We start from the raw sequence: 57,671 nt of genomic DNA, 5'->3' as shown, positions 1-57,671 counted from the left end.
AGGAAACTTAGCTATGATCTATGGCATGTTTGACCGTGGGGATCAAGTGTTTGTGCAACGTAATAGTCATAAGTCCATCTTTCATGCTCTGCAAATTGCAGGATTAACAGCCATTTTGCTGACTCCCGAGTTTGATGAGGAATCAGGATTAGCTGTTGGCGTTGCTCGGCAAACGTTACAGAAGGCATTAAATCTGTATCCAAATGCAAAAGGGTTAATTATAACATATCCTAACTATTTTGGAGTCAGCTTAGATGTGGAACCAATTATAAAATTAGCCAAAAAACATCACGTACGTGTGTTAGTAGATGAAGCACATGCAGCCCACTTTTGTTTAGGACAACCTTTTCCTCCGTCAACGTTACAGTTAGGAGCGGATGTTGTTGTACAATCGGCACATAAAATGCTTCCGGCTCTAACAATGAGTTCATTTTTACATATAAGTCATAAACTAAATGACGACTACCGACATAGGATAAAAGAGGCGTTAGCCATGTTTCAATCAAGTAGTCCGTCTTATTTGTTAATGGCATCCCTTGATGGAGCTCGGGCATATGCTGAAAGTTTATCTACTACAGAATTAACTACAATATTAGCAGGAGTTCAAGCGGTTAAGACAGAATTATCTAGCATTAAGCAAATCAAAATTTTAAATTGGGACGATAGGTATCTTTCCGATCCATTAAAAGTTACAATAAAGACAACAACGAACTTAACAGGTTTTGAACTACAAGAACTATTTAATAAGAACAATATTTATACAGAGCTTGCAGATGATAAACATGTTCTACTTGTTTTTGGTCTAGGTCAAAATAGCCTTGATAAAGAAGTGGTGAAGTCAATAAAACAATCTCTTGGCGGGTATGAAGTGAGGAGTGAAGAGTTAAGTAAAAAAGCTCATAAGGTGGAAATGGACATCAAACAACTTGAATTCAATTTGAGTGAAGTGAGGGAGTTACCGAAAAGACGAATTCCTTTAACAATGGCAGAAGGATTCGTGGCTGCTGAAGCGATTATTCCTTATCCGCCTGGAGTGCCTATCATCTTACAAGGTGAGAGAATTGACAAAAAAACACTAGTTGAAGTCAATAAGTTACTAGAGGCTGGTGCGACATTTCAGGTTGAACAACAGCTAGAAGATGTTTTGGTTATTGATTCGGAGGATGAGAATGAGTAAAGGACTTTTTGTAACAGTAGAAGGCGGCGAAGGAGCAGGAAAAACGACTGTCTTAGATAAAATAGAAGTAGCATTAAAAGAAAAAGGATATGACGTGATTCGTACTCGTGAACCAGGTGGAATTCGAATTGCTGAACAAATTAGAGAAGTTATCTTAGATGTAGCACATACAGAAATGGATAGTCGAACAGAAGCATTGCTTTATGCAGCTGCTAGAAGACAGCATCTTGTTGAAAAGGTCATTCCAGCACTTGAGGAAGGCAAAATTGTTCTTTGTGACCGATTCCTTGATAGTAGTCTTGCTTATCAAGGGTATGCAAGAGGAATTGGGTTTGATGATATAAGAGCGATTAATGAGTTTGCTATATGTGGATCTTTGCCAGACTTGACACTGTTTTTTGATGTTGATCCTGCCATTGGTCTATCTCGAATAAAAAATGATAATGAGCGTGAAATCAATCGACTCGATCAAGAGAAGATGCAATTTCACAGACAGGTTCGCAAAGGATATTATAAAGTGATGGATGTATACCCTGACCGAATTAAGCTTATCAATGCTAATCAAGAGATTGAGGATGTTTTTTTTGATGCGATGAAAGAGATTAATCATTTTATAGATCAAAAACTTTAATAAAGGGGCTGTCACGATGAAGTTAATAATGGCTGTCATTCAAGATAAAGATAGTAATAGATTGTCTGATGCGCTAGTGAAAGCTGATTACCGGGCAACAAAGCTTGCTAGTACAGGAGGATTTCTTAAGGCGGGCAATACAACGTTTTTAATTGGTACTGAAGACGAAAAGATAGAAGATTTGATGTCTCTGATAAAAGAAAATTGTCAAAGTCGTGATCAACTCGTTGCCCCTATTTCGCCTATGGGTGGAAATGCAGATTCATATGTTCCGTATCCTGTTGAAGTCCAGGTTGGTGGAGCAACTGTCTTTGTCCTCCCAGTTGAGCAGTTTGAGCAATTTTAAAGGTGTTGAACTATAGATGGAAACATGGAGTACAATAAAAGAAATACAACCTAGAATTACAGATTTGTTAGTGAAAACTTTGGAAAAGGATCGACTTGCCCATGCTTATTTATTTGAAGGGAGCAAGGGAACAGGAAAGAGAATGGTAGCTCTTCATTTAGCGAAGAGCTTCTTTTGTGAAAATGTAAGTGGACCGAATCCTTGTTTGGAATGTCCGAACTGTAAACGCATCGAAAATGGTAACCATCCAGATGTACATATGATTGAGCCAGATGGATTGTCGATTAAAAAGCATCAGGTTGAACATTTGCAAAAAGAATTTTCGTACCGTGGAGTTGAATCTGCTAAGAAGGTCTATATTGTTAATCATGCAGATTTAATGACCGTTGGAGCAGCTAACAGTATTTTGAAATTTTTAGAAGAACCGGCTACGCTTACGTTGGCTCTTCTATTAACAGAACAAGGGAGCAAAGTCTTACCGACGATCCACTCGAGGAGCCAACATTTAACATTCGCACCATTATCACGAGCCGTTTTTTTAGACAAGCTTGTGGCTGCTGGAAATTCTAGCACAATTTCCAGTTTATTGGCTAGTTTAACAACAAGTTATGATGAAGCAATGCAGTTGTTAGAGGCGGATTGGATTGCACAAGCACGAAGCGTAGTGATACAATTGATGGAAGAGCTCTATGCTAGACCAACTCAAGTTCTTTTTACTTTACAAGAAAAGTGGTTACCTCTTTTTAAGGAGAAGTCACAAATCGATGCTGGTTTAGATATGATTCTTTTATGGCTTCGAGACCTGCTGTTTTCAAAGGTTGGGAAAGTCAATTCTTTAACATATATTGATCAAATTGATCTATTACAACAACAAGCACTAACTAGTTCGCAGGATAACATTAGCAAGAAGATGTCTGATGTTCTTCTGGCCAAAAGACATCTTGCTTCGAATGTAAATCCTCAACTATTGATGGAGAAGTTGTTGCTTAATATACAGGAGGGATAGAAGATTGCATCAAGTTGTGGGCGTTCGCTTTAAAAAGGCGGGCAAAATCTATTATTTCTCCCCTGGTTCGTTTCAGTTGGAGAAAGGAGAAACCGTTATTGTCGAGACGTCTAGAGGCGTTGAATTTGGCAAAGTTGTCATTGGAACAAAGACAGTTGAAGAAAATGACGTTGTTCTTCCATTAAAGCAAGTTATTCGCATTGCTACGCCAAAAGACAAGTTAATTGTTCAAGAGAATCTAGAAGCAGCAAAGAAAGCTTTTGATGTTTGTTCAGAGAAAATTATTGAACATAAGCTTGATATGAAGCTAGTTGATGTTGAGTATACATTTGATCGAAATAAAGTTTTATTTTATTTCACAGCAGATGGTCGAATTGATTTCCGAGAGTTAGTTAAGGATTTGGCGGCGATTTTCCGAACGAGAATTGAACTTCGCCAAATTGGGGTTCGCGATGAAGCAAAAATGCTTGGTGGGATCGGTCCTTGTGGGAGAGTACTTTGTTGCTCTTCATTTCTAGGCGACTTTGAACCTGTTTCTATAAAAATGGCAAAGGATCAAAATTTATCATTAAATCCAGCAAAAATATCTGGTTTGTGTGGTAGATTGATGTGTTGTCTAAAATATGAAAACGATATGTATGAGTCGGCTAAGCAAGAACTCCCTGACATCGGAAAACGAATTACGACATCTCAAGGAAAAGGAAAAGTGGTCGGACTTAACTTGTTGGAACGGCTCATACAAGTTGAATTAGCTGATGGTGAGCAAATCGTTGAGTTTACAATGGATGAGTTACTGACTAAAGAGGGTGTGCCGTCTGAAGCCACAGAATAATGAGGTGGGAGCATCGTGGACAAAAAAGCAATTTTTACACAGGTGAGCCAACTAGAAGAGCGGCTAGGTGAATTGCATCATGAGTTACGAGGGTTAAAAGAACAGTTGGCTTATTTAATTGAAGAAAATCAATCCCTTCATATTGAAAATGAAAATCTTCGTAAGCGCCTTGAGGCACAAGATGATTCTCATGAACAAGGACAAAAAAATGATAAAAGTAAGAAAAAGTCATTTGTCGGTGAAGGATATGACAATTTAGCAAGACTATATCAAGAGGGTTTCCACGTTTGTAATACTCATTATGGTAGTATACGCTCAGATGGAGACGACTGTTTGTTCTGTTTGTCATTTTTGCATCAAAAGTAACAACTATAATTAAGAATAACCGTGGTTCTTCTCATAGTAGGTACATGAAATCACGAGTTATTGCAGAGGGGGACAGATCTTTCGTAACGAAAGGTCTGTCTTTCCTCATATTTAAAAGGAGTGCGCAAACGGTGAAATTAAAAGAAGGAGAACGTCTCGACTATATAGCAGGGACCGAGTTACAGATTGTTCAGAGCCCGAATGTTTTTTCATTTTCCATTGATGCTATTCTTCTAGGGAGATTTGTACAAGTTCCGATTCAAAAAGGACAGATTCTTGATTTATGTACAGGCAATGGTGTCATTCCGCTTTTGCTAACAACAAGAACGAAGGCTCAACTAGTTGGGGTAGAAATTCAATCGAGGTTAGCTGATATGGCAAAACGCTCAGCTACGTTAAATGACGTACATAATCGAATACAGTTTCTTGAATCAGATTTAAACGAAATCCCAAGCGCTGTGAAGAAAAGTTCGTTTGATGTTGTTACATGCAATCCACCGTATTTTGAAACAATAACAGAGCATGAACGAAATCGAAATGAACATTTAGCGATTGCGCGTCATGAGATCTATTGTACACTTGAAGACGTGATTCGTGTTAGCAGCCAATATGTAAAGCAAAAAGGGAAAGTTGCCATCGTTCATCGGCCAGAAAGACTTACCGATATTATGACCTTTATGCGTTCGTATCGTATTGAGCCGAAACGAATTCAGTTTATTCATCCTAAGAAAGAAAAGGATGCGAATATGGTGCTTGTTGAAGGTATTAAAGATGGACGTTCCGGCGTCAAATGTTTGCCGCCAATCGTGGTCTATAATGAAGAAGGAATTTACACAAGAAACTTTCGTTTTAACTATGAAGGCAAAGAATTCTAATTGAGGTAAGAGTGTTACAAGGAAGGGATAAGAGAATGAACGAACAAGCGAGTTTTAAAGATGAAGGCATAGAAGGCGCACTATATCTAGTTCCTACTCCAATAGGAAATTTAGAAGATATGACATTTCGTGCGGTTCGTATATTAAAGGAAGCAGATGTAATTGCAGCTGAAGATACGCGACAAACGATGAAGTTATGTCGCCATTTTGAAATCGAAACATCCTTAGTCAGTTATCACGAACATAATAAACGTAAATCAGGAGAAGCAATCATTGATCAAATAAAAGCTGGAAAAGACATTGCTTTAGTCAGTGACGCAGGAATGCCAGCTATTTCTGACCCAGGGCAAGACCTTGTGCAATTAGCAATAAAAGAAGGGATTAAAGTAATTTCGTTGCCAGGCGCAAATGCTGCCTTAACGAGTTTAATTGCTTCTGGATTGTCTACAGAGCATTTTAAGTTTATTGGTTTTCTTCCTCGTCAAAATAAGCAACGATTGCAGTTTCTAGAGGAAATAAAGCAAACAAGAGCAACTTTGCTTTTTTATGAGTCACCTCACAGGTTAAAAGAAGCATTGGAAGCGATGCATAAAGTATTGGGCAACCGTCAAATATCGATAAGTCGAGAGTTAACGAAGAAATTTGAAGAATATCAACGTGGAACGATAGAACAAGCAGTCGCTTGGTGTGAAACAGGAACCGTCAAGGGAGAATTTTGTCTTGTCGTTGAAGGAAGTAATGAGCAAGAAGAGGAAAATCAATGGTGGGAGGCATTAACAACGATTCAACATGTCAACCATTATGTTGAGTTAGGGATGCCATCAAAAGAAGCCATCAAACAAGTAGCGAAAGAACGTAACGTACAAAAACGAGTGATTTATGCTGACTATCATCATGATTAATTAGCAAAAAAAGGGGAACTCATCAAGAACTTACCAGCAAGTGACTTTGTCATTGTCTAAACAATTAAAGTCAGAGTGGTAGAACTATATTTGAGTTTCCCCTAATGTCATTTTATGCTTGAGTTGAGCGTGAAAGGTATTCTTGTAAATCTTTAATGATTTCTTGTGCGCCTTGTGGGCTTAAAATGATTTTTCCGTTTGCAATTGACAAGTTTTCATCTGAAACTTCACCAGTAATTTGACAAGTCATATTAGGCTTGTACTTCTTTAAAACAATACGATCATTATCAACATAGATCTCAAGCGCATCTTTCTCAGCAATGTCAAGTGTGCGACGAAGTTCAATCGGAATAACAACGCGTCCTAATTCATCAACCTTACGAACGATACCAGTAGATTTCATAAAATGTATCTCCTCTCATGTAAAACAATTTATTTTAGTGTCAATATTCGACATTTTTCTTCTGCATTAAGAGTACCAGTGTTTCCAAATCAAGTCAATTACTTTTTTTTGGTTTTTATTATAAGGGAGAAATTACCACAAGATTAAATCGCTGATGTGATGGGACTTACAGAATGGGGTGGAAATGAACAGTGTTACAAATATATCCTGAACTAGTAAATAAAATAAAAAAAGTAAATGGGAATCTTCAAGAAATTTACCAATATACATCAGATGACAAAGCAATTATTCGACAAAAACTTCAAAAGTCTGGAGCGGAAATTCGACATATTCCCAGACTTTCAACAGAGGCATTGTCGAATTGGCTAAATAATAGAGAGTTGGCCGCCGTTGATGGGTCTGTTAACCAAACGAAAGGCGATTCCCCTCATATTCTTTACTTATTTCAAGCATTAGCAAAAACAACAAAAGGCCATCAATGTTATGCAACCGATATTTTCTCTCCATTATTGCACAGCAAGGATGAAGAAGAAGGAAGTACTATAAATATCCGCTCTCATATTTTGTCGAAATTAGAACTAACAGTAGCGGTGAGACTAATTGAAGAGACGTCTTTACGAATTCTGTTGATGGATGGTGCATTGTATCATTACAGAATTGATGCACCGGAAGAATGGGAAGTATTAAGAAAAAAAGCAATAGACGCAAATGTGTTTCTTGTTGGCGTATCAGAAGAAATTACAACTGAGAATTTAGTGAAACTAGAACCATTTCTATCGTATCAAAAACGACCACGTGCATATGACCGTGATTTGTTATTTGGTGTGTTAGAGCGAGAAGAAATGATTTTTATTGAGGATATACAAAGTAAGGCTGGTCTTCAATCTGTTTGGATGAGGCTGACGTCAGACCCAGCTATTACAGGTTTTGATGTTTTGTTAGAACAAGCAGCTTATAAAGATGAGATTGCTAGTTTATTATTAACTCTTACACCACGTGATGGGCGTGGAATTCCACTTTGGTTAGATCATGTTGACAAAGAAGTACGCGTGACAGACAAACTTGTTGAAGCGTTAATTGAACAATACATAGATCCAGAGTTACGAAAGATGTTTTTTGAAAAAAAGCGTATATCAAGACCATATTAATTGGCATACATAGGGCTTGATTCTAAAGCCAAACATCTGGTCTAAACATCCGTTCTAACTCTCAAAGCAAAAAAAAGAAGGAGTGAGAGTCCATGCAAATTGTCGGAGTAACGACGCAACATGAAGTGTATGTTGCTTCAAAAATACATAAATTTCGAATGAATGAAATGGTCGTCATTGAAGACGAGTCATTGTATCAGCCAAAAGGAGAAGTTGTTGAGACGTTTTCTTATAATCGCTATATTCCGATGGGGTTTGATAAGGGCATTGCTGATGAGCAAGTGTTAAAGACGCTTGAACATATTGGCTATGATATAGGGGCTGATGACATACATTTAGCAAAAGTACGTCTTTTTGAAGAGGCGGTTCAACCAATTCAGACCGGATCAAGTGTGCGTCATCCTCATTTTGATGAAATATCTTCGTTGTTAGTAAAGACGGCTCCAGGAGATGGTCTTGTGTTAGGTGAAGTAAAATCAACCGATTTTATCGATTCGACATTGCCAGAATCATTAAAAGGATTGTTACATATTCACGACCATGACGGGTTGCGCATGCAAAAGGGGGTTCCTTTTATTTTTGATATTCGGGCCATGCAACAATACCCTCATATAGGAGTGTTTGGCGGATCGGGGTCAGGAAAGTCATTTGGTCTTCGTGTCATGCTTGAAGAGTTAATGAAATTACAAATCCCTACATTGGTTTTTGATCCACACTTTGAAATGAATTTCGCCACTCAAGCTGAAGGGGTGTCAGGTGCAAGTTCTTACAGAGATCATTATATTGTTGTCCAAATTGGTCAAGATGTCGGGGTTGATTTCTCAGCGCTATCAACAAGAGATGTTGAGAGACTTCTTTCTGCAGCAGGTACATTAACAGAATCCATGATTAACGTCATCCAATCAGTCCATAAAAGAAAAGATAGCTATCAGTCATTTAGTGATCGCATTGCCAATTTAGCAGAAGCGTTAGAGCTCGGTAAGCAAAAAGTTGAAGCTTTGTTACATGATGCGGGAATGAGTCGTGGTGAGATTGCTCGTTTTGATACATTTCGTAAATTGCTAGATCAGCTTGGGAGTCTTCCATTAGCTTCGGTTAAAGGAATTTTGTGGCGCGTGAATCGATTGCATCAGGCCGGTTTGTTTCAACAAAATATTCGAGCAATTGAGCAGGGCATTCATTCAGGAAAGCTTGTAGTAATTCAAGGAGCGGTTTGGCTTTTGCAAGTATTTTCTAGTTATGTCATTGGAGCTTTGTACGGAAAACGTCGCACCTTTCGCGATGCCAAGCTGCAGCAAAAGCAAGGAGAGTTTTTCCCTCCGTTTGTAGTCGTCACCGATGAGGCTCATAATTTTGCGCCAAAAGGGTATGATGCTCCAGCTAAATCTGTCTTAAAAGAAATAGCTCAAGAAGGAAGAAAATACGGAGTCTTTCTTATATTTGCAACGCAACGTCCGACTCTTTTAGATGAGACGATTACCGCGCAGTTGAATTCGAAATTTGTGTTTCGAACCGTACGCGGAACTGACATTCAGACGATTAAGGAAGAGACTGATTTAACTCATGATGAAGGGAAACGTCTTCCTTACTTACGGTCAGGAGACGTATTTGTCTCATCAGCGATAATGGGGCGGACTATGGCGATCAGAATTAGAATGGCGCATTCAGCAAGTCCGCACACACTTAACCCATTCGATGAATTAAAGGGAATGAAAGAACAAGATGCAGACCAACTTTTAAAAGCGTTAGATTCGTATTTTCCGTTGGCAGAAATGAATATTATGAATCAATTAACAAAATTAAACGAGGATGCAAAAAAGAATTGGGATGTGCAGACGTGGAAAAATGAGTTAGAGCGATTGAGTAGGGAAGGAATGGTAAAAAAAGAGAAAACACCTTTTGCCACAATGTATAACCGCTCTTGACTAGGAAGAATGAATTAGGTATATTTTGGGTAGAATTTTAAAAGAAGATGTTTTTAACGGTTTATGAATATTAAGGTCCGATGAAGGGATGAGTACAAGTAGTTCATCTATAGGTAGCAATTGCTATGTAGAGAGCCGGGGGAGCTGGAAACCGGTATAGATGCTAGTTGGAAGATGGTCCTGGGAGGAACTCGTTTTCGAGTGTACCTATTGTGCATAAGGGAATGACGTAGCTGGCGTTAACAGAGGAAGTCTTAGACTTCATGAGCCTTTTTATTGTGAAATAAAAAGGGAATTTGGGTGGTACCACGTGATTAATGCTCTCGTCCCGATACGGATGAGGGCTTTTTTATATTGAACAAGCTGGAAGAATAAGAGGAGGAAACGATGATGACAGAAGAAAAAAAGACGTTTTATATAACAACACCGATCTATTACCCGAGTGATAAACTTCATATCGGTCATGCGTATACAACAGTTGCAGGAGATGCGATGGCACGTTATAAGCGCCTTCGCGGCTATGATGTACGCTTTTTAACGGGGACAGATGAACATGGGCAAAAAATTGAAACAAAAGCAGCGGAAAAAGGACAAACACCTCAAGAATTTACCGATCAAATTGTCGCAGGCATTCAAGATTTGTGGAAGAAGCTTGATGTTTCGTATGATGATTTTATTCGAACGACAGAAGAGCGCCATAAAAAAGTAGTGGCTGATATTTTTGAGCGTTTACTAGAAAAAGGCGACATCTATTTAGATGACTACGAAGGTTGGTATTCGATTCCTGATGAAACGTTTTATACAGAGAGACAATTAACGGATCCAATTAAAAATGAACAGGGTGAAATCATTGGCGGGAAGAGTCCAGATAGTGGTCACCCGGTTGAAAAAGTACGAGAGCAATCGTATTTTTTCAAGATGAGCAATTATGCTGTTCGACTATTGAAGTTCTATGAAGAAAACCCAACGTTTATTCAGCCCGAGTCCCGTAAAAATGAAATGATTAATAATTTTATTAAACCAGGTTTAGAAGATTTAGCTGTGTCACGGACATCGTTTAAATGGGGCGTTCAAGTACGGAGTAATCCAGAGCATGTCGTGTACGTTTGGATTGATGCCTTATCTAACTACATTACTGCTCTTGGATACGGAAGTGGAAACGAAGAGCTCTACAACAAATACTGGCCGGCGGATGTTCATTTAGTTGGAAAAGAAATTGTTCGTTTTCATACAATTTACTGGCCGATTATGTTAATGGCACTAGATTTGCCTCTACCAAAGAAAGTATTTGGACACGGCTGGTTGCTAATGAAAGACGGAAAAATGTCGAAGTCAAAAGGAAATGTAGTAGATCCTGTTCCGTTGATTGATCGTTATGGTTTAGATGCCCTTCGTTATTATTTACTTCGTGAAGTTCCATTTGGTTCTGATGGTGTCTTTACTCCAGAGGGATTTGTTGAGCGTGTGAACTATGATCTTGCGAATGATTTAGGAAACCTGCTTAATCGAACTGTGGCAATGATCAATAAATATTTCGATGGCAACATTCCATCGTATGTGAAAGACGCAACTCCTTTTGATACAGGTCTCGTTGAATTAGTTGAAGCAACAGTTGAAAAAGTAGAAAATGCGATGGAAGAAATGGAGTTTTCTGTAGCATTAACGGCGATTTGGCAATTGATTAGCCGAACGAATAAATACATCGATGAAACACAGCCTTGGGTGCTCGCGAAAGACGAAGCGAAAAAAGAGGAACTTGGTTCAGTTATGTACCATCTTGCTGAATCATTACGTCAAGTGTCAGTCATGATTCAGCCATTTATGACTGAGACGCCAAAGAAAATTTGGAAACAATTAGGTCTGAAAGAAGAAGTGACATCATGGTCAAGTCTCAACACATTTGCTCAAGTACCTGCAGGTTCAACTGTTGAAAAAGGAGAACCGATCTTCCCGCGGCTTGATATGGCAGATGAAGTTGCACACATCGTAGAACTAATGGGTGGAACGGTAAAGGATGAAGGTAGTAAGTCAGTAGAAGACATACCAGAAGTTGCTGAAAATGAAATTACGATCGATGATTTTACAAAAGTAGAGTTGCATGTTGCGCAAGTATTACAGGCGGAAGTGGTATCAGGTGCCGATCGTTTGTTAAAAATACAGTTAGACCTTGGTTTTGAAAAGCGTCAAGTTGTATCTGGTATAGCGAAATATTATTCTCCTGAAGAACTTGTTGGAAAAAAAGTTATTTGTGTAACAAACTTAAAACCAGTTAAACTTAGAGGAGAGCTTTCTCAAGGAATGATATTAGCTGGATCTAAAGGGAAAAAGTTACAACTTGCAACGATAGATGGGAATTTGCCAAATGGAGCAAAAGTAAAATAATGATGATAAGGAGAGAGGTGAAATTCTCTCCTTTTTCTATACTGAAATATTTCAACTGAAGGAAGGAAGGATTTACGAATGTTATTTGATACACATGTCCATTTAAATGCAGACCAATTTGAAGAAGACGTCGCAGAAGTGATCACCCGTGCGAAAGAAGCTGGGGTTGAATACATGGTCGTTGTGGGCTTTGATGAGAAAACAATTAACCGTGCGTTAGAGCTTGTAGAAATGTATGATTTCTTGTATGCAGCAGTAGGGTGGCATCCGGTAGACGCAATTGATTTGAATGATGATCACCTAGTCTGGTTAGAAGAAGTTAGTGCTCACCCGAAAGTCGTTGCCTTAGGAGAGATGGGCTTGGATTATCACTGGGATAAGTCACCGAAAGAAATCCAAAAAGACGTTTTCAGGAAACAAATTCGATTGGCAAAAAAAGTGAAGATGCCAATTATTATTCATAACCGTGAAGCTGATCAAGACATCGTCAATATTTTGAAAGAAGAAGAGGCAAATGAAGTTGGTGGGATTATGCATTGTTTTGGCGGAAGTGTAGAAATTGCTAAGGAATGTTTAGCAATGAACTTTCATATATCTCTTGGGGGCCCGGTCACTTTTAAAAATGCAAAACGCCCAAAGCAAGTGGCCAAGGAAATTCCATTGGAGCGATTGTTAATTGAAACAGATTGTCCATATCTTGCACCTCACCCTTACAGAGGAAAACGAAATGAACCTGCTTATGTCAAGTTAGTTGCTGAGCAAATAGCAGAACTTAAAGAAATGGGCTATGAAGAAATCGCAAAACAAACGACAAAAAATGCCAAAAAACTATTTGGTCTTTTTTAAAAATAGAGGTACTTTTTGGCATATCTTGATAGCGAATATTAGCTAACGGTGACGATATTTGTCTTATTTTTGCTTCATTCGAATTAGTTCTACAAAGAACAGCAGGTGCATAGAGTGGACGTGTCGATAAGTTTTTGTTTTCTTTGCGATCGTTTTCATGGATAATAAGGACAATGCGGAGTTTGAAAACAAAAATAACTAGGTTGACAAAAGGAGGTACAGTGTTTATAATTCGATCGTTGAGAAGGAGGAATTCAGTGAAATGGAAACAAACAGGAGCCAACTCCTTCCTGCTATAAGTTTCAGGAAAAAGTTGGTTATCTCCATTGTCAGTCTCATTCTCTTCGGAGGCGTAATTACGTACGCTGTATACGAGACGACGAAAGCAACGGTAACAATCTCCGTAGATGGAGAAGACGTTACAGTGCAGACACATGCATCCACAGTTGCTGAACTGATGAAGGAGCAAGAATGGGAAGTCCAAGATTATGATTCTATTAAACCTGAACTGGATGCTGAAATAGCTGGCAATATGACAATTACTTGGGAACAAGCTAAAAAAGTATATGTAACCATTCAGGGACTTGAAGAAAAAATTTGGACGACTGCAGATGATGTCAAACAACTTATACATGAATTAGGTATTGAGTACAAAGAACATGATTTTATTGAACCATCATTAAGTGAAGAAATAACTGATAGAATGAATCTAATCTATGAATCTGCCTTTTTAGTTGAGCTTGCTAGTGACGGGGAACAACAAGAATTATGGACAACTTCGACGACTGTCGCTGACTTTTTAGAGAGAGAAAGTGTTACATTAGGTGAGCTTGATCGTGTTGAGCCTGCAATCGATACAAGGCTTGATAGGGAATCAGAAGTGAAAGTAATACGTGTAGAAAAAGTCACCGATGTGGTGGAAGAGACCGTTGCCTTTGGAACGGTCACCCGAAAAGATAATGAATTACGAGTAGGCAATGAAAAAGTCGTTCAATCTGGGGAAGAAGGCAAAGTTAATAAGCATTATGAGGTTATTCTTGAAGACGGAGAAGAAGTGTCTAGAGATCTCGTAAAGACTGAAACGGTCAAAGATAGCAAGGATCGCATTGTAGCAGTAGGTACACAACCTGCCCCTACCGTATCGCGTGGAGCGAACACAAGTTCAAGCTCTGGCGGAGGGAGTTCAAGTAATGGACGCACCATGACCGTTACAGCTACAGCGTATACGGCAAGTTGTGCTGGTTGTAGTGGGATAACTGCTACAGGGATTAATTTAAATAATAATCGCAATATGAAAGTCATTGCAGTTGACCCGAGTGTGATTCCTCTTGGAACACGTGTCCATGTTGAAGGGTACGGTGAAGCTGTTGCTGCTGATACAGGCGGTGCTATTAAAGGAAACAAAATTGATGTACACGTCCCTACGAAATCTGATGCTAACAGATGGGGTAGGAAAACAGTGAAAATTACAATTCTAAATTAACATGCATGGTGCACAGGATGGCTATCCACCCTGTGCTTTTTCGAGCTTTTTTCGGTTATAATTACAATAGATATCAAGAAGGGTTTGCCCCTAACAAGATAATTTCTTACATGCTTGTTAAGTAGGAAGGTATTTGTATTAGTTGTACATATTTATGTAAAGTAATGATAAAGGATAAAATAGAACTAACATGAACGTTAGGGGTAAATTATGAAATTAAAAGAAGTAATTGTGGTAGAAGGAAAAGATGATACAGTTGCAATTAAAAGAGCAGTAGAGGCCGATACGATTGAAACGAATGGGTCTGCTGTTAGTGAAAGTACACTGGCTCAAATTGTCCTTGCTCAGCAGCGTAGAGGCGTCATTGTGTTGACCGATCCCGACTATCCTGGAGAGCGGATAAGGCATATCATTCGTGAGCATTGTCCGTCTTGTAAACATGCTTTTCTACCAAAGAAAGATGCGATCTCTAAAAATCAAGATGATCTTGGTGTTGAAAATGCGACTCCAGAAGCGATAAGACAAGCCTTGAGACATGCTAAGCAAGAAGACAACGTATCTAGTGAAGTAATTACGTGGCAAGATCTTCATGCTGCAGGCTTAATTGCAGGAGGCAATTCAAGAAAAAGACGCGAACGTTTAGGGGATTTATTGCATATTGGGTATGCCAATGGAAAGCAGCTACATAAACGTTTGCAAAAATTTCGTATCACTGCGTCGGAGTTTTCAGAAGCGATGCAACAGGTGTTTGAGGAGGAAGAAACGACATGTCAAAAGATATAGCCACACCAGCAAGGACGAAAGAGATTTTAGCTAAGTTTGGATTTAGCTTTAAAAAAAGCTTAGGTCAGAACTTCTTAATCGATACTAATATATTAAATAACATTGTCGAAGCAGCAAATATAACTAGTGACACAGGTGTGATTGAAGTAGGACCAGGTATTGGTGCATTGACAGAGCAATTAGCAAAAAAAGCAAAAAAGGTTGTATCATTTGAAATCGACCAGAGATTGCTTCCAGTTCTAGACGAAACGCTTGCGCCTTACAATAATGTCAAAATCATTCATTCGGATGTATTAAAGGCAAATATTCATGAGGTTATGAGTGAAGAGTTTCAAGGCATTGAAGAAGTAATGGTTGTTGCTAATTTACCTTATTACGTGACAACGCCAATTTTGATGAAATTATTAGAGGAGCACTTACCAATCAAAGGAATTGTTGTTATGATTCAGGCTGAAGTAGCTGATCGAATAGCGGCAAAGCCAGGCACAAAAGAGTATGGAGCGTTATCTATTGCGGCACAGTACTTTGCAAAAGCTGAACGTGTAATGACTGTACCTGCTACTGTATTTGTCCCCCAGCCACGTGTTGACTCAGCTGTGTTGCGCTTAACGATTCGCGATGAGCCTGCTGTAAAGGTAACTGATGAGCCGTATTTCTTTAAAGTGTTTCATGCTTGTTTTGCAAACAGGCGGAAAACAATATTAAATAATCTAGTTCATAATCTTGGACCAAAAGAAAAAAAACAAGAAATAGAAGAAGCGTTATCGGAAGCTGCGATCGATCCAAAACGACGAGGTGAGACGCTCTCCCTTGAAGAGTTTGGCCGTTTAAGTGAATCACTATTAAAAAGATTACCAAGATCTTAGCACATTAGCCTCCTTTTCTACATACTTTAAGTGGAGAGGAGGCGTGACAATGAAGCTGAAAAAAGGGGATATAGTCGCTCGCCTTTCGTATCAGTGTGATCTGTTGTTTAGGGTAGTAGAATTGCATCCGCAGTATGTGGAACTTGCTGGGGAAGAAATGCGTCTGCTTGCCGATGCCCCGCTAGATGATGTAGTCATAGTGTCAGAAAAAGAACGAGCAGCTCATGAGAAAAAAGCAAAAGAGTTAATAGATAACTCATATCGACTTTTTCGACAAGATGCAAAACTGATGAAGCAACGTGGAGATTATGATGTCACATCAGGATACAAGAGCGAATCAAACTACTTTGAATTACGTGGACGTGTTTTGCACATTGATGGCGATCCGTTATATTTACGTAAATGTACAGAGTTATATAATAAGCTAGGTGTTCCGGTTTATGGAGTTTATTTACACGAGAAGGAAATGCCTGAACAAATCGGATCATTACTTGAAATGGTTCAACCAGATATTGTCGTTGTCACCGGTCATGATGCCTATTTAAAAAGCAAAGGTGATGAGCGCGATGTGAGAGCGTACCGTCATACAAAATATTTTGCTGAATGTGTTCGGATTGCTAGGAAGCATTCGTGGAATAAAGATGAACTAATTATTTTTGCAGGAGCGTGTCAATCTCACTTTGAAACACTTATTAAAGCGGGCTCCAATTTTGCAAGTTCACCTGAGCGTGTAAATATTCATGCTTTGGATCCGGTATATATAGCATCAAGAATAAGTTTAACGTCTTTTATGGACCGGGTGAGTTTGTCGGATGTTTTGCGAAACACGATTACTGGTGAAAAAGGATTAGGTGGCGTTGAAACGAAAGGTGTAATGAGGCGCGGGATGCCGATGAAATATGATTAAAAAAGGAGACCTATATGTAATCTTGCTCTAATACACGTTAAAAGTGTGCAGGTCTTGATTTACATTTAGGTCTTTTATTATCGCTAGATCATTTTTTTAAAAGGAAAAGCACCATCATCTTTTCCTTTGGAGTTTGCAATGGCTCTACACGTTGCGCGCCTGTTGTGAGACCGCTCCTAACAGGCTTAAAATATGGCAACGGCACTGCCTCTGAATTGAGAAACTCCTAAAAAGGAGAAGTCGCGCAATTTGAGGAAATGCGGAAAATTTACAATGGCTGCGCACGGCGTACGCCTTTTGATAAGAGCGCTCAAAAGGCTAAAAACCAAACGCCGGCTCCACTCATTGCTAGAGCATTTTTCTAAAAGGTGCTTTTCCTTTTAGAAAAATGCTCTAATTCTATACATAATTTGGTTTGGAATTGACATACTAAACTCAACTTGGTAGTGATCCATTTTATTATTTTTCGTAAAATTCATTGACAAGATTCTTGTTCAATTGTTATAATTTAAAATTTATTTGACGAAAAATGTAGATTGTGCTATACTACACATACAGTGAGGTGGGGTGTCGTAATGGCAAAAACGTTAATAGACATTAAGCGCGCATTAGATGCTAATGTAGGTAAGAGAATTACGATTAAGGCAAATGGTGGTCGTCGGAAAACGTCGGAACGTTCTGGTCTCCTTGAAGAAACATACCCTTCTGTGTTCATAGTGAAATTGGATGAACAGCAAAATGCGTTCGAACGAGTTTCTTACAGTTATGCTGACATTTTAACGGAAACGGTTGAACTTATGCTCTGTGAAGAGGGTCTAGACTCACCAGTTCTAAAAGCATAATTTATGAACTAGATATACAGAACAAACATAACCCTCTGAAGGAAAATTCAGAGGGTTATATTTGTTGATAAATTGTTAATCCTAATAAGGAGGTTGACCAAGAGTCAATTTCTTTCAGTTATACTGAAAAAGGAGTTGTTGTGACATGAGTAGAAGAAGAGGAGTCATGTCTGACCAATTTAAGGAAGAGCTGGCAAAAGAACTTGGATTTTACGACACTGTTCAAAAAGAAGGATGGGGCGGTATTCGTTCAAGGGATGCTGGAAATATGGTCAAAAGGGCAGTAGAACTTGCCGAACAACAGCTTGCCGAAAGACAAAATAGAAATATCTAAAGATGAAAGCCAGTGCGAAAGCCTGGCTTTTTTTTGACATAGATCAAGTTCCCGCGGGGACTTGATCTTCGGTCATTTAAGAGTGTAGGAAAGCAGTGGGTTGATACTTGAAAGTAGTCTGGCGGAAGCCAAGAATTGTTGAAAAAACTTTCTCGGGTGGTATGTTGTGTTGACAAGTGATAAAATAACGTAAGCAAATGGATATAGAAGGTGACGAGTGTGAGATGTTCAGTGAAAGCGCCGGCGAAAATTAATTTATCGCTTGATGCAATTAGAAAACGAGATGACGGGTTTCATGAAGTTGAAATGATCATGACAATGGTAGACTTAGCTGACAGAATTGATTTGACTGATATAGAAGGTGACAGGATTACAGTCGATGTTTCTGAAGGATTTGTTCCAAATGACCATCGAAATTTGGCGTATCAAGCTGCAGCACTTTTAAAGAAGCGTTATAATATTAAAAGAGGGGTTTCCATTTATATTACAAAGCGTATTCCTGTTGCTGCTGGTTTAGCGGGAGGAAGTAGTGATGCTGCCGCCACATTAAAAGGGTTAAATCAGTTATGGAATATAGGTCTAAGTTTGGATGAACTTGCAGATTTAGGAGCGGAAATTGGTTCGGATGTTTCATTTTGTGTTTATGGAGGGACAGCTCTAGCAACTGGACGTGGTGAAATCATTGAAGCGATTCCCTCTCCTCCCTCTTGTTGGGTGATTTTGGCGAAGCCGCCAATTGGTGTTTCAACGGCTGATGTGTACAAGCGTTTAAATGTTAATGCGATTCAACATGCGAATACACAAGAAATGATTCGTGCGATTACAAATCAGAATTTTAAAGGCATTTGTGATAACTTACATAATGTTCTTGAAACCGTAACATTGGATATGCATCCAGAAGTACGAAATATTAAAGAACAAATGATTCGATTTGGTGCAGATGGTGTATTAATGAGCGGGAGTGGACCAACTGTCTTTGGGTTAGTAGAGCATGAATCAAGGTTGCACCGTGTTTATAATGGGTTGAGAGGCTTTTGTCAGGATGTATTTGCAGTTCGGCTTATTCGTTCATCGGACACTTGATAAAAACCGAACAAATATGTTATATTAAATGAAAATATTCGGTTTTGAGTGGAGGTCGCATGAAAAAGCTTAAGCGCAGTGGTCGTCTTGTTGATATGACCCATTTCTTACTACAACATCCACATGAAGTGATTTCACTAACTCATTTCTCTGAACGATATCATTCAGCGAAGTCTTCGATTAGCGAGGATTTAGTGATTATTAAAGAGATCTTTGAAGGTGAAGGGTATGGATCTCTTTTAACGATCTCAGGTGCAAGTGGAGGAGTAAAGTTCATCCCACGTATTCACCGTGAGCAAGCAGAAGAATTTGTGAACGATGTCATTAAACAATTAGCTGTTCCTGAACGGATTCTTCCAGGTGGTTATTTATATATGATGGACCTACTAGGTAATCCGAAATTTATTCAACGACTCGGACAAGTTTTTGCTTCATTGTTAGCAAATGAAAAAATTGATGCCGTTTTAACAGTAGCTACAAAAGGGATTCCTCTTGCGTATGCAGTCGGACAATTCCTCAATGTTCCTGTTAGCATTGTAAGACGAGACCATCTTGTAACAGAAGGCTCGATGGTTAGCATTAATTATGTATCCGGTTCTTCTAAGAGAATTCAAACAATGACATTAGCTCGCCGTAGTTTAGCGCCAGGCTCACGTGTGTTTATTGTTGATGACTTCATGAAAGCGGGCGGTACAATCAGAGGAATGATGGACTTACTTGAAGAGTTTCAAGCAGAATTAGTTGGAATTGGTGTTCTTGTGGAAACTGTTGAGGTAGAAGAACGATTAATTGATGGGTACATGTCGATTACAAAGTTATCAAATGTTGACGTTAGAAATAAAACAATTAAAGTCGAACCAGGTAGTGTTTTAGAGTTACTACAAACAGTGGAAGTGGAGGAGAAGAAATGAAAACGATTCATACCAACCGAGCACCAGGTGCAATAGGTCCATACTCACAAGGAGTTATCGTCAATAATATGTTTTATAGTTCTGGACAAATCCCTTTAACAGCTGAAGGTGACTTAGTTCAAGGAACAGTTGAAGAGCAAACACATCAAGTATTTAAAAATCTTCAAGCTGTGTTAGTTGAAGCGGGGGCTTCTTTTGAATCAGTTGTAAAAGCGACTGTATTTATCAAGAACATGGATGATTTTCCTCTTATTAATGACGTATACGGTCAATATTTTAGCGAACATAAACCTGCTAGATCTTGTGTAGAAGTAGCGCGTCTTCCAAAAGATGTATTAGTTGAAATAGAAGTTATTGCATTAGTAAAATAGTTGGAGTGATAAGAAGGATGACTACCTAGGTGAAAGACCTAGGTAGTCATCCTTCTTTTGTTCTAGCTTTGGGTTACTCAAGATGAGGTGGAGGATAAAGCCTTAAGTTAATTAGTTATCAAAAAGGAGAAATGATGCCCGAAAAAGAAGCGTATGAAAGAAAACGGTCACCAAAGAGGAGGAATAATGACTGAGAAAAGAGCAGATATATGAAAACGATCACAAAACAAGCGAATGAACCATTGTAATCAACTTGGCCGACATCAAATTTCTTAATAAACTTTATTTTTTTTTGGTTACTAGAAGGATTTATGGAATTATTAGAGAATTGATAAGTTAAGAACAAACAATTATTAGGTGGTGGCCAACATATGCAGGTAACAGATGTGAGATTGCGACGAGTTAATACAGAAGGACGAATGAGGGCAATAGCTTCAATTACTATTGACCATGAGTTTGTAGTACATGATATTCGCGTAATCGACGGGAATAACGGGTTATTTGTTGCAATGCCGAGCAAAAGAACACCAGATGGAGAATTCCGAGATATTGCTCACCCTATTTCTTCGCAAACAAGAGAAAAAATTCAGACAGCAGTGCTGACTGAGTATGACAAAGCAGGCGAGTTTGAAGAGGTTGAATTTGAAGAAGCAGGTGCTTCGTAATGTGTAAGAGTCCTAGATTTAGTTAGGACTCTTTTTTTTGTTTGAATAGCAAGAAAGTAGGGGAGTAGAGCAAGTGACTTTCGTCGATAGAAATGATAAAAAATATTTTTTCATCTAAGTTAAATAGTGTATCTTGTTGCAGCAACTTTTACTCAAACTCTTAAGAAAATGACTCGTAGCAAGTACTACAATTTATTGCTTCTTAGTTAGTTCAAAAAGTTGTCAGTGCTTATTCAACCGATAATTCCTTGAAAAGACGTCTAATTTGATATATATTCGTAAGGGAAAAAGGAACACCTGGAGGGGAATTATGAGCAATCGTTATGCGATCATTTTAGCAGCAGGTCAAGGTACACGAATGAAATCCAAATTATACAAAGTGCTTCATCCAGTATGTGGGAAATCAATGGTTCAACATGTTGTAGACCAAGTTTCCAGTTTAGGATTTGAGGAGAAAGTCACAGTTGTAGGGTTTGGTGCTGAAGTTGTTCAGGAACAACTAGGAGATCAGGTCTCTTATGTTGTACAAAAAGAACAATTAGGTACTGGCCATGCCGTTATGCAAGCAGCAGGTATCCTAGAGGATAAAGAAGGGACAACAGTTGTTCTCTGTGGAGATACACCGCTTTTAACCGCAGAAACGATCGATCATTTGCTCGCGCATCATGCAAATGAAGGAGCTAAAGCAACCGTATTAACGGCTGTTGCTGAAAACCCAACAGGATATGGTAGAGTCATACGAAGCAATGCCGGATTAGTGGAACGAATTGTTGAACATAAAGACGCAACCGAAGAAGAAAAAAATGTTCACGAAATTAATACAGGTACGTATTGTTTTGATAATAAAGCTTTATTTGAAGCTCTGCAGAAGGTTGGAAATAATAATGCCCAAGGCGAGTATTATCTTCCTGATGTGATAGAGATACTAAAGAAAAGTGGAGAAACGATTTCTGCATATCAAACCCCATCGTTTGATGAGACATTAGGCGTTAACGACCGAGTTGCTCTTAGTGAAGCGGAACGAATTATGAAACAGCGCATCAATGAGCATTGGATGAGGCAGGGAGTCACCATTATTGATCCAAATAATACTTATATTTCAACAGAAAGTACAATTGGTCAGGATACAGTTCTTTATCCAGGAACCATGATTCAAGGGGCTTCACACATTGATTCTGGTTGTACGGTCGGACCCAATACAGAAATAAATAATAGCATAATTGGTCAGGATACTGTCATACGTCAATCTGTCGTGTATAATAGCAAGGTTGGGAAAAATGTCTCGATTGGCCCGTTTGCACATATACGTCCAGATTCGTCTATTTCTGACGATGTTCGAATTGGCAACTTTGTTGAAATTAAAAAGTCCAACATGGGCAAAGGAAGCAAAGCATCTCATTTAAGCTATATTGGCGATGCAGACGTTGGCAGTGATGTGAATTTTAGCTGTGGTGCCGTAACCGTCAACTATGATGGGAAGAATAAATTTAAAACAATCATTGAAGACGGTGCATTCATTGGCTGTAATGCGAATTTAATTGCTCCGGTAACTGTAGGCAAAGATGCGTTAGTAGCTGCAGGTTCAACAATTACAGACGATGTACCTGGTAAAGCACTTTCGATTGCACGAGCGAGACAAACAAATAAAGCAGATTATATGAAAAAATAACTTATTGGTGTTTAAAGAAGTGGTGAGAAGTAAAAAATTGAATCACTTTTAAGGAAAATATAAGGTCAATTAGAATACCGGAGGGAAAAACGATGCCTAAATACGGTGATCCTAGCTTACGAGTTTTTACATTAAATTCAAACAAAGGTCTTGCTAATGAGATAACAGAACATATTGGTGTTCCTATGGGAAAAAGCTCTGTTACTCGTTTTAGTGACGGTGAAGTACAAATCAACATTGAAGAAAGTATCCGTGGTTGTGACGTTTACTTAATTCAATCGACTTCTGCTCCTGCAAATGAGCATATTATGGAATTATTAATTATGATTGATGCGCTGAAGCGTGCTTCTGCACGAACAATTAATCTTGTTATGCCATATTATGGCTATGCGCGTCAAGATCGTAAAGCGCGCGCTCGTGAGCCAATTACAGCAAAACTTGTTGCAAACTTAATTGAGAAAGCAGGAGCTACACGAGTTGTGACTCTTGACCTACATGCGACACAAATTCAAGGGTTCTTTGATATTCCAGTTGATCAATTAATGGGAGTTCCTATTTTAGCTGATTATTTCTCTCAAAAAGAATTAGACGACATTGTTATTGTTTCACCTGACCATGGTGGAGTAGTACGTGCACGTAAGATGGCAGATCGTTTGAAAGCACCAATTGCGATTATTGATAAGCGTAGACCGAAACCAAATGTTTCTGAAGTTATGAACATTGTCGGAAACATTGAAGGGAAAACAGCAATTATTATTGATGATATTATTGATACGGCAGGTACAATTACGCTTGCAGCCAATGCGTTAGTAGAGCACGGGGCGAAAGAAGTATATGCATGCTGTACTCATCCAGTGCTATCTGGTCCGGCAATGGAGCGCATTAATAATTCAAAAATTAAGGAACTTGTTGTTACTAACTCAATTGTCCTTGATGATGAGAAGAAAAGTGAAAAGGTAACAGAATTATCAGTAGCAGCATTAATGGGTGAGGCGATTATTCGCGTACATGAGCATGCTTCTGTAAGTACACTGTTTGATTAAGCACGAAGCACGAGGCTATCACCAATTGCAAAAAAAAGGTTTAAATACTCTTATTAAGGGAACATATGATATAGAGAGTTTAAAACTAATATGAGGTGATTCTGATGGCAACGGTTTTAAAAGCAAACCCAAGAGACGATCTTAGAGGTTCAGCTACTAGAAAAATTCGCAAACAAGGACATGTTCCAGCGATCTTGTATGGCAATAAAATTGATAGTCAACCAGTATCAATTGAGAGTGTTGACTTACTTAAAACGGTTAGAGAAGTAGGGAAAAATGGATTGTTTTCACTTGATGTTGCAGGAAAAAAGAAACACCAGGTGATGATACACGATATTCAAATTGACCCACTTAAAAATGAATATACACATATCGATTTCTTTGAAGTAGATATGACGTCAGAAATTGACGCAAATGTTCCCGTTCAGCTAACAGGAGAAGCGCCAGGTGAGAAAGAAGGAGGCATGTTTCACACTTAATGTATGAAATAGGAGTGAGATGTTTGCCTTCAGATATACCTGATGAAATTTCAGTGGATGTGTCAAATTTAAATATCGGCGACTCGATTCAAGTGGCGGATATCAGACAAGAACTCTCAGTAGCTATTACAAGTGAAGATGATGAAACGATTGTAACCGTACAGGCACCAGCTGCTGAGGTTGAGAACGGGCAAGCGACTGAGGAGCAACTAGAAGAGACTGAAGGAACCGAAGAAGCGAACACATCAGAAGAAGAATAACTAGCAGAGGGTGACTCAGTAACTGCGTTTTTTAGACCGTAGTATTTATATACGAAAGAAAATGCTTTTTGTTCGTATGACTATGGCTAAACAAACGCAAGGAAGAAGTCGTCTCACAAGATCAATGATCTTTTGAGACAACTTCTACATGAGTCACTCTCTTTTTTAAGGAGATATTCGAATGAAGTTAATTGTTGGGCTTGGCAATCCAGGTGATAAGTATACTGGTACTCGTCACAATGTTGGTTTTGATTGCATTGACTATTGTGCAAGACAAATGGAAATCAAGTTGGATCAGTCGAAATTTAAAGGTTTATTTGGAAAAGGCATCATTAATGGAGAAAAAGTTTTTCTTCTCAAACCGCTTACATATATGAACTTATCTGGAGAAAGTGTAAGACCATTCATCGACTACTTTCATATAGATATAAAAGATGTTGTTGTTATTTATGACGACATGGACTTGCCAGTTGGGAAAATACGTCTACGACAAAAAGGAAGTGCTGGCGGGCATAATGGCATTAAATCGCTTATTCAGCATCTAGGCACTCCTGAATTTAATCGAATTCGTGTTGGGGTCGATCGTCCGCAAAATGGCGAATCGATTGTTAACTATGTTCTTGGTTCGTATCGCCCTGATGAGAGGGAACAAGTAGCAGAGTCTATTATACAAACATCAAAAGCAGTAGAGGCATGGACGACAAAGACTTTTCTTGAAGTGATGAATGAATTTAATTAGTATCGTATACAGAACCTTTTTGCTGTAAATACTAGTGATTACCTAGCATAGCAAAAGGGGGCATACGCCTTGGCCATTCATTATCAATGCCGTCACTGCAAGACGAAGCTTGGCTCAATTGAGCAAGAGATGCATTCTGAAACATTAGGATTTACTCAATTAACAAGCCGAGAACGCGCAAATATGTTATCATATAATGAAAATGGAGATATACATGTACAAGCAATTTGCGAAGATTGCCACGAAGCATTAGCACGAACTCCAGAATTATATGAATTAGACAACCTTATTCAATAAGTAAAGAAATGTCAGCTTTGGTTTATAACCAAAGCATTTTTCTGTTATTACTTATTTCAAGCAGGATTCTAGCCTTAAAGAAAGAATAGAGAAAAGAGAATCGGAGTAATATATATTATTGGTGGAATGAGTATTTACATTGTTAATTTATATGGGTGCTGTACTCATGGATAAGGTGAAGAAATAACAGGGGGAAGAACATGTTAGGATTGCAACAATACTTACGTACAAACGAAGACATAAAAGCGGTTTCAACTAGCTTAGAAGCCAATATGAAAGAACAATTGATATCTGGATTGACTGGTTCAGCTAGAACATTGTTTATGTCGTCGTTATATTTAGAGTCAAAAAGACCGATGCTTGTTATTACACATAATTTATATCAAGCGCAGAAACTATATGACGATTTAGTAGGGCTTCTATCGGAGGAAGAAGTCCTTTTATACCCGGTAAATGAATTAATTTCAGCAGAGATCGCCATTGCTAGTCCAGAAATGAAGGCGCAACGGATTGATGTATTAAACAAACTTGTTCAATCATTTAAAGGTGTTGTTATTGCTCCGTTAGCAGGGGTAAGACGTCAACTCCCTCCTGCCGAGTTGTGGAAAGACTGTCAAGTTCAGCTAGAAGTAGGAATGGATATAGGCGAGATTGATCAATTGATAGAAAAGCTTGTCATAATAGGATTTCAACGAGTTGATATGGTCTCTTCTCCAGGAGAAGTAAGTGTTCGTGGTGGCATTATCGACCTGTATCCGTTAACAGAATCAGATCCGATTCGAGTTGAGCTTTTCGATACTGAGATTGATTCAATTCGAACGTTTCAAGTTGATGATCAACGTTCAAAGGAAGAAAGAAAACATGTCGTAATTGGACCGGCTGAGGAAGTTCTTTTGTACAACGAGCATTATCAAAATGCGGCAGAACGTCTATCAGAGGGTCTGACAACCACACTAAAAAAAGTAAAAGCAAAAGAAACAAAAGAACGGTTGTCACAAAATATTTCCTATGAAATCGGCCAATTAAAGCAGCGTTCCACTTTTCAAGGAATGTACAAATATATGTCGCTTTATTACGAAGGTGAGCATTCGCTTTTATCATACTTGAGCATGAATACGTTCATTATGATTGATGAAGTATCAAGAGTGAAAGAGATAGCTGATAGTTTAGAAAAGGAAGAAGCGGAATGGAACATGGCATTGTTAGAACAAGGAGAAATTGTTCATGACGTTGCTATGTCTGTTCCTGTTTTTGAGGCGTTAAAAACGAGTCCCTATTCAATTTTATATTTATCGCTTTTCTTAAAACATGTTGCACAAACGACTCCAGAAAATGTCATCAGTATTACATGCAAGTCAATGCAACAATTTCATGGGCAGTTGCAGCTTCTTCAATCTGAAGTGAATAGGTGGAAAAAAAGCGGGCAGGCAATTGTCTTTATTGCTGGATCAAAAGACAGGGCAGATCGACTTTCATTAAATTTAGAAGAAGAAGGCATTGATACAAGAATCATTGAACAAGCGAGTAAACTTGTCGATGGTCAGGTGCAAATTATGGTCGGGAATTTGCAAACGGGCTTTGAGCTTCCTACAAGTAAACTCGTGGTTATCACAGAGGAAGAAGTATTTGCTAAGAAACAAGCCAAGCGTCCACAACGAAAACAGGCGATCTCGAATGCAGAACGAATCAAAAGTTATTCGGAGCTAAAGGTCGGCGATCTGATCGTTCATACGAATCACGGGATTGGTAAGTACTTAGGTGTTGAAACACTTGAGATAAATGGCCTTCATAAAGATTATTTGCACTTGCGATACGCGGGGAATGACAAACTTTATGTACCTGTCGAACAAATTGATCAAGTTCAGAAATATGTAGGTTCTGAAGAAAAGGATCCGAAGATTTATGCACTCGGAGGAAATGACTGGAAAAAGGTAAAGAAAAAAGTACAATCATCGGTAGAGGATATTGCTGATGATTTAATTAAGCTCTATGCAGAACGAGAAGCAAGTGTAGGGTTTGCCTTTTCTGAAGACAGCAACGAACAAGCTGAATTCGAGTCATCCTTTCAATATCAAGAGACAGAAGACCAAATTCGAGCAATTGCTGAAATCAAAGAGGACATGGAAAAAAAACGTCCTATGGACCGGTTATTGTGTGGAGATGTAGGGTATGGAAAGACAGAGGTTGCCATTCGTGCTGCTTTCAAATCGATTATGGATGGAAAACAAGTTGCCATACTAGTGCCAACAACGATTTTGGCCCAGCAACATTATGAGACGATAAAAGAACGGTTTTCAGATTATCCGATTAATATTGGTGTATTAAGTAGATTTCGCAGTAAAAAAGAACAAACGGAAACATTAAAAGGAGTTAAAGCAGGATCGGTTGATTTAATTGTTGGTACCCACCGACTATTGTCAAAAGATATCGTATTTAAAGATTTAGGACTTTTGATTGTAGATGAAGAACAACGGTTTGGGGTAACTCATAAAGAGAAGATCAAGCAATTAAAATCTAATATTGATGTTCTTACATTGACAGCAACACCGATACCAAGAACGTTGCATATGTCGATGCTTGGGGTGCGTGATCTATCCGTGATTGAAACGCCACCTGAAAATCGTTTCCCTGTACAAACATATGTTGTTGAATACAATGCAGCTCTTATCAGGGAAGCGATCGAGCGCGAAATGAGCCGAGGAGGGCAAATCTATTTTCTCTATAACCGAGTAGAAGATATTGAGCGAATGACAGAGCAACTATCTATGCTTGTCCCAGATGCGCGCATTAGTTATGCTCACGGTCAAATGAATGAACGTGAGTTAGAGACAATTATGCTCGATTTTCTAGAAGGAAATAGTGATGTGTTAGTCACAACGACGATTATTGAGACGGGCGTGGACATTCCAAATGTGAATACGTTAATCATCTATGACGCTGATAAGATGGGACTATCACAGTTATACCAAATTCGTGGTCGAGTGGGAAGATCGAATCGCGTAGCTTATGCATATTTTACGTATCAGCGCGACAAAGTACTAACGGAAGTAGCCGAAAAGCGGTTGCAGGCAATTAAAGAATTTACTGAGCTTGGATCTGGTTTTAAAATTGCGATGCGAGATTTGACAATTCGAGGAGCTGGGAATTTACTTGGTTCACAGCAGCATGGGTTTATTGAATCTGTTGGGTTTGATCTATACTCGCAAATGCTAAAGGATGCCATTGAAGAAAGAAAAGGCGATAAACCAAAAGAACCTTCTTTCCAAGTAGAGCTTGATGTAAAAATTGATGCCTACATTCCAGAAACGTATATTCAGGACGCTAAACAAAAAATTGAAATGTACAAACGATTCAAAGGAGCAGAATCAGCTAGTGATTTAACGGAACTCAAAGATGAAATGATAGACCGCTTTGGTGACTATCCAAAGCAAGTTGACTTTCTCTTGCGTTTAACTCATATAAAAATGATTGCAAACATAGAAAGAGTAGAACAAATAACGGAAACAAAAGACCAAGTAGAAATCATCTTGTCTGAAGAAACATCAAGTAAAATGGACGGTGCAAAACTATTTGAGCTAGCACATAAACTTGGGCGCGAAATTATTTTAGGAACTGCCGGAGAGAAATTGAAATTTGCGATAAAGACCAAATCTTTAAGTGATGAGCAAGTATTATTATTTATAGAAAAGATCATCAAAACGCTTAAAAAAGCGAAAAAGAAGTAAATACAACAGCCTTACTTCTAAATAATGGAATAGATGGAATGTTTAGTGAATCAAACAATTTCATGGATTGGTGAATAGTTCTTTTTTTAAGAAAGATACTATAGTTAAGAAAAGAAATGGTTATTTTCTTATCACTTACCATCAAGTGAATACATCATTAGAAAGTGAGGCAATACAGTATGAAAGCTACAGGTATCGTACGTCGTATTGATGATTTAGGACGGGTTGTTATCCCGAAAGAAATCAGGAGAACACTTCGAATCCGAGAAGGAGATCCTCTCGAGATTTTCGTAGATCGTGATGGAGAAGTTATCTTAAAGAAATACTCCCCTATTTCTGAACTAGGAGATTTTGCGAAGGAGTATGCAGAAGCGCTTTATGACAGTTTAAATCACTATGTTTTAATCGCTGACCGAGATACGTTTATTGCCGTAGCCGGTGCGCCTAAAAAAGAGTTTGCAAACAAAGGCATTGGAGAAATAGTTGAAAAAGTCATGGATGAGAGAAAAACGACTGTCGTAACAAGTGGCGGTGAGTATAATCTTGTAGGAGATCATGCCGATGATCTTAAAGGTTATGTGATTACGCCTATCATTGCAAATGGAGATCCGATTGGTGCTGTGGTGATTTTCAGTAAGGATCAGGACTTATCTGGTACTATTGAGCAAAAGCTTGCAGAAACAGCAGCAAGCTTCCTAGCTAGACAAATGGAACAATAAATAAGAGAAAAGGCTCGCTTCCTGCTTAGGAGGACGAGCTTTTCGTTTGTTAGGGTAACTAATTTCAGAGTCTCATTTTTGTATAGCGTGTTTTTTAGTCATGAAGATTCTACAACATTTGCGGTCGTTATGATAAGATGATTCCAAGAAAGGTTGGAATCATGTGAAAAATCGAGGTGTATTGCAAGGAATTGCCGTTTTGTCAGCGGCTGCATTGCTTGCGAAGATACTAAGTGCAGCGTACCGGATACCGTATCAAAATTTATCCGGTGATATGGGTTATTATGTGTATCAACAAATATATCCACTTTATGGAATTATTATGGTCCTCTCTATGTATGGATTCCCGGTTGTTCTTTCCAAGCGCCGATCTGAATTGTTAGCTTCAGGTCGAGTGAACGAGGCGAGGAATGTAACAAGTTTGCTATTTTATGGACTTTTACTAATCGTAACTTTTCTATGGTTAGGACTGTTTATGCTTGCGCCCTATATTGCTCAATTAATGGCAGACGAGCAATTGGCAGGTCCAATTCGGGCTATGAGCTTTGTCGTCTTTTTACTTCCATTTTTAAGTGTTGGTAGAGGCCATCATCAAGGGGAAGGCGAACTTGTTTCAACGGCAGTTTCGCATATTGTTGAACAGCTTGTACGAGTATTATTCATATTAGGATTTACCTATTTATTTGTCACGCTAGGATTTGATGCATACAAAATAGGTGTAGCTGCAGCTTATGGCTCTTTCATAGGCGGTGTCATAGGAGTTATTGCCCTACTCTTGCTTACACGAGCTGTGTGGATAAGGCAATTGGTTCATCCGAAAAAGCTTCAACTAGCAAAAGTACTAAATGAAAATATAGGAATGATTAGACAAAGTATTTTTATATGTTTAAGTGCACTAATCTTTGTATTGCTTCAGCTAATTGATGCATTTACCATTGTGCGTTTCCTACAATGGAGCGGGGTACCAGCAAGTGAAGCTTTCCCAACGAAAGGGATTTATGACCGTGGACAGCCTCTCGTTCAACTTGGAACAGTCTTAACGACAACGCTGTCACTTGCGTTAGTTCCAATGTTATCGAAGGCAGTGGCAACAAAAAAAGTAATGGCCGCCAATCATTATCAAACACTGTCATATCGCTTGACTCTTTTAATAGGGGGAGCAGCTACGATCGGATTGATCATTATTATTGAGCCTACGAATCATATGTTATTTACAGACACACTTGGTACAGATGTATTGCGTGTGATGAGTATAGCAATTTTATTTTCCTCTTTTTTTGTGACCGCCTCAGCTGTATTGCAAGGATATAATCTCGCATTTTTACCAGCAATTGCAGTTGGAATCGGAGTAATATTGAAACTGATTTTAAATAGTATGTTCGTTCCGATCTTAGGCACAATAGGTGCAGCTTGGGCTACAGTTATTGCTGTTTTCGTAATGGTTGTTTATTTACTTTTAGCTCTCAAGCGAAAGAACCATTTATTTATAGGGAACTATAAGTCTTATCTACAAATTGTGATGGTTCTTATCTTGATGGGAGTTGTTACATGGTTATGGAAAGAGGGAGTAACAACGATCCTACATTTGCATACTAGGGCAACTGATTCAATAATTGCTCTATCATCTGCTTTGGTCGGGGGAATTGTTGTTGTTGGCTGTTTGTTTACGTTCTCGTTATTTACGGAAGAAGAATGGAGCAAGATACCGAAATTAAATAAACTAAGAGTACGATTGATGAAAAGGAGAGGGTGAGAATGAAGAAAATAAATGTGATTGGTTTAGGTGCCGGTGATTTAGACCAAATGCCATTAGGTGTCTATCGCCATCTTAAGCAGCAGGAAAAAATCTACGTTCGAACGAATGATCATCCAGTTATAGATCAACTTGAACAAGAGGGAATAAAGTTTGAATCGTTTGATACAATTTATGAACAGCATGACAACTTTGAATCTGTCTATCAAACGATTGTCTCGCAACTGTTGGAAAGGGTTCAACAAGAAGAAAGCATTACATATGCAGTACCTGGTCACCCATTTGTTGCCGAACGAACGGTTCAACTTCTCGTAGAAAAAAGCAAAAAAGCCCAAGTTGAATTATCCGTTTTAGGAGGGCAAAGCTTTCTAGATGCGATGTATACAGCTTTGCGTATCGATCCAATAGAAGGGTGTCAAGTCGTTGATGGAACGGCGTTAAATAGAGATCAACTTGAGGTGAGCTCTCATATCATTATTGTACAAGTATATGATGCGATGATTGCCTCTGATGTGAAATTAACATTGATGGAACGCTTTCCTGATGATTATGAAGTCACAATTGCAACAGCAGTCGGATCAAAAGCGGAACAACTGACAAAAGTACCATTGTTTGAATTAGACCATGTAACAACACTAAATAATCTTACAGCAGTTTATGTGCCTCCAGTACAAGAAGAGACTCTTCTATACGGAGAGTTCACGAAACTACGTGAAGTAATTGCAACTCTTAGAGGACCGAATGGTTGTCCGTGGGATCAAAAGCAAACTCATCAATCATTAAAGAAATATTTCATTGAAGAAGTATACGAAGTACTTGAAGCAATCGATAATGAAGATGATGATCATCTGATTGAGGAGCTTGGCGATGTTCTTCTGCAAATCATGTTACACGCACAAATTGGTGAGGATGAGGGGTATTTTTCCGTCCGTGATGTCATTAAAGCTGTGACTGAAAAAATGGTTCGCAGACATCCGCATGTCTTTGGAGAAATTACTGTTGATAATGTAGATGATGTTGTAACGAATTGGGATGAAATCAAGCGGCAAGAGAAGGGAGAAGATCACCAACCATCGATCCTTTCGTCTATACCAAAAGGATTACCTGCATTAATGGAGGCTGTGAAGTTACAGAAAAAGGCGGCAAAAGTAGGATTTGACTGGGAAGATGCAGCACCGATGTGGATGAAATTGCAAGAAGAAATTGGTGAGTTTCTACTGGAAGTAAAGGCTCAAGATTCTACTAATATGCAAAAGGAGCTTGGTGATATTTTATTTGTAACAGCTAATCTAGCACGTTATTATAAAATTGATGCAGAAGAGGCCCTTCTTAGTACGAATCGAAAGTTTGCCAATCGTTTTCATTACATTGAAACGGCAACACTTGCAGAAGGAAAAAAGATGACAGATATGACATTAGCAGAACTTGACGAAAAATGGGAAGAAGCAAAGAAACTAGAAAATTAAAAAGAGGAGGATGAAGGATGCGACTAGATAAATTCTTAAAAGTATCACGACTCATAAAGCGTCGGACATTGGCAAAAGAGGTGTGTGACCAAGGCAGAATTACGATTAATGGCCAAGTGGCCAAAGCTGGTTCAGCTGTGAAAGCGGGTGATGAACTAGTTGTCAGGTTTGGACAAAAGCTTGTTACGGTTCGGATTGATAATGTGCGAGAGATGGTAAGAAAAGACGAGGCTGCCACGATGTACACCATTATTAGTGAAGCACCGGTTTCATAGGAAAGGCTTGTTCTACTTTTCGATTTTCCTTCATAAACTGCTATGAAAGCATATGGAGGAGGGACTAAAAGATGGATCAGCATTATGAATTTGGTACACCTATGGGGCGTGAACGGCAAACAAACGATCACGATGTTATCTTAAAAGGTAGAAGACAATTAGATATTACTGGTGTAAAACAAGTAGAGAGCTTTGATAATGAAGAATTTCTATTAGAGACAGTCATGGGTTTCTTATCAGTACGTGGCCAAAATTTACACATGAAAAACTTAAATGTTGAGCAAGGAAACGTATCGATTGAAGGGAAAGTATATGACCTTATTTACCTAGACCAAAACCAACAAGACAAATCAAAAGGTTTCTTTGGGAAGTTATTTAAGTGACATTAACAGTTCAGCTCTATACGATGCTATCAATGGCTGCAATGGGAATTTACATTGGCGCAGCTATTGATACGTATGGGCGCTTCACCCGTAAGAGACCTTCCTTCAATTGGTTCGTTGCATGCAGTGATCTGTTGTTTTGGCTTATGCAAGCCCTTGTTGTGTTTTATATCTTGCTACAAGCGAATAATGGCGAAATCCGGTTTTATATATTTTTAGCTTTGTTATGTGGTTATGCTGCTTATCAATCGTTATTTCGCAGGCTGTATCAGACATTATTAGAAAGATTAATTACAATTGTTATTCAAACTTATCGAATTACGATCAAGTTAATTGTGGTATTATTAATAAACCCGATTAAGTACTTATTGAAAGTCCTCTATTCCTTATGTATGATGGTATTATCAGCTTGTTTAGCAGTAATCTTATTCTTACTACGAATCATTTGGAGACCAATAAAATGGTTGCTTTTCCTTCTTTACAAATGGACAGGGTTAAATCAGCAAGTAAATAAATTGAAGCCGATTTTTCGTAAAATGAAGGGATTTCTCCAATCGATGAGGAAGAAGAAAGAGTAAGGAGGGGACATAATGGTTACAAATCGTACGTCTAGAGTAAGGGAAATGGATAAGTCTTATATACAACAACGCGAACAAGAGCTTGAATTAGAAGCAAGAAAACGTCGAGGTCTTTTTCGTAGACTGACCGTGTTAGCGATCGTTGCCTTAACTTTAGGGAGTATTGGTTTTGTAACATTGTATGCCCAAGCAAATTCTTTAGAGGAAAAAAGGCAAGAAAAGCTAACCCTTGAAGACGAGCTAAAACAGCTGCAGTTACAAGAGCAACGTTTACGAGAAGACATTAAAAATTATAATGACCTCGATTACATTGCAGAAGTAGCAAGAAGAGACTATTATTTATCCAAGCCAGGCGAAACTTTGTTTAAATTACCTGAACCATCGTCAAATTGACACATTTTTTTTCATTCAGGTATAATATAAAAAATGAACATTTTTGAGATTTCTTAAGGAGGATCTATTTTTTCATGTCAATCGAAGTAGGCAGCAAGTTACAGGGTAAGGTTACAGGAATCACTCATTTTGGTGCATTTGTGGAGCTGCCGGGTGGTTCTACAGGCCTTGTACACATTAGCGAAGTCGCTGATAATTATGTAAAAGACATCAACGAATTCTTGAAAGTTGGCGACGAAGTACTCGTAAAGGTAGTTAATGTTGAAAAGGATGGAAAGATTGGGCTCTCTATTCGTAAAGCGGTAGACCGTCCGGAAAGGCCTGAGGCATCTGAACGACCAGCGCGTCCGCCACGTTCTGACCGTCCAGATCGACCAGCTCGTCCTTTCAATTCACAACGTCCAAGTCGCCCGCAAGGTGGAAGTCGTCCACAAGGGGGTGGAGGGCGTGGTCCAAGACCAAACCAAGCACGTCCGTCTTTATCTTTTGAAGACAAAATGAATCGCTTCTTGAAGGATAGTGAAGAACGCATCTCAACATTGAAGCGTCAAACAGAATCTAAACGTGGAGGTCGAGGTGCCCGTCGAGGATAACTTGCTGCTTTAATACGGAGGACATTTGTTAAAGGGTCAAGCGAAAGCTTGGCCTTTTTATTGATATAGTTCAAGGGGACTCTTGTTATTTTAATTTCCAATTCTTTATAAAAGTTAAAATTACTTATTGACTTATAGTAAGGATAATAGTATATTAATAAATGTCGCAATTGACCAATTTGGCGGTGTAGCTCAGCTGGCTAGAGCGTACGGTTCATACCCGTGAGGTCGTGGGTTCGACTCCCTCCGCCGCTACCAAATACATAAATTATAACCTTCACTCTATGAGTGAAGGTTTTTTGTGTTCTATGAAACTTGGGTGAATCTAGAGGGGATTCAATGAAGTATGTCCGTTTATTCAAAGGAGGCAACGGGCTGCTCTCCTTCAAATAGAGATATAGAGATAAGGAAGAGAGAAAGTTCCAAAAGAAAACCCCTTTTGGAACTTTCTCTCTTCATCTTTCTCCATAGTCTCTAATAATCCCCTATAATATTAAACTCTCTCCTAACAAACCATGCGTACAATAGCTTTTGCTACCTATTTGAGACGAAAGACGTCGAACGTTTTTTGGAATGAGTCTTGCAATTTTGACAAAAAATGAAAGCTCTATCTGTTTTAATGAGTATACGAATAAAACTAGGGTGGTGGATGTTGATGATCGAGAAGTTAACCAAAGAATGGACGGAACCCGCTGATCAAGGAAGTACTTTTCGGAATAAGTGGACGAGCTTAGCTAAAGGAGTAAGTGGAAAAGTGACGACATTTACACGAGCTGCTTTTTATGAATATGGGCTAATCATTGCAATCGTCGGATTTTTACTCGGACGGGCGATGATTTTATCTGAACTGACTCCTTTTGTTTTACCATTTTTAGCAGCCATTTATATGCTTAAGCGAGAGCGAGCAGGCATAGCGGCTCTTTCATTACTAGCTGGAGCTTTAACCAGTTATCATGGTCAAGCGTTCTTTGTGTTAGTTGCAATAGTCGCTTACGTTCTATTGCAAAAAGTTGTTGCAAAATATGTAAAGGATTCAACGAAGGCACTTCCTTATACGGTTTTTAGTGCAAGTATTGTAACACGACTAGCCATTGTTTTCTTCTTAGAAGGAACTGTTTCAAATTATGCATTAATGATGGCAACGGTTGAAGCTGGATTGAGCTTTATATTAACGATGATTTTCTTACAAAGTGTTCCAATTGTCACATCGCGAAAACTAAAGCAACCGTTGCGAAATGAAGAAATTGTTTGCTTAATTATCTTGCTTGCATCTGTCATGACTGGAACAGTCGGGTGGGTCTTGTATGATATGACAGTAGAACATGTACTAGCAAGGTATTTGGTTCTTGCCTTTGCGTTTGTAGGTGGTGCCGCAATAGGCTCAACAGTCGGCGTGGTTACAGGTTTAATCTTAAGTTTGGCTAGTGTGGCAAGTCTTTATCAGATGAGCCTACTCGCCTTTGCTGGTCTTTTAGGTGGTCTACTTAAAGAAGGGAAAAAAGTAGGTGTAGGGATTGGATTGCTTGTTGGTACTCTATTAATTGGTCTATACGGCGAAGGAGCGACACAAGTTTCCGTTACATTAATGGAATCGATGTTAGCGATATTAGTATTCTTTTTAACTCCAAAAAGTATATTTTCAAGTCTAGCAAGGTATATTCCAGGAACAGTAGAACACTCAAAAGAACAGCAACAATACTTACGGAAGATTCGTGATTTAACAGCTGGTAGAGTCGAACAATTCTCTACATTATTCCAAACGTTGTCTAACAGTTTTCAAACGCCTGCTCAGGCTCCAACAAATGAAGATCAAGACAATGAAGTAGATATGTTCTTAAGTAATGTCACTGAAAAAACATGTCAAACATGTTTTAAAAAAGAGAGGTGCTGGGTTCAGAACTTTACTAAAACTTATGACTCTATGCAAAAAATTATGACTGAAACAGAAGAGCATGGAGAAATAAGAGATCAAGTGTTGAAGACAGAGTGGAAAAAACAATGTATTAAGCCGGAAAAGGTTATTCAAACAATTAGACATGAGCACGGGCACTATCAAGCGAATCAAAAGCTGAAACGTCAAGTGATTGAGAGCAGAAGACTTGTTGCTGATCAGCTTCTTGGAGTATCACGTGTCATGGGGGACTTCGCACGCGAAATTCAAAAAGAAAAAGAGGCCTACCATTTTCAAGAGGAGCAAATGTTAGAAGCACTTAGAGATGTTGGTCTTGAAATAGGCCATATTGATATTTACAGCTTAGAAAAAGGTAATTTAGAGATTGAAATGAGTGTGTCAGCTGACAATGACCATGGGAAATGCGAAAAAATTATTGCTCCGATATTATCAGATCTATTGAGAGAGACCGTCATTGTGAAAAAAGAGGAGTCGGGATTTTATCCAAATGGTTATAGCCATATATCGTTTAGTTCAGCAAAACAATTTGTAATTGATACAGGAGTTGCACATGTTGCTAAAGGGGGGGCTTGGGTATCTGGAGATTGCTACTCAACGATCGAATTAGGTTCAGGGAAATATGCCATTGCTATTAGCGATGGAATGGGCAATGGAGAACGTGCTCATCTTGAGAGCAATGAAACACTGCAACTTTTGCAAAAGGTTCTCCAGTCTGGAATTGAAGAGACTGTTGCAATTAAATCTGTAAATTCAGTTTTGTCGTTACGTACGACAGATGAAATATTCTCGACGCTTGATTTAGCAATGATTGATCTTCAAAATGCGACGACGAGGTTCTTAAAAATAGGTTCGATTCCTAGTTTTATTAAAAGAGGGAACAATATTATAAAGGTAGAAGCGAGCAATCTACCAATGGGAATGATTCAAGAATTTGATGTTGATGTCGTTAGTGAACAGCTGAAGGCTGGAGACTTACTAGTTATGATGAGTGATGGAATTTACGATGCACCAAAGCATGTTGAAAACAAAGAAATGTGGATGAGACGTTTATTAAGTGAGATAAAGACAGATGACCCACAAGAAGTAGCTGACGTCATTCTCGAGAAGATTATTAGAGAGGGACAAGGGTCTATTGATGATGATATGACAGTGATTGTGGCAAAAATTAAACGCAATACGCCAAAATGGTCGGCAATTCCGTTATATAAATCTCCTAAATTAGTTCATAAAAAGCGGAAGAAGACCGTGTAAGAGGTTGGTAAAAAAGGTCGCTTTCAGTGGCCTCTAAAAAACAGCTTTGTCAGTAGCCTCCGCTTTTCCTCTTTTAGAACAGTTTCGAAAGCTGATGCTAAAAACGTGAAATGCGTTTTTGGCATCAGTTATTTAGGTGAGAGGATGCTGTGTTGGGAGGTGAAAAAACGATGCATGGTCTTTAGTGTATTCTCACGTTCTGAATGAGCAGAGAAATGGATATGTTTTCGTTTCATGACCCTTTCAGAATCAAGTTTTTCTTATCCCCTAACGTATAAAACCTCTTTGAGTAGTGAATGATGGTAACATTCAGACTACTTGGAGGGGACGCGTAATGAGTAAAGGAACATTAAAGCAAATTTTGTTGCTAACGGATGGTCATTCAAATCAAGGTGAAGACCCGATTGCAATTGCTGCGCTTGCTAAGGAACAAGGAATTACGGTTAATGTTATTGGAGTCGTAGATGGCAATCATTTAAATGAAAAAGGAATTGAAGAGGTAGAGGCGATTGCAATGGCTGGAGGTGGAGTAAGTCAAGTCGTTTATGCAAAGCAGCTCGCTCAAACTGTACAAATGGTGACTCGTAAAGCGATGACTCAAACGATCCATGGAGTTATAAATAAGGAACTCACGCAAATTTTAGGACAAAACCAGGAAATGGAAGATCTTTCTCCAGCAAAGAGAGGACAAGTGATGGAAGTTGTCGATGAACTAGGTGAAACAATGAATTTAGATGTGTTGATTCTAGTTGATACAAGTGCAAGCATGAGAAATAAGTTACCAATGGTTCAAGACGCGTTAACTGATTTGTCTATCAGTCTTACATCTAGAATGGGAGCAAATCGCTTTGCCCTTTATTCATTTCCCGGGAAGAAAAAAGATATTGATAAGTTACTTGATTGGTCTCCACAGCTTAATTCCCTTACCGGGATTTTTCAGAAGCTTTCCTCAGGTGGAATTACACCGACTGGACCTGCTTTGCAAGTCGCCCTTGAGAAATTTTCGAAGTCTGGTTCAAGAAGGAGTTTGATGGCTGGTGATGAAGAACAGCTACTCGAAGAATCAGGTATGTAAACTAGCAGCTGGAGCAAAAATTGTTGGAAAGTGGCACAATCATTCGTATAAAATTGTACGAGTTTTAGGTGCAGGGGCAACAGGAACGGTTTACTTAGCAGAATCAGCCAAAGGCCTAGTAGCTTTGAAGGTTGGGACGGATAGTATGTCTATTACATCAGAGGTTAATGTATTAAAGCACTTCTCGAAGGTTCAAGGACAGGTTCTTGGACCTTCTTTGCTAGATGTCGATGATCTCATCACCCAGACAGGAACGTTCCCTTTTTATGTGATGGAGTATTTAAAAGGAACGGAATTGATTGAATATATGCAAAACCGCGGAGTGGAGTGGTTAGGAATTTTAATGGTACAACTTCTCGGTGACTTGGACCGATTGCACACTGCAGGTTGGGTGTTTGGTGATTTAAAGCCTGATAATGTGCTTGTTGTAGGACCACCAGCAAGAATTAGGTGGCTAGATGTTGGTGGAACTACATTAGTTGGAAGGTCCATTAAAGAATACACAGAGTTTTTTGATCGAGGGTATTGGGGGCTCGGATCAAGAAAGGCAGAGCCTAGCTATGATTTGTTTGCCGTTGCCATGATCATGATTAACTGTGCTTATCCAAAACGTTTTGAAAAAAAAGGAGAGAAACCAATTGTTCTGTTAAAACAAAATGTAGCTGACAAGCCACTTCTTCGTCCATATCGCGATGTGATTATTAGTGCAATACAAGGAAAGTATGACTCAGCCCAAGCAATGCGAAAAGAGATGGTGAAAGCTGTTTCGAAAAGCTCGAGCTATAAGCATATTCCTGTAAAAACACAAAACAAAAAGAAAAAACAAAATGCGACGAGCTCTAGCGATAAAAAACAGAAACAATCCTCTTACTTTGTTGAAATCTTCCTGCTTTGCTCTTTTCTTCTATTAGCATATATCCTATACTTATTTGGACAAATGATGTAAGGGAGAAAAATCAGCTAGGAAGATGGAGGAGTTGGTATGAAAGCTGATCGGATGATGGATATTTGCTTGCTTGCAGGCGAAATCATGCTTACCTATGGTGCTGAAACATACCGAGTTGAAGAAACGTTAGAACGGATGGCGAAGTCGGCACAGCTAAAAAATGTTCATAGCTTTGTGACGACAACAGGTATTTTCCTATCCTTTGAAGAAGATGGTAAGGGTGATGTCATGCAAATGATTCGTGTGGATGACAGGCTCCAAGACTTAAACAAGGTAACTCTTGTTAACCAAGTTTCAAGAGAGTTAGTAAGTGGAACAATTACTTGTGATGAAGCATGGAGTAAATTAGAGGCGATTGCAAGAGCGCCGATGAATTATTCTACGCTCTTGTTGCATTTTTCCTCTGGTATAGCAGGAGGGGCTTTCTCCTATATATTTGGTGGAAATTTGTATGATACGATACCTGCCTTTATTGCTGGATTTGTAGCAAGTTGGTGTATCGTTATGCTTCAAGACTATACAAAGGTGAAATTTTTTGCTGAATTCATGTCTGCCTTTTTAGGTGGAGCGGTTGCCATTGCCCTAGTTTTCTTTGGACTTGGAGAAAACCTCAATCAAGTAATTATAGGGACATTAATGCCACTTGTCCCCGGAATTCCCCTTACGAATGCGGTTCGAGATCTCATGTCAGGAGATTTATTAGCTGGGGTAAGCAGAGGTGCAGAGGCAGTAACTACAGCATTATCGATCGCAACAGGTATTGCACTTGCAATTGCTCTATTTTTATAGAGGTGAATTCAGGAGGATGAATGATGGTACTTGAACTTATTTTTTGTTTTTTTGCTACAGTGGCATTTGGGGTTATATTCAATGTTCCAAAGAGTATTCTATGGTTAGGTGGAGTTATTGGCGTATTAGCTTGGTTTATTTATTCGACATTGCCGACATGGGGGATGTCAGATATTTTTGCTACAGCAGTAGCCTCCCTTGTTTGTGCGACCTGCTCTCATTTACTTGCGAGAAAGTTCCGTGTACCTGTTACAACGTTTAGTATACCTGGTATTATTCCGCTTGTACCTGGAAGCAGAGCGTACTTTACGATGCTTGCGTTTGTTGATGGAGATTACATACATGGTTTGCAGCTAGGAATTGAGACAATGCTTCGAGCTGGAGCGATTGCAGCAGGACTTGTTTTTGCATTATCGGTTTTCTCCATAGGTAAAGGAGGAATTGGACAACGTTATGAAACAAGACGTTCATAAGTTTATTAAACGGCATCACTTATTTGACGAGTGTGAACGGGTCATTGTTGCAGTGTCTGGTGGACCTGATTCAATGGCGTTGCTTCATTATCTTTGGCAGATGAAAGATCAGTATCAAATAAAAGTTGCGGCATGTCATCTTCACCACCAGCTTCGGGGAGAAGAGGCAGATGCGGATGCACACTATGTACAGCAGTTTTGTAAAGTGCTTGGAATACCAATATCAATGAAGCATGTAAATGTAAAAGCTTATGCAAAAAAACAGAAAAAAGGAACGCAGGTAGCTGCAAGAGAGCTACGATATCAGTGGTTCAAAGAGTTACTACACAAATATCCGAATAGCAAAATTGCAACAGGTCATCATGGCGATGATCAAATCGAAACGATGTTTATGAAAATGGCTAGAGGAAGCCTTCCGTTATATACATATGGAATTCCAATTGAACGAAGTCTTGGTAGGGGATCAATTATTCGACCGTTTTTAGGAATAACGAAGGAGAAAATTGAGCACTATTGTATAGAAGCATCAATTGTTCCAAGACGTGATTCGAGTAACGAATCGAATGCTTATACACGTAATCGGTTTCGGAAAGTGCTGTTGCCATTTTTAAAGAAAGAAAATCAAAATATTCATATTCATATGCAAAGGCAAAATGAGTGGGAGAATGAAGACCACGAATTTTTAATGACCTTGGCCAAAGAAGTAAAATCTTCCATTCTCATCAAAGAAAGTGAACGAAACGTTACAATTTCAGGCAAGAAGCTTCTTGACGTAGCCCTCCCTTTACAAAGAAGAGTGATTCATCTAATATTAAGTTATCTTTACGGGAAAAATTCACCAGTAACTACGTCTATACATATTGAGCAAGTGCTTGAGATGCTTCACAGTGAAAAAACGTCGGGTGAAATTCATTTTTCTGACTCTCTTTTTGTACGACGCGAATATGATGTTTGTCATTTTTTGAAGGGGCAAGTGAATACGGTTATAGAACAAGCACAATCACTTACCATTCCAGGAATTACTTTTACCTCTACATGGCTCATTGAAACTTATGTGACAGATGACACTAAAGTAGTAGAAGAAAGCAATCAAATCATTTTAGATTATGAAGAAGTTTCAAAGCCGCTTCATATTCGAGGCAAACAGCCAAATGATCGGATGACATGTCGAGGGATGGAAGGTACGAAGAAAATAGGTAGATTGTTCATTGATCGTAAAATCTCAAAGTATGACAGAAAGGATTGGCCGCTTTTAGTGGACGAGGAAGGGCGGATTTTATGGGTGCCTTTCTTACACAGATCAAAAATTGCGAATGTAAGCAAAGAGACGAAAAAGAAACTAGTTGTATCGTGTTACCGTCGAAATGAGAGTGAACCAGACAAAGGGTCTGATGAATATAGGAGGTTTGTTTGACATTGATAAGGGATGAGATTAAAGAGATTCTGATTTCTGAAGAAGAGATACAGGAAAAATGTCGGGAGTTAGGGAAGCAAATTACAGAAGAATATGATGGCAAGTTTCCCCTTGTAGTTGGTGTGTTGAAAGGTGCCATGCCATTTATGGGTGATTTAACGAAACGAATTGATACGCATCTTGAAATGGATTTTATGGATGTCTCAAGTTATGGGGCAGGTATGGTATCATCTGGAGAAGTAAAAATAGTCAAAGACTTAGATACCTCGGTCGAAGGTCGAGATGTTCTTATCTTAGAAGATATTATTGATAGCGGATTAACACTTAGTTATCTTGTTAAGCTTTTTCATTATCGAAAAGCAAAATCAGTGAAAGTTGTAACTCTATTAGATAAACCCGATGGACGTAAAGTTGACTTAGTTCCAGATTTAGCTGGATTCATTGTTCCTGATGCGTTTGTAGTTGGTTATGGGTTGGATTTTGCTGAAAGGTACCGAAACTTGCCGTATATTGGGATTTTAAAGCCTGAGATCTATGAGAGTTAATGTTTGTGAACTAAAGAACAACTGTGGTACGATAAATAAAGTTGTATTGTCGTGGGAGGAGGTCAAGAATGAATCGTATATTTCGTAATACCATCTTTTATTTACTTATCTTTCTGGTGATAATTGGAATTGTGAATGTCTTTAGTACGGATCAAACAGAAACAGAAAATGTTACATTTACAGAGTTCACTGAAAGGCTTGAACGAGGTGAAGTTCGTGAGCTTTCTGCTAAGCCGGTACGTCAAGTTTATCTAGTACGAGGACAATTTACTGACCAAGATGAAGGTGAATACTTTGAAACATATGTATTGCAAAGTGAACAATCAGCAGAGTTGCTTTACAATGCACAAGGTCCAGGTGGAGTTGCATTAGGTGTAGATATTCAACCAGCTGATGAGGCAAGTGGTTGGGTAACGTTCTTTACATCGATCATTCCTTTCGTCATTATCTTTATTTTATTTTTCTTCTTGTTGAGCCAAGCCCAAGGTGGCGGTGGTCGAGTCATGAACTTTGGGAAAAGCAAAGCGAAGTTGGTGAGCGATGATAAGAAGAAAGCGAAATTTAATGATGTAGCTGGGGCTGATGAAGAAAAGCAAGAGCTTGTTGAAGTGGTAGAATTTTTAAAAGACCCGCGTAAGTTCTCAGCAATAGGCGCGCGCATACCAAAGGGTGTTTTACTTGTTGGACCTCCTGGTACAGGTAAAACGTTACTTGCACGTGCAGTAGCAGGTGAAGCTGGTGTGCCATTCTTCTCTATTAGTGGTTCTGATTTTGTGGAGATGTTTGTCGGTGTCGGTGCGTCTCGTGTACGTGACCTTTTTGAAAATGCGAAGAAAAATGCTCCGTGTATTATCTTTATTGATGAAATTGATGCAGTTGGTCGTCAACGTGGTGCTGGGCTTGGTGGAGGACACGATGAGCGTGAACAAACATTGAACCAGTTACTAGTTGAAATGGATGGTTTTAGTGCAAATGAAGGAATTATTATTATCGCGGCAACAAACCGTGCGGATATTCTTGACCCTGCCTTACTACGTCCAGGTCGTTTTGACCGTCAAATTCAAGTGAATCGTCCAGATGTAAATGGGCGTGAAGATGTTTTAAAAGTACATGCTCGTAATAAACCATTAGATGATGACGTGAATTTAAGAGCTATTGCAGAACGTACACCAGGTTTTTCTGGTGCTGACCTTGAAAACTTATTAAATGAAGCTGCTTTAATTGCGGCAAGAAACAATAAAGTAAAAGTCAATATGATCCACGTTGAAGAAGCGATTGACCGAGTAATTGCCGGTCCGGCGAAGAAAAGTCGCGTGATTTCTCCGAAAGAGAAAAATATTGTTGCTTGGCATGAAGCTGGACATACCGTCGTTGGTGTGAAACTTGAGAGTGCTGATATGGTTCATAAAGTAACAATTGTCCCAAGGGGAATGGCTGGTGGTTATGCTGTCATGCTTCCTAAGGAAGATCGTTACTTTATGACCAAGCCAGAATTACTTGATAAAATTATTGGGTTACTCGGTGGTCGAGTCGCTGAGGAAGTACAGTTTGGTGAGGTAAGTACAGGTGCTCACAATGACTTCCAACGTGCTACAGCCATTGCACGTAAGATGGTTACGGAATATGGAATGAGTGAAAAACTTGGACCGATGCAGTTTGGTTCAGGAGACTCTGGTGGTCAAGTATTCCTTGGTCGCGATATTCAAAATGAACAAAATTACAGTGATGCGATAGCTCACGAGATTGATTTAGAAGTACAACGTATTATTAAAGAGTGCTACGCGCGCTGTAAGTCAATCTTAACAGAAAACAAAGCGAGTTTAGATCTTGTCGCAGAGACATTATTGAAACTAGAAACGCTTGACGCTGAACAGATTCAATCGCTAATTAACGAAGGCAAGCTTCCTGATAACCACCATACGAATAAATACATGGATGGTAGGGATGAACCTGTTGCTGATTCCGATATGAAGGTGACGATCAATTCTAAAAAGGATGACGAAAAGGATTCCGATGACAACAATGTCAATAAAGATGATCAACCTTCTACAGAAGAGAAGAAAAAAGATGAGTAGCAACATTATAGAGATACAAATCATATGATTTGTATCTCTATTTTTTTAAAAAATAAAGATAACCCGTTTATAAAATATGAGTGAATTGGGATTCAAATAAGTATGAAAGCTTACTCAAGAGTGGCAATCGATTTATACGCTGCTCATTGTATTTTAGAAAAAAAGCTCTGCAGTTTTTTATAAGTAAGCAAGGGATTCGGGTCGAAAAGTGCAATTAAGAGCATAATAAGAAGTGATGTTTTATAATAAGGGTTGTCTAAAACCAAGTTTTTACTAATATACACGAATCGATAAATATGGTTTATTGCCTAAAATCACTTACTATTTTATAAATAATAGAGAAGGCTATTTAAAGGATCAGGGAAAGCTGGTGGTGAATACATATGATAATGGCAGTGGACGTTGGAAATACGAATATAGGACTGGGGCTTTATGAGAGTAAAGAATTAAAATATCATTGGAGAATTGCCACAAGTCGTCAAAAGACAGAAGATGAATGGGCGATGTCCCTTAAAGGTTTATTTGACCATGTGGGTATCTTTTTTGACATGATTGAAGGAATAATTATTTCTTCGGTTGTCCCGCCGATTATGTATACGATTGAACAAATGTGTAAAAAGTATTTCGGGTTAAAACCAAAGATTATTGGTCCTGGTATTAAAACCGGGTTAAATGTTAAATATGATAACCCGAAAGAAGTGGGAGCTGACCGTATTGTAAATGCAGTTGCTGCTATTGGGTTATATGGAAGTCCTTTGGTTATCGTCGACTTTGGAACGGCGACGACGTACTGTTATATTAACGAGGAGCGTCAATACATGGGTGGTGCGATATCTCCAGGAATCTCCATTTCAACAGAGGCGCTTTATACAAGGGCTTCCAAACTTCCAAGAATTGAAATAGCAAAACCAAAGAATGTACTAGGGACTAATACAGTACACGCGATGCAAGCAGGCATTTTTTATGGATACGTCGGTCAGGTTGATGGAATTGTAAATAGAATGAAAGCACAAGCAAAAAAGGTTCCTACGGTTATTGCAACAGGTGGGATGGCATCGTTAATTGCGTCAGAGACGGAAACAATTGATATAGTTGAACCGTTCTTAACGTTAAAAGGATTACAAATGATTTATGAAAAAAACTTGTAAGGATGGGAAGTAAAAATGGAAGATTATTTAATAAAAGCAACGGCATTTGAAGGCAAAGTACGAGCATATTCACTTGTAGCAACAAATATGGTTAATGAGGCAGTTAGAAGACAAGGGACGTGGCCAACGGCATCAGCTGCACTAGGACGGGCAATGATGGCAAGTACGATGATGGCAACGATGCTTAAAGGTGATTCTAAGCTCACGGTGAAAGTTGAAGGGCAAGGTCCTATTGGCAAAATTATTATTGATGCAAATACTAAAGGAGAAACAAGAGGCTATGTTACTAATCCTCAAACCCATTTTGACTTAAATAGTCAAGGGAAGTTAGATGTAGCTAGAGCTGTTGGTACTAATGGGTATTTATCAGTTGTAAAGGATTTAGGATTAAAAGACCATTTTACAGGAAGTGTTCCGCTTGTATCAGGGGAACTTGGAGAAGATTTCACTTATTATTTTGCGTCCTCTGAACAAACACCATCGTCTGTTGGGGTTGGTGTACTTGTGAATCCCGATAATACGATTTTGGCTGCAGGCGGGTTCATTATTCAATTAATGCCAGGTGCTGATGACGATGTAATTGAAGAAATTGAAAAGCGTTTAGCATCAATCCCTCCTATATCCAAACTAGTGGAAGCGGGGATGCCTCCTGAGGAAATGTTACAAGCTCTATTAGGTGATGACAATGTGAAGTTCCTAGACAAACAACCAATCACATTTTCATGCCGCTGTTCAAAGGAGCGAGTAGAAAATGCGATCATTAGTTTAGGGAAAAAAGAGATTCAAGCAATGATTGATGAAGATGGAGGGGCGGAAACGGTTTGTCATTTTTGTAACGAAACATACAAGCTGACTGCTGACGAGTTAAAAGACTTATTAGAACAAGCATGAAAATAGGAAAATTGTAACATGTTGATTGACTTATCAGAAAACGTCTGATATTATAATTTATATAAAACCAATAAATTTACTAGGGATTGAGGAGGCGTTATTGTGAAGGTTGTAAATTCAATTACTGATCTTATCGGACAAACACCATTAGTAAAAGTTAATCGTCTTGTATCTGAAAAACATGCTGATATTTATTTGAAATTAGAATTCATGAATCCAGGTAGCAGTGTAAAGGACCGTATTGGTCTAGCGATGATTGAAGCTGCTGAAAAATCTGGTAAATTAAAGCCGGGAGTTACAATTGTAGAACCGACAAGTGGTAACACAGGTATTGGTCTAGCAATGGTTGCAGCTGCAAAGGGATATAAAGCAAAGCTTGTTATGCCTGAGACAATGAGTTTAGAGCGTCGTAACCTATTACGTGCATATGGAGCTGAACTTGTTCTTACTCCAGGTCCAGAAGGAATGGGTGGAGCAATTCGTAAAGCAACAGAGTTAGCAAAAGAAGAAGGCTACTTCATGCCACAACAGTTTGAAAATGAAGCAAACCCAGAAATTCACCGTAATACAACAGGGAAAGAACTTCTTGAGCAAGTTGACGGTCAAATTGACGGATTTGTATCAGGTATCGGTACTGGTGGTACAATTACAGGTGCAGGTGGTTTGCTAAAAGAGCATTTCCCGAACGTGCACATTGCGGCAGTTGAGCCACAAGATTCGCCTGTACTTTCAGGTGGAAATCCTGGACCACATAAAATCCAAGGAATCGGTGCTGGATTTGTACCGAAAATTTTAGACACAGAAATTTATGATGAAGTCATTCAAATTTCAACAGAAGAAGCGTTTGAATATGCTCGTCGTGCAGCTCGTGAAGAAGGAATTCTAGGAGGCATTTCTTCCGGTGCAGCAATTGCTGCAGCTTTGAAACTTGCTGAAAAGCTTGGACCTGGTAAGAAAGTAGTAGCAATTATTCCTTCAAACGGTGAGCGTTACTTAAGTACACCACTTTATCAATTTGAAGATTAATAATTATTAATAAGGAGGTTATGAGTGAGGACTCATAGCCTTCTTTTTTATTAGCACAAAAAGAGGAATCTAAAGGCTTTAACCTAAGGATATTAACGAAAATGAAGTGTCGTTCCTGCATTTATTTTCTTGGTGAAGGGAAGAATAAAAGCGATTAGAAGGTGAAAGGGGCATCTTAAAGTGAGTGAAATAATTATTATTTTACTTCGAACGGTTATCGTGTTTATCATCATTCTAACGTTTTTTAGATTTATGGGAAAAAAGGAATTAGGAGAACTGAGTTTACTAGATATTATTGTTTCGTTAATGATAGCGGAGTTAGCAGTTATTGCGATTGAGGATCCAGAAGTGTCAATGGCACGAGGGTTAGCGCCAATATTTTTGTTGATTTTTATTCAAATGACGCTTACTACGATTAGCTTAAAAAATCAAAAATTTCGAGATCTCATTGAAGGTAGACCAATCATGATTATTGAATATGGGAAAATGAACCAGACGAATATGAGAAAGCAACGCTATAACCTCGATGATGTACTATTCCAATTACGAGAAAAAGGAATTTCCGATATACGAGAAGTTGATTTTGCTATTTTGGAGAGATCAGGAAATTTATCCATATTTACAAAAGACGAAAATACTTCTCTTTTCACACTGCCTTTAATTCAGGACGGGGTTATTCAAGAAGAACATCTAGTTATCATTAAAAGAACAAAGGAATGGTTGTTATCTGAGCTAGCAAAAAAGGGATATAGTCAAATAAAAGATATTTTTTATTGTAGTTATATGAAGGGGCAGTTCTTTATTGAAGAAAAGGATAAGAAGACAATTAATCGTTAGGTACAAGGTGAAGGTTTCATTTTGTGTTTGGCCCAAATGAGTATTCTCATGTAAAATAGACGAAAAGGAATGGAGACAGGAGTGAAGGAGTTGCAACAGAATCGTATAAAAAGGGTGAAGTCTTTCTCTCTTGATCATAACGTATGGTTTACTCGGTACCGACAACTAGCTGCTTGTGAGCCTAAGCATGTCCTCTTAGAAAGTGGAAGAGGAGGTCGTTATAGCATTATCGGCTTAAAGCCCTTTGCTATTATATCAGGGAAATCTAATTGCTTAACTTTTGAGATGGACGGTAAAGTAGAAGAAAAAAAAGGACCGTTACTTGAGAGTTTAAAAGAAGTTCTTTCTCCCTATTATCAATCAACAATAGCGGAGTTACCTCCTTTCCAAGGAGGAGCGATTGGCTACTTCTCCTATGATATTGTTAGGGAAGTTGAGAAGCTTCCTAAAATAGCAGATGATGATTTAGCGCTTCCTGATTTATACTTTATGCTTTTTGATGATGTCTTTGTGTATGATCACGAGAAGCAGGTGATGTGGATCATCGTTCATGGACGTACCACAGAAAGTGATGCTCTAGAAAAAAGAATAGATGATTATGTTAAACAATGGCTTAACGAAGATGAGTATCAAAACGAGAGAACAAAGAATTCCTATTTAAAAAAGGATGGAAAACTTGCTTCTCTCTCAGAAGAGGCCTTTTGCGCGGCGGCTGAAAAAATTAAAGAATATATTGCCCGTGGAGATGTGTTTCAAGTTAATTTGTCCGTTCGACAATCAAAGCCATTAACAACAGAACCGGCTCATGTTTATGAAGTATTAAGACAAGTGAATCCTTCTCCGTATATGAGTTACTTTCAAACACCTGACTTTCAGTTTGTAAGTGCGTCTCCAGAGTTACTTGTGAAAAAAGATGGAACGGAGCTTAGTACAAGGCCGATTGCTGGAACTCGATCTCGCGGCAAGGATGACAAAGAGGATCAAGAGCTTGCTTCGACCTTAATTAATAACGAAAAGGAACGGGCGGAGCATGTCATGCTTGTTGATTTAGAGCGGAATGACCTAGGTCGTGTTTCTGCTTATGGATCGGTCGAAGTAGATGAACTGATGGTGATAGAGAAGTACTCACATGTCATGCATATTGTTTCAAATGTAAAAGGAACATTAGCCGATGATAAATATGACCTGTATGATGTGATTCGAGCAACGTTTCCTGGAGGAACAATAACTGGGGCTCCAAAAGTAAGAACGATGGAAATCATAGAAGAGCTTGAACCAGTTCGCAGAGGGATTTATACTGGTTCTATAGGTTGGATTGGATTTGATGAGAATATGGAGTTAAATATTGCTATCAGGACGATGGTTTGCAAAGATGGACAAGCTCATGTTCAAGCAGGAGCAGGAATTGTGATTGATTCGATCCCATCCAACGAATACAAAGAATCTTTAAAAAAGGCAAGAGCACTTTGGCACGCATTAGAGACTAGTGAAGAAGAGATGAGAAAAACGATTGTTAGATTGAGCTGAGGAGGAGAAGAATATGATTTTAATGATTGATAATTATGACTCATTTACGTACAATCTTGTTCAATACCTAGGGGAGATGGGGCATGAACTTATTGTTAAACGGAATGACCAGATTACATTAGCAGAAATAGAAGAGCTACAACCCGATTATATTATGATTTCACCAGGACCGAAAAGCCCAAATGAAGCAGGAATTAGTCTAGAAACAATTAAGCATTTTGCGGGGGAAATTCCGATCTTTGGTGTGTGTCTCGGGCATCAGTCCATCGCCCAAGTATTCGGCGGCGATGTCATCCGAGCTGAACGATTAATGCACGGAAAAACATCAAATATTCATCACGATGGTGAAACGATTTTCAAAGGCTTGCCCAAGCCACTGACAGCAACGAGATATCATTCTCTTATTGTGAAGAAAGAAACGTTACCTGCCTGCTTTGTTGTAACAGCAGAAACGGATGAAGGAGAAATAATGGCGATTCGTCATCGTGATCTTCCAATTGAAGGCGTTCAATTTCACCCAGAGTCTATTATGACGGAAGCGGGAAAGCAACTTCTACGAAACTTTGTTGAAACGTATGGCAAGGAGACTTCAACGTGTTCGTCTATATAAATGGCCAGGTCGTAAGCAAAGAGGAAGCTACCATTTCTGCTTTTGATCATGGATATATGTACGGTCTTGGTCTGTTTGAAACGTTCCGCGTTGATCATGGTCATCCATTTTTACTGGATGACCATTTTCAGCGTTTGCAGGAGGGGCTCGCGACTCTTGGTATCAAATGGTCGATGAAAAGAGAAGAGATCGTTGGAGTGATTCAAGCATTGCTTTTGGCGAACCAACTTGAAAGTGCTTATGTACGGTGGAATGTGGCAGCTGGTCCAAATGAACTTGGGTTGTATACAGGAGAATACACAAATCCAACAACGATTGTTTATATGAAGCCACTGCCTACACAAAGTGTCATCTCAAAAAGTGCTAGAATTCTTTCAACTAAACGAAACACACCTGAAGGAGAGTTTCGTTTAAAATCCCATCACTATTTAAATAACGTTTTGGCTAAACGAGAATTAGGAGATACTAGTAATGATGAAGGGATTTTTCTAACAGAGGCAGGATTTGTTGCGGAAGGGATCGTCTCCAATTTATTTTGGGTAAAAGAAGGCATTGTGTTTACCCCGAGTGTAAAGACGGGGATATTGGACGGAATTATGAGGCAGTTTGTTCTCTCTTTACTAGAGCGTAAGAACATTCCGTATCAAATCGGCTTCTTTCGACCTGATCATGTCTTGAATGCAGATGAAGCGTTTATTACAAACTCGATACAAGAGGTTGTCTCCTTACATTCTCTTAGTGACAAGCTGTATAGTGGAGAACAATTGATTGCTTGTGAGTTAAGGAGACTGATAGCGTTTTACAGAGAGCGGTTATGGAGCAGTTCAGAATTGAATGGAGGCACAACATGATTCAAGAGTTACTAAACAAGAAGCGGACATTAATTATGGGGATCGTAAACCTTACACCAGACTCGTTTTCTGATGGCGGAAAGTATGATGAGGAGAAGCGAGCTGTTGAACGTGCAAAGCAACTTGTTGCAGACGGTGCTGATATCATTGATATTGGCGGGGAATCAACAAGACCTGGTGCGGAAATGGTGGATGAAGCAGAAGAAATTAGAAGAGTAGTGCCGATTATTGAAAAAATAGCGAAAGAAATTTCTGTGCCCATCTCAATTGATACGTATAAACCAGAAGTGGCGAAACGAGCAATTGAGGCTGGAGCATCGATTATTAATGACGTGTGGGGAGCTAAATGGGATAACCGTATGGCCGATGTGGCAGCTGATTTACATGTTCCGATCATCTTGATGCACAACCGCGTAGATCAAACGTATACAGATTTAATGCAAGATGTTTTAAAGGATTTAGAAGAGAGTATCGAAATTTGCACAAGCCGAGGAGTGTCAAAAGAAAACATCATCCTTGATCCTGGTATTGGATTTGCGAAAACACATGATAAAAATCTCGAGGTAATGAGAAATTTACATCAAATCGTTGATATGGGTTATCCTGTTTTACTAGGAACATCCAGAAAGTCGATTATTGCAAAGACTCTTCAGTTACCAGTTGATGAACGAGTTGAAGGAACAGGTGCAACGGTATGTTATGGTATTATGAAAGGGTGTCATATCATGAGAGTTCATGATGTGAAAGAAATGTTTCGGATGGCTAAGATGATGGATGCCTTGACCGGTAAGGAGATGACTCATGGATAAAATTTATATGAATCAACTAGCCTTTTACGGATATCATGGTGTATTTCAAGAAGAGCAGAAACTCGGCCAGCGTTTTATTGTTGATCTAGTTTTACATTTGGATTTAACAGAAGCAGGAGCAACAGATGAGTTAGATGCAACGATTAATTACGGTGATGTGTATAATCGCGTTAAAACGATTGTTGAAGGCCAATCTTCTAAACTAATTGAATCTGTAGCAGAAACCATTGCTAGTGAACTTCTGACTCAATATGACCGGTTGCAAGAGTGTACGGTGAAAGTTATTAAGCCTGATCCACCTATACCTGGTCATTACCAATCGGTTGCGATAGAAATCACGAGGTCGCGCTGATGAAACACGATGTCTATATTGCGTTAGGATCTAACATTGGTGATCGATACGATTATTTAGAGAAAGCAATCGAGCTTTTACGTGCAGAGGAACATATACAAGTTGTGAAACGTTCGTCTATTTATGAAACGGAACCCGTTGGGTATGTTGATCAACAGTCTTTTTTAAATATGGTTGTGTATATTCAGACAGCACTTTCCGCGTGGGAATTATTGGGGGTAACCCAGTCAATCGAGCGTGATTGCGGGCGTGAACGAGATATTAGGTGGGGACCACGAACAATTGATCTTGACATTTTGCTGTTTGACCAAGAGAATATGATGATGGAGAACCTATCGATCCCCCACCCGAGAATGTGGGAGCGAGCATTTGTGATTGTTCCGCTAAAGGAAATCCATCCAAATTTGTATGCAAAGCATCTCGGACAAACCATTCAAGAGATCTATGATGAATTACCGGATAAAGAAGGGGTAACGATATGGAATCCAGAAACAACGGAAGAAAAATTCGAGCCTATCGAAAGCTCAAAGGATATACGCAAGAAGAATTTGCAAAAGAAATAGGGATGTCTGTCTCTGTGTTAGGAGAAGTCGAGCGTGGCAATCGTCTTGCTACTGATTCGATGATCGAGAAGATGACGTCTGTGTTACAAGTGCCAAAGCATGACTTAATACCTGATGAAAGGTTATCTATTTGGAGGTGAGTAGTATGTTGAAAATTGGCGATATCGAAATGAAAAATAAAGTAGTTCTAGCACCGATGGCCGGTGTTTGTAATCCGGCATTTCGTTTAATAGCAAAAGAGTTTGGTGCAGGTTTAGTTTGTGCAGAGATGGTTAGTGATAAGGCGATTTTGCATCAAAATGAAAAGTCTCTAAGTATGTTATACGTAGATGAACGTGAAAAACCATTAAGCTTACAAATCTTTGGTGGTGAAAAGGAAACACTTGTAGAGGCGGCCAAGTTCGTAGATAAAAATACGAATGCTGATATCATTGATATTAATATGGGTTGTCCTGTTCCAAAGATTACGAAATGTGATGCAGGAGCTAAGTGGTTGCTTGATCCAAATAAGATTTATGAAATGGTAGCAGCAACTGTTGATGCAGTTGATAAGCCTGTCACGGTTAAGATGCGTATTGGTTGGGATGCTGACCATGTATATGCGGTGGAAAATGCTCGTGCGGTTGAACGTGCAGGAGGTAGTGCAGTTGCTGTACACGGTCGAACACGTGTGCAAATGTATGAAGGCAAAGCAGATTGGAACATCATTAAAGAGGTAAAAGGTGCTGTTAACATTCCTGTTATCGGAAATGGTGATGTGACAACCCCCCAGGAAGCGCGTCGTATGTTAGATGAAGCTGGAGTGGACGGTGTTATGATCGGGCGTGCTGCGCTTGGGAACCCGTGGATGTTATATCAAACGATTCAATATTTAGAAAATGGTACATTAGCAGATGAACCAACACCTCGTGAAAAAATTGATGTTTGTATGATCCACTTAGATCGTCTCATTAAGCTAAAAGGTGAGAGTGTAGCAGTTCGTGAAATGAGAAAGCACGCAGCGTGGTATTTAAAAGGCATGCGAGGCAATGGTCGTGTTCGTGAAAAAATTAATAGCTTTGAAACAAGGGACAATGTAGCAGATACTTTATATACTTTTGTTGATGAGTTAGAAGTACGGATGGCCGAACAACAATCAAGTGTTGTTTGACTTTTCTGATGTACTTCACTATAATTCGTTTGTAATTATAATGCTGCCAGTGTGATACGCTGGCAGTTTTTCTACATATAACGAGCTACTCGATGAATGGAATAGATAATAGAGGAGATGATGTGCAAATGGCTCAAGAACTTGAGTTAAATGATCAGCTGGCAGTACGTAGGGAAAAATTGGCGAAGTTACAGGAACAAGGGCAAGACCCATTTGGAGGGCGATTTGAACGGTCGCATACAGCAAAGTCAATGACTGTGTCTTTTGGAGAGGAATCGAAAGAAGCACTTGATGAGGCAGGACATGAGGTTACACTTGCGGGACGTATTATGACAAAGCGTGGCAAGGGGAAAGCAGGATTTGCTCATATTCAAGATTTAACTGGACAAGTACAAATTTATGTTCGGAAAGATGCAGTCGGTGATGATCAGTATGATTTGTTTAATACAATTGATATTGGTGATCTTGTTGGGATAACGGGGACAGCTTTTAAAACAAAAGTTGGTGAACTCTCCATTAAAGTTACAAAGTTTGAGTTGTTATCGAAATCACTTCGTCCACTACCAGATAAATTTCATGGATTAAAAGATATCGAGCAGCGCTATCGTCAACGTTACGTTGACCTTATTGTAAACCCGGAAGTAAGAGATACATTTGTATTACGTAGTAAAATTCTCCAATCAATGCGTCGTTATTTGGATTCCAAAGGCTATTTAGAAGTGGAAACACCAACAATGCATTCAATTGCTGGTGGAGCTTCAGCTCGTCCGTTTGTTACGCATCATAATGCGTTAGACATGACTCTTTATATGCGTATTGCGATTGAATTACATTTGAAACGTTTAATTGTCGGTGGTTTGGAAAAAGTTTATGAGATTGGCCGTGTCTTCCGTAATGAAGGTGTGTCAACACGTCACAACCCGGAGTTTACAATGATTGAGTTATATGAAGCCTATGCTGACTACCTTGATATTATGGAATTAACAGAGGAGTTGGTCGCGCATATTGCAAGAGAAGTGTTGGGTACGACGACTGTGACGTACGGTGAATACGAAGTGGACCTAGAACCGAAGTGGAAACGAGTTCATATGGTTGATGCGATTAAAGATAAGACAGGTGTAGATTTCTGGAAGGAAATGAGTGACGAAGAGGCGCGAGCCCTTGCGAAGGAACATAACGTTCATGTAAAAGAAACGATGACATATGGTCATGTTGTAAATGAGTTTTTTGAGCACTTTGTAGAGGAAGAGCTTATTCAACCAACGTTTATCTATGGGCACCCATTGGCAATATCGCCATTAGCAAAAAAGAATCCAGAAGATCCTCGTTTCACCGATCGGTTTGAATTGTTTATCGTTGGTCGTGAGCACGCGAATGCATTTACTGAGTTAAATGATCCGATCGATCAACGTGGTCGTTTTGAGCAACAACTTGTTGAGCGCGAGCAAGGTGATGATGAGGCTCATATGATGGATGAAGATTTTGTTGAAGCGCTAGAGTATGGAATGCCGCCAACAGGTGGGCTTGGAATCGGGATTGATCGATTAGTGATGCTTTTAACCAATTCACCATCTATCCGAGACGTATTATTATTCCCGCAAATGCGCCATCGTGAGCAAGGTGAATAAAGTATATTGTTGATATTAGGGGCGGTTGTTAATCTCTAGCATGATAGGAATCATGAGTTTTGTGAGGTTGTTCAAAAAGATTGTGTTTTTCCTTTTTGAACAACTGCTTTAATTTATATCAACTTTTTTCTGAAAAAGCCTTGCAATTAGTTTTAGTAGATGATATATTATTCCTTGTCGCCAAGACGACTTACGAGTTTTTAAAAAAGTGTTGACAATCCTCCTTGGTTTTGTTAATATATGAAAGTCGCTGTGAAACGACAAATTAGTTCTTTGAAAACTGAACAAAAGCCAAGCGAAATAGAGAAACATGTTTTCTCGTCAATGTTTAGCAATTTAGTAA

At 39.0% G+C, this 57,671-nt stretch carries 59 protein-coding genes and 1 tRNA gene (1 of these 60 running past the window's edge); 59 read left to right on the top strand and 1 reads right to left on the bottom strand.

The window, feature by feature from the left end; translation table 11 throughout:
- From SLH51_RS16575 to rsmI, 8 genes are all read left to right on the top strand, one after another.
- Nucleotides 1–1,177, top strand: partial view of an aminotransferase class I/II-fold pyridoxal phosphate-dependent enzyme gene (locus SLH51_RS16575; protein WP_335962487.1) — the 3' portion only. The gene continues 272 nt to the left of window position 1, outside the view; only the last 1,177 of its 1,449 coding nucleotides appear in the window; its start codon lies beyond the left edge, outside the window; its stop codon occupies nucleotides 1,175–1,177.
- Nucleotides 1,170–1,808 (top strand): dTMP kinase, encoded by a 639-nt coding sequence (gene tmk, locus SLH51_RS16570; protein ID WP_335962486.1) that lies wholly within the window; start codon nucleotides 1,170–1,172, stop codon nucleotides 1,806–1,808. Before SLH51_RS16575 ends, tmk begins: the two co-directional genes overlap by 8 nt.
- A gap of 16 nt (nucleotides 1,809–1,824) precedes the next feature.
- A complete protein-coding gene (locus SLH51_RS16565; RefSeq protein WP_335962485.1) occupies nucleotides 1,825–2,154 on the top strand; it encodes a cyclic-di-AMP receptor in 330 nt (109 codons plus the stop codon).
- Between the two features lie 16 nt (nucleotides 2,155–2,170).
- Nucleotides 2,171–3,160: a DNA polymerase III subunit delta' gene (holB, locus tag SLH51_RS16560; protein WP_335962484.1), complete on the top strand. Its 990-nt coding sequence runs from the start codon at nucleotides 2,171–2,173 to the stop codon at nucleotides 3,158–3,160.
- A gap of 4 nt (nucleotides 3,161–3,164) precedes the next feature.
- Nucleotides 3,165–3,992 carry a PSP1 domain-containing protein gene (locus SLH51_RS16555; protein WP_335962482.1) on the top strand — a complete coding sequence of 276 codons (828 nt, stop codon included), beginning with the start codon at nucleotides 3,165–3,167 and terminating at the stop codon, nucleotides 3,990–3,992.
- Nucleotides 3,993–4,007: 15 nt separating this feature from the next.
- A complete protein-coding gene (gene yabA / locus SLH51_RS16550) occupies nucleotides 4,008–4,358 on the top strand; it encodes a DNA replication initiation control protein YabA (protein WP_335962480.1) in 351 nt (116 codons plus the stop codon).
- A gap of 131 nt (nucleotides 4,359–4,489) precedes the next feature.
- Entirely contained in the window at nucleotides 4,490–5,233 is a 744-nt protein-coding gene (locus SLH51_RS16545; protein WP_335962478.1) for a tRNA1(Val) (adenine(37)-N6)-methyltransferase, read from the top strand.
- Between the two features lie 35 nt (nucleotides 5,234–5,268).
- Nucleotides 5,269–6,135, top strand: coding sequence for a 16S rRNA (cytidine(1402)-2'-O)-methyltransferase (gene rsmI / locus SLH51_RS16540; RefSeq protein WP_335962476.1), 867 nt, complete (start codon nucleotides 5,269–5,271; stop codon nucleotides 6,133–6,135).
- 112 nt (nucleotides 6,136–6,247) lie between these two features.
- Here the strand turns inward: rsmI and SLH51_RS16535 are convergent, their stop codons facing one another.
- Complete coding sequence (locus tag SLH51_RS16535; RefSeq protein WP_335962475.1) at nucleotides 6,248–6,538, bottom strand: AbrB/MazE/SpoVT family DNA-binding domain-containing protein; 291 nt, start codon at nucleotides 6,536–6,538, stop codon at nucleotides 6,248–6,250.
- Nucleotides 6,539–6,729: 191 nt separating this feature from the next.
- On the opposite strand from SLH51_RS16535, the gene SLH51_RS16530 reads away from it, so the two are divergent.
- The 51 genes from SLH51_RS16530 to lysS all read left to right on the top strand — a co-directional run bounded on the left by SLH51_RS16530 (nucleotide 6,730) and on the right by lysS (nucleotide 57,328).
- Nucleotides 6,730–7,686, top strand: a complete 957-nt coding sequence (locus SLH51_RS16530) for a DNA double-strand break repair nuclease NurA (RefSeq protein WP_335962474.1) — start codon at nucleotides 6,730–6,732, stop codon at nucleotides 7,684–7,686.
- Between the two features lie 92 nt (nucleotides 7,687–7,778).
- Nucleotides 7,779–9,611, top strand: a complete 1,833-nt coding sequence (locus SLH51_RS16525; RefSeq protein WP_335962473.1) for an ATP-binding protein — start codon at nucleotides 7,779–7,781, stop codon at nucleotides 9,609–9,611.
- Nucleotides 9,612–10,001: 390 nt separating this feature from the next.
- Nucleotides 10,002–11,993, top strand: coding sequence for a methionine--tRNA ligase (gene metG / locus SLH51_RS16520; RefSeq protein ID WP_335962493.1), 1,992 nt, complete (start codon nucleotides 10,002–10,004; stop codon nucleotides 11,991–11,993).
- 78 nt (nucleotides 11,994–12,071) lie between these two features.
- Nucleotides 12,072–12,839 carry a TatD family hydrolase gene (locus tag SLH51_RS16515; protein WP_335962472.1) on the top strand — a complete coding sequence of 256 codons (768 nt, stop codon included), beginning with the start codon at nucleotides 12,072–12,074 and terminating at the stop codon, nucleotides 12,837–12,839.
- Nucleotides 12,840–13,101: 262 nt separating this feature from the next.
- Nucleotides 13,102–14,322 carry a ubiquitin-like domain-containing protein gene (locus SLH51_RS16510; protein WP_335962471.1) on the top strand — a complete coding sequence of 407 codons (1,221 nt, stop codon included), beginning with the start codon at nucleotides 13,102–13,104 and terminating at the stop codon, nucleotides 14,320–14,322.
- 210 nt (nucleotides 14,323–14,532) lie between these two features.
- A complete protein-coding gene (gene rnmV / locus SLH51_RS16505; protein ID WP_335962470.1) occupies nucleotides 14,533–15,105 on the top strand; it encodes a ribonuclease M5 in 573 nt (190 codons plus the stop codon).
- Nucleotides 15,090–15,971, top strand: a complete 882-nt coding sequence (gene rsmA / locus SLH51_RS16500) for a 16S rRNA (adenine(1518)-N(6)/adenine(1519)-N(6))-dimethyltransferase RsmA (RefSeq protein WP_335962468.1) — start codon at nucleotides 15,090–15,092, stop codon at nucleotides 15,969–15,971. Before rnmV ends, rsmA begins: the two co-directional genes overlap by 16 nt.
- Before the next feature lie 49 nt (nucleotides 15,972–16,020).
- The gene (gene yabG, locus SLH51_RS16495) at nucleotides 16,021–16,878 is read left to right on the top strand and encodes a sporulation peptidase YabG (protein ID WP_335962467.1); all 858 of its coding nucleotides are present in this window, start codon (nucleotides 16,021–16,023) and stop codon (nucleotides 16,876–16,878) included.
- Between the two features lie 575 nt (nucleotides 16,879–17,453).
- Nucleotides 17,454–17,720 carry a biofilm formation stimulator Veg gene (gene veg, locus SLH51_RS16490; RefSeq protein ID WP_335962466.1) on the top strand — a complete coding sequence of 89 codons (267 nt, stop codon included), beginning with the start codon at nucleotides 17,454–17,456 and terminating at the stop codon, nucleotides 17,718–17,720.
- A gap of 145 nt (nucleotides 17,721–17,865) precedes the next feature.
- Nucleotides 17,866–18,054, top strand: a complete 189-nt coding sequence (locus SLH51_RS16485; protein ID WP_335962465.1) for a small, acid-soluble spore protein, alpha/beta type — start codon at nucleotides 17,866–17,868, stop codon at nucleotides 18,052–18,054.
- A 219-nt stretch (nucleotides 18,055–18,273) separates the two neighbouring features.
- Entirely contained in the window at nucleotides 18,274–19,137 is an 864-nt protein-coding gene (gene ispE, locus SLH51_RS16480; RefSeq protein WP_335962464.1) for a 4-(cytidine 5'-diphospho)-2-C-methyl-D-erythritol kinase, read from the top strand.
- Nucleotides 19,138–19,196: 59 nt separating this feature from the next.
- On the top strand, nucleotides 19,197–20,048 hold the full coding sequence (gene purR / locus SLH51_RS16475) for a pur operon repressor (RefSeq protein WP_335962463.1): 852 nt from the start codon (nucleotides 19,197–19,199) through the stop codon (nucleotides 20,046–20,048).
- Nucleotides 20,045–20,419, top strand: coding sequence for a RidA family protein (locus SLH51_RS16470; protein ID WP_335962462.1), 375 nt, complete (start codon nucleotides 20,045–20,047; stop codon nucleotides 20,417–20,419). The genes purR and SLH51_RS16470 overlap by 4 nt, the downstream gene beginning before the upstream one ends.
- A 371-nt stretch (nucleotides 20,420–20,790) precedes the next feature.
- The gene (gene spoVG, locus SLH51_RS16465; protein ID WP_335962461.1) at nucleotides 20,791–21,084 is read left to right on the top strand and encodes a septation regulator SpoVG; all 294 of its coding nucleotides are present in this window, start codon (nucleotides 20,791–20,793) and stop codon (nucleotides 21,082–21,084) included.
- Between the two features lie 310 nt (nucleotides 21,085–21,394).
- Entirely contained in the window at nucleotides 21,395–22,753 is a 1,359-nt protein-coding gene (glmU, locus tag SLH51_RS16460) for a bifunctional UDP-N-acetylglucosamine diphosphorylase/glucosamine-1-phosphate N-acetyltransferase GlmU (RefSeq protein ID WP_335962460.1), read from the top strand.
- Nucleotides 22,754–22,845: 92 nt separating this feature from the next.
- On the top strand, nucleotides 22,846–23,796 hold the full coding sequence (locus SLH51_RS16455) for a ribose-phosphate diphosphokinase (RefSeq protein ID WP_335962458.1): 951 nt from the start codon (nucleotides 22,846–22,848) through the stop codon (nucleotides 23,794–23,796).
- 104 nt (nucleotides 23,797–23,900) lie between these two features.
- Nucleotides 23,901–24,275 carry a 50S ribosomal protein L25 gene (locus tag SLH51_RS16450; RefSeq protein ID WP_335962456.1) on the top strand — a complete coding sequence of 125 codons (375 nt, stop codon included), beginning with the start codon at nucleotides 23,901–23,903 and terminating at the stop codon, nucleotides 24,273–24,275.
- Nucleotides 24,276–24,298: 23 nt separating this feature from the next.
- Nucleotides 24,299–24,535 carry a hypothetical protein gene (locus tag SLH51_RS16445; protein WP_335962454.1) on the top strand — a complete coding sequence of 79 codons (237 nt, stop codon included), beginning with the start codon at nucleotides 24,299–24,301 and terminating at the stop codon, nucleotides 24,533–24,535.
- Between the two features lie 181 nt (nucleotides 24,536–24,716).
- Nucleotides 24,717–25,274, top strand: coding sequence for an aminoacyl-tRNA hydrolase (gene pth, locus SLH51_RS16440; RefSeq protein WP_335962452.1), 558 nt, complete (start codon nucleotides 24,717–24,719; stop codon nucleotides 25,272–25,274).
- Nucleotides 25,275–25,343: 69 nt separating this feature from the next.
- Nucleotides 25,344–25,571, top strand: coding sequence for an anti-sigma-F factor Fin family protein (locus SLH51_RS16435; RefSeq protein ID WP_335962450.1), 228 nt, complete (start codon nucleotides 25,344–25,346; stop codon nucleotides 25,569–25,571).
- A 200-nt stretch (nucleotides 25,572–25,771) separates the two neighbouring features.
- Nucleotides 25,772–29,296: a transcription-repair coupling factor gene (gene mfd / locus SLH51_RS16430; RefSeq protein ID WP_335962449.1), complete on the top strand. Its 3,525-nt coding sequence runs from the start codon at nucleotides 25,772–25,774 to the stop codon at nucleotides 29,294–29,296.
- Nucleotides 29,297–29,475: 179 nt separating this feature from the next.
- Nucleotides 29,476–30,015 carry a stage V sporulation protein T gene (gene spoVT, locus SLH51_RS16425; protein WP_335962448.1) on the top strand — a complete coding sequence of 180 codons (540 nt, stop codon included), beginning with the start codon at nucleotides 29,476–29,478 and terminating at the stop codon, nucleotides 30,013–30,015.
- Between the two features lie 163 nt (nucleotides 30,016–30,178).
- Nucleotides 30,179–31,768: a putative polysaccharide biosynthesis protein gene (locus SLH51_RS16420; RefSeq protein ID WP_335962446.1), complete on the top strand. Its 1,590-nt coding sequence runs from the start codon at nucleotides 30,179–30,181 to the stop codon at nucleotides 31,766–31,768.
- Nucleotides 31,769–31,770: 2 nt separating this feature from the next.
- Nucleotides 31,771–33,234: a bifunctional methyltransferase/pyrophosphohydrolase YabN gene (gene yabN / locus SLH51_RS16415; protein WP_335962445.1), complete on the top strand. Its 1,464-nt coding sequence runs from the start codon at nucleotides 31,771–31,773 to the stop codon at nucleotides 33,232–33,234.
- 17 nt (nucleotides 33,235–33,251) lie between these two features.
- On the top strand, nucleotides 33,252–33,509 hold the full coding sequence (locus SLH51_RS16410) for an RNA-binding S4 domain-containing protein (protein WP_335962444.1): 258 nt from the start codon (nucleotides 33,252–33,254) through the stop codon (nucleotides 33,507–33,509).
- 71 nt (nucleotides 33,510–33,580) lie between these two features.
- Nucleotides 33,581–33,892 carry a sporulation protein YabP gene (gene yabP, locus SLH51_RS16405; protein ID WP_335962443.1) on the top strand — a complete coding sequence of 104 codons (312 nt, stop codon included), beginning with the start codon at nucleotides 33,581–33,583 and terminating at the stop codon, nucleotides 33,890–33,892.
- Nucleotides 33,889–34,470: a spore cortex biosynthesis protein YabQ gene (gene yabQ, locus SLH51_RS16400; protein WP_335962442.1), complete on the top strand. Its 582-nt coding sequence runs from the start codon at nucleotides 33,889–33,891 to the stop codon at nucleotides 34,468–34,470. The genes yabP and yabQ overlap by 4 nt, the downstream gene beginning before the upstream one ends.
- 12 nt (nucleotides 34,471–34,482) lie before the next feature.
- Nucleotides 34,483–34,863: an FtsB family cell division protein gene (locus SLH51_RS16395; RefSeq protein ID WP_335962441.1), complete on the top strand. Its 381-nt coding sequence runs from the start codon at nucleotides 34,483–34,485 to the stop codon at nucleotides 34,861–34,863.
- 74 nt (nucleotides 34,864–34,937) lie between these two features.
- On the top strand, nucleotides 34,938–35,456 hold the full coding sequence (locus tag SLH51_RS16390; protein WP_335962440.1) for a S1 domain-containing RNA-binding protein: 519 nt from the start codon (nucleotides 34,938–34,940) through the stop codon (nucleotides 35,454–35,456).
- Between the two features lie 181 nt (nucleotides 35,457–35,637).
- Nucleotides 35,638–35,714: transfer RNA gene (locus tag SLH51_RS16385), tRNA-Met, on the top strand.
- Between the two features lie 397 nt (nucleotides 35,715–36,111).
- Nucleotides 36,112–38,619 carry a stage II sporulation protein E gene (gene spoIIE, locus SLH51_RS16380; protein WP_335962438.1) on the top strand — a complete coding sequence of 836 codons (2,508 nt, stop codon included), beginning with the start codon at nucleotides 36,112–36,114 and terminating at the stop codon, nucleotides 38,617–38,619.
- A 334-nt stretch (nucleotides 38,620–38,953) separates the two neighbouring features.
- A complete protein-coding gene (locus SLH51_RS16375; protein ID WP_335962437.1) occupies nucleotides 38,954–39,694 on the top strand; it encodes a VWA domain-containing protein in 741 nt (246 codons plus the stop codon).
- Nucleotides 39,660–40,640, top strand: coding sequence for a serine/threonine protein kinase (locus tag SLH51_RS16370; protein ID WP_335962492.1), 981 nt, complete (start codon nucleotides 39,660–39,662; stop codon nucleotides 40,638–40,640). The genes SLH51_RS16375 and SLH51_RS16370 overlap by 35 nt, the downstream gene beginning before the upstream one ends.
- A 36-nt stretch (nucleotides 40,641–40,676) precedes the next feature.
- Nucleotides 40,677–41,429, top strand: coding sequence for a threonine/serine exporter family protein (locus tag SLH51_RS16365; RefSeq protein ID WP_335962436.1), 753 nt, complete (start codon nucleotides 40,677–40,679; stop codon nucleotides 41,427–41,429).
- Between the two features lie 23 nt (nucleotides 41,430–41,452).
- Entirely contained in the window at nucleotides 41,453–41,902 is a 450-nt protein-coding gene (locus SLH51_RS16360) for a threonine/serine exporter family protein (RefSeq protein WP_335962491.1), read from the top strand.
- Entirely contained in the window at nucleotides 41,883–43,316 is a 1,434-nt protein-coding gene (tilS, locus tag SLH51_RS16355; protein ID WP_335962434.1) for a tRNA lysidine(34) synthetase TilS, read from the top strand. Before SLH51_RS16360 ends, tilS begins: the two co-directional genes overlap by 20 nt.
- A gap of 5 nt (nucleotides 43,317–43,321) precedes the next feature.
- Nucleotides 43,322–43,861, top strand: coding sequence for a hypoxanthine phosphoribosyltransferase (hpt, locus tag SLH51_RS16350; RefSeq protein WP_335962490.1), 540 nt, complete (start codon nucleotides 43,322–43,324; stop codon nucleotides 43,859–43,861).
- A 68-nt stretch (nucleotides 43,862–43,929) separates the two neighbouring features.
- Complete coding sequence (ftsH, locus tag SLH51_RS16345) at nucleotides 43,930–45,936, top strand: ATP-dependent zinc metalloprotease FtsH (protein ID WP_335962433.1); 2,007 nt, start codon at nucleotides 43,930–43,932, stop codon at nucleotides 45,934–45,936.
- A 383-nt stretch (nucleotides 45,937–46,319) separates the two neighbouring features.
- On the top strand, nucleotides 46,320–47,084 hold the full coding sequence (locus tag SLH51_RS16340; protein WP_335962431.1) for a type III pantothenate kinase: 765 nt from the start codon (nucleotides 46,320–46,322) through the stop codon (nucleotides 47,082–47,084).
- A 15-nt stretch (nucleotides 47,085–47,099) separates the two neighbouring features.
- On the top strand, nucleotides 47,100–47,975 hold the full coding sequence (gene hslO / locus SLH51_RS16335; RefSeq protein ID WP_335962430.1) for an Hsp33 family molecular chaperone HslO: 876 nt from the start codon (nucleotides 47,100–47,102) through the stop codon (nucleotides 47,973–47,975).
- A 99-nt stretch (nucleotides 47,976–48,074) separates the two neighbouring features.
- Complete coding sequence (gene cysK, locus SLH51_RS16330; RefSeq protein WP_335962489.1) at nucleotides 48,075–49,001, top strand: cysteine synthase A; 927 nt, start codon at nucleotides 48,075–48,077, stop codon at nucleotides 48,999–49,001.
- A 180-nt stretch (nucleotides 49,002–49,181) separates the two neighbouring features.
- Nucleotides 49,182–49,838, top strand: coding sequence for a DUF421 domain-containing protein (locus SLH51_RS16325; RefSeq protein WP_335962429.1), 657 nt, complete (start codon nucleotides 49,182–49,184; stop codon nucleotides 49,836–49,838).
- Between the two features lie 69 nt (nucleotides 49,839–49,907).
- Complete coding sequence (locus tag SLH51_RS16320; protein ID WP_335962428.1) at nucleotides 49,908–51,365, top strand: anthranilate synthase component I family protein; 1,458 nt, start codon at nucleotides 49,908–49,910, stop codon at nucleotides 51,363–51,365.
- 13 nt (nucleotides 51,366–51,378) lie between these two features.
- Nucleotides 51,379–51,975 (top strand): aminodeoxychorismate/anthranilate synthase component II, encoded by a 597-nt coding sequence (gene pabA, locus SLH51_RS16315; RefSeq protein WP_335962427.1) that lies wholly within the window; start codon nucleotides 51,379–51,381, stop codon nucleotides 51,973–51,975.
- The gene (gene pabC, locus SLH51_RS16310; RefSeq protein WP_335962426.1) at nucleotides 51,960–52,826 is read left to right on the top strand and encodes an aminodeoxychorismate lyase; all 867 of its coding nucleotides are present in this window, start codon (nucleotides 51,960–51,962) and stop codon (nucleotides 52,824–52,826) included. The genes pabA and pabC overlap by 16 nt, the downstream gene beginning before the upstream one ends.
- Nucleotides 52,823–53,635 carry a dihydropteroate synthase gene (folP, locus tag SLH51_RS16305; RefSeq protein ID WP_335962425.1) on the top strand — a complete coding sequence of 271 codons (813 nt, stop codon included), beginning with the start codon at nucleotides 52,823–52,825 and terminating at the stop codon, nucleotides 53,633–53,635. The genes pabC and folP overlap by 4 nt, the downstream gene beginning before the upstream one ends.
- The gene (folB, locus tag SLH51_RS16300) at nucleotides 53,628–53,987 is read left to right on the top strand and encodes a dihydroneopterin aldolase (RefSeq protein WP_335962424.1); all 360 of its coding nucleotides are present in this window, start codon (nucleotides 53,628–53,630) and stop codon (nucleotides 53,985–53,987) included. The genes folP and folB overlap by 8 nt, the downstream gene beginning before the upstream one ends.
- Nucleotides 53,987–54,550 carry a 2-amino-4-hydroxy-6-hydroxymethyldihydropteridine diphosphokinase gene (gene folK, locus SLH51_RS16295; RefSeq protein WP_335962423.1) on the top strand — a complete coding sequence of 188 codons (564 nt, stop codon included), beginning with the start codon at nucleotides 53,987–53,989 and terminating at the stop codon, nucleotides 54,548–54,550. Before folB ends, folK begins: the two co-directional genes overlap by 1 nt.
- Nucleotides 54,466–54,690, top strand: coding sequence for a helix-turn-helix domain-containing protein (locus tag SLH51_RS16290; RefSeq protein ID WP_335962422.1), 225 nt, complete (start codon nucleotides 54,466–54,468; stop codon nucleotides 54,688–54,690). Before folK ends, SLH51_RS16290 begins: the two co-directional genes overlap by 85 nt.
- Nucleotides 54,691–54,695: 5 nt before the next feature.
- Complete coding sequence (gene dusB, locus SLH51_RS16285) at nucleotides 54,696–55,700, top strand: tRNA dihydrouridine synthase DusB (protein ID WP_335962421.1); 1,005 nt, start codon at nucleotides 54,696–54,698, stop codon at nucleotides 55,698–55,700.
- A gap of 128 nt (nucleotides 55,701–55,828) precedes the next feature.
- Complete coding sequence (gene lysS, locus SLH51_RS16280) at nucleotides 55,829–57,328, top strand: lysine--tRNA ligase (RefSeq protein WP_335962488.1); 1,500 nt, start codon at nucleotides 55,829–55,831, stop codon at nucleotides 57,326–57,328.
- Nucleotides 57,329–57,671 lie beyond the last annotated feature (343 nt).

This window comes from Halalkalibacter kiskunsagensis (assembly GCF_037027555.1).
GTDB lineage: Bacteria > Bacillota > Bacilli > Bacillales > Bacillaceae_D > Halalkalibacter > Halalkalibacter kiskunsagensis.
This window is presented reverse-complemented; position numbering and strand designations above follow the sequence as displayed.

Excerpts from the sequence above, each read along its gene's own strand:
- SLH51_RS16395 (WP_335962441.1), top strand. The coding sequence starts at position 34,483 with ATGGTTACAAATCGTACGTCTAGAGTAAGGGAAATGGATAAGTCTTAT.
- ftsH (WP_335962433.1), top strand. The coding sequence starts at position 43,930 with ATGAATCGTATATTTCGTAATACCATCTTTTATTTACTTATCTTTCTG.
- holB (WP_335962484.1), top strand. The coding sequence starts at position 2,171 with ATGGAAACATGGAGTACAATAAAAGAAATACAACCTAGAATTACAGAT.
- lysS (WP_335962488.1), top strand. The coding sequence starts at position 55,829 with ATGGCTCAAGAACTTGAGTTAAATGATCAGCTGGCAGTACGTAGGGAA.
- SLH51_RS16485 (WP_335962465.1), top strand. The coding sequence starts at position 17,866 with ATGAGTAGAAGAAGAGGAGTCATGTCTGACCAATTTAAGGAAGAGCTG.
- SLH51_RS16515 (WP_335962472.1), top strand. The coding sequence starts at position 12,072 with ATGTTATTTGATACACATGTCCATTTAAATGCAGACCAATTTGAAGAA.
- SLH51_RS16320 (WP_335962428.1), top strand. The coding sequence starts at position 49,908 with ATGGAGACAGGAGTGAAGGAGTTGCAACAGAATCGTATAAAAAGGGTG.
- SLH51_RS16290 (WP_335962422.1), top strand. The coding sequence starts at position 54,466 with ATGGAATCCAGAAACAACGGAAGAAAAATTCGAGCCTATCGAAAGCTC.
- spoVG (WP_335962461.1), top strand. The coding sequence starts at position 20,791 with ATGCAGGTAACAGATGTGAGATTGCGACGAGTTAATACAGAAGGACGA.
- yabG (WP_335962467.1), top strand. The coding sequence starts at position 16,021 with ATGAAGCTGAAAAAAGGGGATATAGTCGCTCGCCTTTCGTATCAGTGT.
- pabA (WP_335962427.1), top strand. The coding sequence starts at position 51,379 with ATGATTTTAATGATTGATAATTATGACTCATTTACGTACAATCTTGTT.
- metG (WP_335962493.1), top strand. The coding sequence starts at position 10,002 with ATGACAGAAGAAAAAAAGACGTTTTATATAACAACACCGATCTATTAC.
- SLH51_RS16525 (WP_335962473.1), top strand. The coding sequence starts at position 7,779 with ATGCAAATTGTCGGAGTAACGACGCAACATGAAGTGTATGTTGCTTCA.
- mfd (WP_335962449.1), top strand. The coding sequence starts at position 25,772 with ATGTTAGGATTGCAACAATACTTACGTACAAACGAAGACATAAAAGCG.
- SLH51_RS16535 (WP_335962475.1), bottom strand. The coding sequence starts at position 6,538 with ATGAAATCTACTGGTATCGTTCGTAAGGTTGATGAATTAGGACGCGTT.
- SLH51_RS16365 (WP_335962436.1), top strand. The coding sequence starts at position 40,677 with ATGAAAGCTGATCGGATGATGGATATTTGCTTGCTTGCAGGCGAAATC.
- purR (WP_335962463.1), top strand. The coding sequence starts at position 19,197 with ATGAAAAAGCTTAAGCGCAGTGGTCGTCTTGTTGATATGACCCATTTC.
- SLH51_RS16410 (WP_335962444.1), top strand. The coding sequence starts at position 33,252 with ATGCGACTAGATAAATTCTTAAAAGTATCACGACTCATAAAGCGTCGG.
- hslO (WP_335962430.1), top strand. The coding sequence starts at position 47,100 with ATGGAAGATTATTTAATAAAAGCAACGGCATTTGAAGGCAAAGTACGA.
- SLH51_RS16470 (WP_335962462.1), top strand. The coding sequence starts at position 20,045 with ATGAAAACGATTCATACCAACCGAGCACCAGGTGCAATAGGTCCATAC.
- tilS (WP_335962434.1), top strand. The coding sequence starts at position 41,883 with ATGAAACAAGACGTTCATAAGTTTATTAAACGGCATCACTTATTTGAC.
- rsmI (WP_335962476.1), top strand. The coding sequence starts at position 5,269 with ATGAACGAACAAGCGAGTTTTAAAGATGAAGGCATAGAAGGCGCACTA.
- yabN (WP_335962445.1), top strand. The coding sequence starts at position 31,771 with ATGAAGAAAATAAATGTGATTGGTTTAGGTGCCGGTGATTTAGACCAA.
- veg (WP_335962466.1), top strand. The coding sequence starts at position 17,454 with ATGGCAAAAACGTTAATAGACATTAAGCGCGCATTAGATGCTAATGTA.
- SLH51_RS16370 (WP_335962492.1), top strand. The coding sequence starts at position 39,660 with ATGAAGAACAGCTACTCGAAGAATCAGGTATGTAAACTAGCAGCTGGA.
- yabP (WP_335962443.1), top strand. The coding sequence starts at position 33,581 with ATGGATCAGCATTATGAATTTGGTACACCTATGGGGCGTGAACGGCAA.
- SLH51_RS16450 (WP_335962456.1), top strand. The coding sequence starts at position 23,901 with ATGGCAACGGTTTTAAAAGCAAACCCAAGAGACGATCTTAGAGGTTCA.
- folP (WP_335962425.1), top strand. The coding sequence starts at position 52,823 with ATGATTCAAGAGTTACTAAACAAGAAGCGGACATTAATTATGGGGATC.
- SLH51_RS16455 (WP_335962458.1), top strand. The coding sequence starts at position 22,846 with ATGCCTAAATACGGTGATCCTAGCTTACGAGTTTTTACATTAAATTCA.
- SLH51_RS16360 (WP_335962491.1), top strand. The coding sequence starts at position 41,453 with ATGGTACTTGAACTTATTTTTTGTTTTTTTGCTACAGTGGCATTTGGG.
- SLH51_RS16510 (WP_335962471.1), top strand. The coding sequence starts at position 13,102 with ATGGAAACAAACAGGAGCCAACTCCTTCCTGCTATAAGTTTCAGGAAA.
- rnmV (WP_335962470.1), top strand. The coding sequence starts at position 14,533 with ATGAAATTAAAAGAAGTAATTGTGGTAGAAGGAAAAGATGATACAGTT.
- folK (WP_335962423.1), top strand. The coding sequence starts at position 53,987 with ATGAAACACGATGTCTATATTGCGTTAGGATCTAACATTGGTGATCGA.
- SLH51_RS16375 (WP_335962437.1), top strand. The coding sequence starts at position 38,954 with ATGAGTAAAGGAACATTAAAGCAAATTTTGTTGCTAACGGATGGTCAT.
- dusB (WP_335962421.1), top strand. The coding sequence starts at position 54,696 with ATGTTGAAAATTGGCGATATCGAAATGAAAAATAAAGTAGTTCTAGCA.
- rsmA (WP_335962468.1), top strand. The coding sequence starts at position 15,090 with ATGTCAAAAGATATAGCCACACCAGCAAGGACGAAAGAGATTTTAGCT.
- SLH51_RS16565 (WP_335962485.1), top strand. The coding sequence starts at position 1,825 with ATGAAGTTAATAATGGCTGTCATTCAAGATAAAGATAGTAATAGATTG.
- SLH51_RS16390 (WP_335962440.1), top strand. The coding sequence starts at position 34,938 with ATGTCAATCGAAGTAGGCAGCAAGTTACAGGGTAAGGTTACAGGAATC.
- spoIIE (WP_335962438.1), top strand. The coding sequence starts at position 36,112 with ATGATCGAGAAGTTAACCAAAGAATGGACGGAACCCGCTGATCAAGGA.
- pth (WP_335962452.1), top strand. The coding sequence starts at position 24,717 with ATGAAGTTAATTGTTGGGCTTGGCAATCCAGGTGATAAGTATACTGGT.
- tmk (WP_335962486.1), top strand. The coding sequence starts at position 1,170 with ATGAGTAAAGGACTTTTTGTAACAGTAGAAGGCGGCGAAGGAGCAGGA.
- folB (WP_335962424.1), top strand. The coding sequence starts at position 53,628 with ATGGATAAAATTTATATGAATCAACTAGCCTTTTACGGATATCATGGT.
- spoVT (WP_335962448.1), top strand. The coding sequence starts at position 29,476 with ATGAAAGCTACAGGTATCGTACGTCGTATTGATGATTTAGGACGGGTT.
- glmU (WP_335962460.1), top strand. The coding sequence starts at position 21,395 with ATGAGCAATCGTTATGCGATCATTTTAGCAGCAGGTCAAGGTACACGA.
- SLH51_RS16340 (WP_335962431.1), top strand. The coding sequence starts at position 46,320 with ATGATAATGGCAGTGGACGTTGGAAATACGAATATAGGACTGGGGCTT.